Origin of the sequence: Methanobrevibacter olleyae, assembly GCF_900114585.1 — an archaeon.
GTDB classification, from domain to species: Archaea; Methanobacteriota; Methanobacteria; order Methanobacteriales; family Methanobacteriaceae; genus Methanobrevibacter; species Methanobrevibacter olleyae.
The window spans coordinates 1-57,671 of sequence record NZ_FOTL01000005.1 but is presented as its reverse complement, the minus strand read 5'-3'; the positions used below and the strand labels follow the sequence as shown (position 1 = coordinate 57,671).

At 25.0% G+C, this 57,671-nt stretch carries 37 protein-coding genes and 2 pseudogenes (1 of these 39 running past the window's edge); 10 read left to right on the top strand and 29 right to left on the bottom strand.

The features are described from left to right. Nucleotides 1-876, bottom strand: partial view of an MFS transporter gene (locus BM020_RS02475; RefSeq protein WP_074798069.1) — the 5' portion only. 522 nt of this gene lie to the left of the window's left edge; 876 of the gene's 1,398 nt are visible here — the first part of the coding sequence; its start codon is at nucleotides 874-876; its stop codon lies beyond the left edge, outside the window. A 394-nt stretch (nucleotides 877-1,270) separates the two neighbouring features. On the opposite strand from BM020_RS02475, the gene BM020_RS02470 reads away from it, so the two are divergent. Further along, the gene (locus tag BM020_RS02470; RefSeq protein WP_067146432.1) at nucleotides 1,271-2,320 is read left to right on the top strand and encodes a M42 family metallopeptidase; all 1,050 of its coding nucleotides are present in this window, start codon (nucleotides 1,271-1,273) and stop codon (nucleotides 2,318-2,320) included. Nucleotides 2,321-2,595: 275 nt separating this feature from the next. Here BM020_RS02470 and BM020_RS02465 read toward each other — a convergent pair whose 3' ends face one another. Then, the gene (locus BM020_RS02465) at nucleotides 2,596-3,735 is read right to left on the bottom strand and encodes an aldo/keto reductase (protein WP_074798067.1); all 1,140 of its coding nucleotides are present in this window, start codon (nucleotides 3,733-3,735) and stop codon (nucleotides 2,596-2,598) included. 527 nt (nucleotides 3,736-4,262) lie between these two features. Here BM020_RS02465 and BM020_RS02460 point away from each other — a divergent pair. Then, nucleotides 4,263-11,126, top strand: a complete 6,864-nt coding sequence (locus BM020_RS02460; protein ID WP_074798065.1) for a DUF3320 domain-containing protein — start codon at nucleotides 4,263-4,265, stop codon at nucleotides 11,124-11,126. Between the two features lie 1,288 nt (nucleotides 11,127-12,414). Here BM020_RS02460 and BM020_RS02455 read toward each other — a convergent pair. The 3 genes from BM020_RS02455 to BM020_RS02445 form a co-directional block, all read right to left on the bottom strand. Continuing rightward, on the bottom strand, nucleotides 12,415-12,699 hold the full coding sequence (locus BM020_RS02455; protein WP_067146426.1) for a hypothetical protein: 285 nt from the start codon (nucleotides 12,697-12,699) through the stop codon (nucleotides 12,415-12,417). Nucleotides 12,700-12,732: 33 nt separating this feature from the next. Then, nucleotides 12,733-12,912 (bottom strand): hypothetical protein, encoded by a 180-nt coding sequence (locus BM020_RS02450; protein ID WP_067146423.1) that lies wholly within the window; start codon nucleotides 12,910-12,912, stop codon nucleotides 12,733-12,735. Between the two features lie 258 nt (nucleotides 12,913-13,170). Next, nucleotides 13,171-15,189: an Ig-like domain-containing protein gene (locus BM020_RS02445; RefSeq protein WP_074798064.1), complete on the bottom strand. Its 2,019-nt coding sequence runs from the start codon at nucleotides 15,187-15,189 to the stop codon at nucleotides 13,171-13,173. 136 nt (nucleotides 15,190-15,325) lie between these two features. Between BM020_RS02445 and BM020_RS09545 the strand changes: the two genes are divergently transcribed. The 3 genes from BM020_RS09545 to BM020_RS02435 all read left to right on the top strand — a co-directional run bounded on the left by BM020_RS09545 (nucleotide 15,326) and on the right by BM020_RS02435 (nucleotide 18,632). Then, nucleotides 15,326-15,493: a hypothetical protein gene (locus BM020_RS09545; RefSeq protein WP_158499592.1), complete on the top strand. Its 168-nt coding sequence runs from the start codon at nucleotides 15,326-15,328 to the stop codon at nucleotides 15,491-15,493. Nucleotides 15,494-15,967: 474 nt separating this feature from the next. After that, on the top strand, nucleotides 15,968-16,774 hold the full coding sequence (locus BM020_RS02440; protein WP_067146419.1) for a DUF368 domain-containing protein: 807 nt from the start codon (nucleotides 15,968-15,970) through the stop codon (nucleotides 16,772-16,774). Nucleotides 16,775-17,216: 442 nt separating this feature from the next. Continuing rightward, nucleotides 17,217-18,632 (top strand): HEAT repeat domain-containing protein, encoded by a 1,416-nt coding sequence (locus tag BM020_RS02435; RefSeq protein WP_074798062.1) that lies wholly within the window; start codon nucleotides 17,217-17,219, stop codon nucleotides 18,630-18,632. Nucleotides 18,633-18,728: 96 nt separating this feature from the next. Here the strand turns inward: BM020_RS02435 and uvrA are convergent, their stop codons facing one another. The 5 genes from uvrA to BM020_RS02410 all read right to left on the bottom strand — a co-directional run bounded on the left by uvrA (nucleotide 18,729) and on the right by BM020_RS02410 (nucleotide 27,386). Beyond that, on the bottom strand, nucleotides 18,729-21,632 hold the full coding sequence (uvrA, locus tag BM020_RS02430; protein WP_067146415.1) for an excinuclease ABC subunit UvrA: 2,904 nt from the start codon (nucleotides 21,630-21,632) through the stop codon (nucleotides 18,729-18,731). 369 nt (nucleotides 21,633-22,001) lie between these two features. Then, entirely contained in the window at nucleotides 22,002-22,964 is a 963-nt protein-coding gene (locus tag BM020_RS02425; protein WP_074798060.1) for a zinc metalloprotease HtpX, read from the bottom strand. Nucleotides 22,965-23,117: 153 nt separating this feature from the next. Next, nucleotides 23,118-24,692: a replication factor C large subunit gene (locus tag BM020_RS02420; protein WP_074798058.1), complete on the bottom strand. Its 1,575-nt coding sequence runs from the start codon at nucleotides 24,690-24,692 to the stop codon at nucleotides 23,118-23,120. A gap of 28 nt (nucleotides 24,693-24,720) precedes the next feature. Continuing rightward, nucleotides 24,721-25,665, bottom strand: coding sequence for a replication factor C small subunit (locus BM020_RS02415; RefSeq protein WP_074798056.1), 945 nt, complete (start codon nucleotides 25,663-25,665; stop codon nucleotides 24,721-24,723). A 422-nt stretch (nucleotides 25,666-26,087) separates the two neighbouring features. Then, complete coding sequence (locus BM020_RS02410) at nucleotides 26,088-27,386, bottom strand: zinc ribbon domain-containing protein (RefSeq protein WP_074798054.1); 1,299 nt, start codon at nucleotides 27,384-27,386, stop codon at nucleotides 26,088-26,090. A 436-nt stretch (nucleotides 27,387-27,822) separates the two neighbouring features. Here BM020_RS02410 and BM020_RS02405 point away from each other — a divergent pair, with 436 nt between their 5' ends. After that, a complete protein-coding gene (locus tag BM020_RS02405) occupies nucleotides 27,823-28,599 on the top strand; it encodes a winged helix-turn-helix domain-containing protein (RefSeq protein WP_067146397.1) in 777 nt (258 codons plus the stop codon). Nucleotides 28,600-28,710: 111 nt separating this feature from the next. Here BM020_RS02405 and BM020_RS02400 read toward each other — a convergent pair whose 3' ends face one another. The 6 genes from BM020_RS02400 to BM020_RS02375 all read right to left on the bottom strand — a co-directional run bounded on the left by BM020_RS02400 (nucleotide 28,711) and on the right by BM020_RS02375 (nucleotide 35,439). Next, nucleotides 28,711-29,904 carry a hypothetical protein gene (locus tag BM020_RS02400; RefSeq protein WP_067146395.1) on the bottom strand — a complete coding sequence of 398 codons (1,194 nt, stop codon included), beginning with the start codon at nucleotides 29,902-29,904 and terminating at the stop codon, nucleotides 28,711-28,713. Nucleotides 29,905-30,178: 274 nt separating this feature from the next. After that, nucleotides 30,179-31,387 (bottom strand): cofactor-independent phosphoglycerate mutase, encoded by a 1,209-nt coding sequence (locus tag BM020_RS02395; protein WP_067146393.1) that lies wholly within the window; start codon nucleotides 31,385-31,387, stop codon nucleotides 30,179-30,181. Between the two features lie 225 nt (nucleotides 31,388-31,612). Further along, a complete protein-coding gene (locus BM020_RS02390) occupies nucleotides 31,613-32,629 on the bottom strand; it encodes a homoserine dehydrogenase (protein WP_067146391.1) in 1,017 nt (338 codons plus the stop codon). 10 nt (nucleotides 32,630-32,639) lie between these two features. After that, the gene (locus BM020_RS02385; RefSeq protein ID WP_067146389.1) at nucleotides 32,640-33,125 is read right to left on the bottom strand and encodes an amino acid-binding protein; all 486 of its coding nucleotides are present in this window, start codon (nucleotides 33,123-33,125) and stop codon (nucleotides 32,640-32,642) included. Between the two features lie 83 nt (nucleotides 33,126-33,208). Beyond that, the gene (gene gatC / locus BM020_RS02380) at nucleotides 33,209-33,424 is read right to left on the bottom strand and encodes an Asp-tRNA(Asn) amidotransferase subunit GatC (RefSeq protein ID WP_074798052.1); all 216 of its coding nucleotides are present in this window, start codon (nucleotides 33,422-33,424) and stop codon (nucleotides 33,209-33,211) included. Between the two features lie 278 nt (nucleotides 33,425-33,702). Beyond that, nucleotides 33,703-35,439 carry an asparagine synthase-related protein gene (locus tag BM020_RS02375; protein ID WP_067149001.1) on the bottom strand — a complete coding sequence of 579 codons (1,737 nt, stop codon included), beginning with the start codon at nucleotides 35,437-35,439 and terminating at the stop codon, nucleotides 33,703-33,705. 369 nt (nucleotides 35,440-35,808) lie between these two features. Here BM020_RS02375 and BM020_RS02370 point away from each other — a divergent pair, with 369 nt between their 5' ends. Next, nucleotides 35,809-36,075, top strand: coding sequence for a hypothetical protein (locus tag BM020_RS02370; RefSeq protein WP_067146385.1), 267 nt, complete (start codon nucleotides 35,809-35,811; stop codon nucleotides 36,073-36,075). A 336-nt stretch (nucleotides 36,076-36,411) separates the two neighbouring features. Here BM020_RS02370 and BM020_RS02365 read toward each other — a convergent pair whose 3' ends face one another. Continuing rightward, nucleotides 36,412-37,548 (bottom strand): toxic anion resistance protein, encoded by a 1,137-nt coding sequence (locus BM020_RS02365; RefSeq protein ID WP_067146383.1) that lies wholly within the window; start codon nucleotides 37,546-37,548, stop codon nucleotides 36,412-36,414. Between the two features lie 129 nt (nucleotides 37,549-37,677). Continuing rightward, nucleotides 37,678-38,214 carry a zinc ribbon domain-containing protein gene (locus BM020_RS02360; RefSeq protein WP_067146381.1) on the bottom strand — a complete coding sequence of 179 codons (537 nt, stop codon included), beginning with the start codon at nucleotides 38,212-38,214 and terminating at the stop codon, nucleotides 37,678-37,680. A 511-nt stretch (nucleotides 38,215-38,725) separates the two neighbouring features. Here BM020_RS02360 and BM020_RS02355 point away from each other — a divergent pair. Continuing rightward, entirely contained in the window at nucleotides 38,726-40,009 is a 1,284-nt protein-coding gene (locus BM020_RS02355; RefSeq protein WP_067146378.1) for an O-acetylhomoserine aminocarboxypropyltransferase/cysteine synthase family protein, read from the top strand. A 203-nt stretch (nucleotides 40,010-40,212) separates the two neighbouring features. Here the strand turns inward: BM020_RS02355 and BM020_RS02350 are convergent, their stop codons facing one another. From BM020_RS02350 to BM020_RS02340, 3 genes are all read right to left on the bottom strand, one after another. After that, nucleotides 40,213-40,863 (bottom strand): hypothetical protein, encoded by a 651-nt coding sequence (locus BM020_RS02350; protein ID WP_067146376.1) that lies wholly within the window; start codon nucleotides 40,861-40,863, stop codon nucleotides 40,213-40,215. A gap of 200 nt (nucleotides 40,864-41,063) precedes the next feature. Continuing rightward, the gene (locus BM020_RS02345) at nucleotides 41,064-43,451 is read right to left on the bottom strand and encodes a hypothetical protein (RefSeq protein ID WP_074798050.1); all 2,388 of its coding nucleotides are present in this window, start codon (nucleotides 43,449-43,451) and stop codon (nucleotides 41,064-41,066) included. 10 nt (nucleotides 43,452-43,461) lie between these two features. Next, nucleotides 43,462-45,438: a PAS domain-containing protein gene (locus BM020_RS02340; protein ID WP_074798048.1), complete on the bottom strand. Its 1,977-nt coding sequence runs from the start codon at nucleotides 45,436-45,438 to the stop codon at nucleotides 43,462-43,464. A gap of 1,176 nt (nucleotides 45,439-46,614) precedes the next feature. Between BM020_RS02340 and BM020_RS02335 the strand changes: the two genes are divergently transcribed. Both BM020_RS02335 and mtrA read left to right on the top strand, forming a co-directional pair. Further along, nucleotides 46,615-49,371 (top strand): DUF11 domain-containing protein, encoded by a 2,757-nt coding sequence (locus BM020_RS02335; RefSeq protein ID WP_067146370.1) that lies wholly within the window; start codon nucleotides 46,615-46,617, stop codon nucleotides 49,369-49,371. A gap of 1,567 nt (nucleotides 49,372-50,938) precedes the next feature. Then, nucleotides 50,939-51,481, top strand: a pseudogene (mtrA, locus tag BM020_RS02330) (tetrahydromethanopterin S-methyltransferase subunit A); the annotation flags it as partial. A 796-nt stretch (nucleotides 51,482-52,277) separates the two neighbouring features. On the opposite strand, the gene BM020_RS02325 reads toward mtrA, so the two are convergent. The 8 genes and pseudogenes from BM020_RS02325 to BM020_RS09780 form a co-directional block, all read right to left on the bottom strand. Next, nucleotides 52,278-52,670 carry a hypothetical protein gene (locus BM020_RS02325; RefSeq protein ID WP_074798046.1) on the bottom strand — a complete coding sequence of 131 codons (393 nt, stop codon included), beginning with the start codon at nucleotides 52,668-52,670 and terminating at the stop codon, nucleotides 52,278-52,280. A gap of 32 nt (nucleotides 52,671-52,702) precedes the next feature. Further along, nucleotides 52,703-53,227 carry a PIN domain-containing protein gene (locus BM020_RS02320; protein ID WP_067146364.1) on the bottom strand — a complete coding sequence of 175 codons (525 nt, stop codon included), beginning with the start codon at nucleotides 53,225-53,227 and terminating at the stop codon, nucleotides 52,703-52,705. Nucleotides 53,228-53,239: 12 nt separating this feature from the next. Beyond that, on the bottom strand, nucleotides 53,240-53,974 hold the full coding sequence (locus BM020_RS02315) for an ImmA/IrrE family metallo-endopeptidase (protein WP_082762110.1): 735 nt from the start codon (nucleotides 53,972-53,974) through the stop codon (nucleotides 53,240-53,242). 50 nt (nucleotides 53,975-54,024) lie between these two features. Continuing rightward, entirely contained in the window at nucleotides 54,025-54,351 is a 327-nt protein-coding gene (locus tag BM020_RS02310) for a helix-turn-helix domain-containing protein (protein ID WP_067146362.1), read from the bottom strand. A gap of 126 nt (nucleotides 54,352-54,477) precedes the next feature. After that, on the bottom strand, nucleotides 54,478-54,774 hold the full coding sequence (locus tag BM020_RS02305; RefSeq protein ID WP_074798044.1) for a hypothetical protein: 297 nt from the start codon (nucleotides 54,772-54,774) through the stop codon (nucleotides 54,478-54,480). 118 nt (nucleotides 54,775-54,892) lie between these two features. Then, the gene (locus tag BM020_RS02300; protein WP_074798042.1) at nucleotides 54,893-56,626 is read right to left on the bottom strand and encodes an ATP-dependent helicase; all 1,734 of its coding nucleotides are present in this window, start codon (nucleotides 56,624-56,626) and stop codon (nucleotides 54,893-54,895) included. Beyond that, nucleotides 56,627-57,217, bottom strand: a complete 591-nt coding sequence (locus BM020_RS02295) for an ATP-dependent endonuclease (RefSeq protein ID WP_327037147.1) — start codon at nucleotides 57,215-57,217, stop codon at nucleotides 56,627-56,629. A 147-nt stretch (nucleotides 57,218-57,364) separates the two neighbouring features. Further along, nucleotides 57,365-57,671 (bottom strand): annotated as a pseudogene (locus BM020_RS09780) (IS5/IS1182 family transposase); the annotation flags it as partial.

The window sequence follows — 57,671 nt, the reverse complement described above, 5'->3', positions numbered from 1 at the left end:
TGGATTCCAAGATCTTATATACTGAAAGTGATAGTTCATGATGGTAGTTACAGCAAATACTCCAATATAACTAAATAAATAGGCAATATTTGATAGTGTAAATATCTTATTTTTATAGAGAGATATATCGAATATAGGTGTTTCAGATTTAATCTCAAAAATTATGAATAAAAGAAGGATTATAATTCCAATTGTTGTAAAAATCAAACCTTTAAGTTGATTGAGAGTTGTAAATCCATAAATAAATGTTGTAATCCCTAAAGCATAGACTATTCCACCTATTGTATCGATTTTATCATCTTCACCTAATTTCCATTCATCCTTAACTTTAAATATTGTAAATAGAATGATTAGAATGCTTATTGGAAATGTTATAATGAAGATACTTCTCCATCCAAAATTATATGTTAGAAAACCTCCAAGTACTGGAGCTAAACTTATTCCAATGTGGCCTGATGCAATATTGATTCCAATTGCGGCTCCTCTTTTGTTTGGAGGTACTGCACTTACAATCATAGACAATGCACAAACAAATGTGAATGATGCTCCAATAGCTTGAAATATTCTAAAGAAAAATAAATTTGGGATATCGCTAGCTAATACTGTTCCTATTGCTCCTAAAAAGAATATTATTGAACCAAATATGAATGATCTTTTAAATCCTTTTTTTGAAGCTATTTTTCCAAGGGGAACACTTAAAACAGCTATTGTTATTAAGTAAATAGTTACAATCCAATTTTGCATTATATTACTTAATTTAAGTTCATATGCTATTTGAGGTAGTGCCATTACAACAGTATTTGAGGTGTATGCTGCTAAAAAATTTGCAAGTACTGCAATAATAATTACATATATGTAAGTTTTCTTAGAATCCATCAAATCACAGATTGGAATTATCTTATAGATTATTTTAAAAGTTTTTTATTAGTTTTATTTAAGTTTTAAAATTCTTTTTCTATTTTAAATGGAGTATAGATTAAATTTAGATACCAAAAACCTAAATTATAGTTTGTTAAAAGAAATATTTAAAATTATTCATATAGGAATATATGCCAAAATCAGTTGAAAAAATCCTTTATTTTGAATGTATTTTAGGCAAATTTATAGTATCAGAGGAATTTTAGTTAAAGACATCCATAGAACAATCCTCATAAAAAACTAAAATCATCAGGCCTCTAAAATAATTTATTAAACTTTTAATATATCATATTAATATAAGAAAATTTTATAAACTTATTAAACTAATTATATAATATATAAGGTGAAATATATGTCTTTTGAAAAAGAAATTAAATTAGTAGAAGAGCTCTGTATGACTCCAGGTATCTCTGGATTTGAAGAAAAGATTGCAGAGATTATTAAAAGAGAATTAAAAGATGTAGTTGATGATATTGAAACAGATGCAATGGGTAATGTAATAGCTACTAAAAAAGGTTCTTCTAAAAAAGGGCCAAAAGTAATGCTTGCATCTCATATGGATGAAATTGGATTAATGGTAAGATATATTGATGATAATGGATATATTAAATTTTCAACAATTGGTGGAATTAATGACCAAATGTTAATGAATCAAACAGTTGTAGTTCACTCTAAAAATGGGGATGTAACTGGAGTGATTGGTTCTAAACCTCCTCATATTACTAAACCTGAAGAAAGAAAAAAAGTTGTTCCTTTTGATGAAATGTTTATTGATATTGGAGCAAAAGATAAAGAACAGGCAGAAGAAATGGTTTCTATTGGAAATCCAATTACCTTTAAATCTTGGTTTGAAGCATTTCCAAATAACTTGATAATGTCTAAAGCTTTAGATAATCGTCTTGGTTGTTATGTAATGATGGAAGTTTTAAAAAGAGTAGATTCTAAAGCTACTGTTTATGGTGTTGGAACAACACAGGAAGAAGTAGGATTGAAAGGAGCAAAGGTAAGTTCTTATAAATTAAATCCAGATATGGCATTTGCTCTTGATGTAACATTATCTGGTGATCATCCGGGAATAAAACCTGATGAAGCTCCTGTAGTTATTGGAAAAGGACCTGCTGTTATCTTAATCGATGCAAGTGGTAGGGGAATTATCACTCCTAAATCTATTAGAGATTTATTAATTGGTACTGGTGAGAATGAAGAAATTCCATTCCAACTTGAAGTAAGTGACGGCGGTACTACTGATGGTACAGCTATTCACCTTACAAAAGAAGGTATTCCAACAGGTGTTTTATCTGTTCCTACAAGATACATTCACACAACTGTTAGCATAGCAAGCATGGAAGATGTTGAAAATACAATTCAATTGATTGTAGCTGCTATTAATAGTTTAGAATAATCATTTTATTAAAATTTCATTTATTATTAATTAATTTAATAAAACTCCTTTTAGAAAGATTATTAAAATAATTTTTTATAAAAATCTTATTAATTTAAATTATTTTAATAAAAATTTATTTTCTTTTTTATAAAAATCTTATTAATTTAAATTATTTTAATAAAAATTTATTTTCTTTTTTTATTTTTTTATTAATTTTAATAATATTTCAATGATAAAATCTAAATATTTAATGATTAATTCATATTTTTTATAATAGAAAAAGATTATGAAGCTCAACTATAAGGACTAAATCCCTCTTTAAAATCCTCACATATTTTTTCCAATTCATCAGGAATGTTTATTTTTTGTGTACAGTAATCTATACAAGTTTCACATTTAGTACAATCACTAGCTGGAATCTTTTCTTCACCTAATTTATCGTAATACAACCTATAAATATTAGATTCCGGCTGTACTTTATGATGATTATATAAAGTGAAATATTCCGGAATAGGAATCTCTAAAGGGCATGCTTTAAGGCAGTAGCCACATTCACTACATGGAACTGCTAATTTTTCTCTCAATTTATTTGCTTGTGATTCTAAAAACTCATTCTCTTTTTCGGATAAAGGCAGAAAGTTTTCAAAAGTATTACAGTTATCTAAAAGATCTTCCATTTTATTCATTCCACTTAAAACCATTTTCACATGTTCTAAGGATGCACAAAATCTCATTGCAAAGCTTGCAATTGATTTATCTGGATTAAACTCTATAAAATTATTTTTAATATCCTCTGGTTGATTAACAATCACTCCGCCTTTTAATGGTTCCATAACATAAACATCGATCTTATGTTTAACACATAAATTATAGCATTTACGAGCTTCAATAGCTGGATCTTCCCAATCCAGATAGTTAAGTTCTAACTGTACTATATCAAGAATATTAGCATATTTATCAAGAACTTTTTCAAGTAAATCTGCATTGTCATGGAAACTGATTCCTATTTTCTTTGCTATACCTTTTTCCTTCATATTTTTTACATATTCAAATGTATTATATTCTTCTGCTAATTTTAACCAAGGAATATTAATATTATGTACAAAAAACACATCAAAATAATCAATTCCTAGTCTTTCAAGCATAGTATTTACAAATTTATCGTTATCTTCTTCACTACTTAGTGCCCAGGTAGGCATCTTATCACATATTTTATAGGATTGGCGAGGATATCTTTCTACAACTGCCTTTCTAATAGCTATTTCACTTAGTCCATTATGATAAGCATAAGATGTATCAAAGTAGTTAAATCCTTTTTCCATATAAATATCTACCATTTCGTTAAATAGCTCTTGGTCTATTTTAGTAGGGTCATTTTCATCAGTTTGAGGTAATCTCATACATCCAAATCCAAATTTTGATTTATAGTCCATTTTCAATCTCCTTAAAATTAAAAAATTAATAAAAAAATACTTTCTAAATCATAGCAAATCATATATATAATTTCTATTTTACATAATTGTATATATAAATGTTTTGATTTTATTAAACTAAATAAATTTAAACAATAAACCATCTTTTGATTTTATTAAACTAAATATATTTAAACAATAAACCATCTTTTGATTTTATTAAACTAAATAAATTTAAACAATAAACCATCTTTTGATTTTATTAAACTAAATAAATTTAAATAATAAATCATATTTTATTTTAGTTAAATAGAAGATTTTATGGATATTTCTATAAATCATAGTCATTTAGTTTAATTTTTTAAAAAATATCAAAGATAATCTCTTAAAAAATCATTAAAATCAGTTAAAAGTAATTATGTTTAAATTCAATAAAATTTAAGTTTTTAAATAAAAAATGCTATTTACAAAACTTTATAAATTACTATAAATATAAATAATATTGTATTAAAAAAATTCTTAAAATTCTAAAGTAAGGGATTATAACTATGCAATTTAGAACACCATCAAAAAATAACACTATATCTAATAAAGATATTGAGAAGGAGTTTAAGAATCTAAGAAAAGAACTCTTAGACTTAACTTTAAGAAACCCTCTTCTTAGTTTTAAAGCAAGAAATAGGAATCTCAATATTATCAATCAATCACCTATGAATGTATATAAAATCCTTGTTTTAGAAAATAAAAAAATGTATTTCTCTGCTAATAAAAAAGAGACTAAAAAATCTAAAGCTCATGCTTTCATTGACCAAACTAAAGAATTTTTATCCTCAGAAACAGATAAAACATTAAAAGCTAATTTAACTCCAAGTGAGCTTCAGAAAAGATTATTTTATATTGACCAGCAATCTAAAACTATGCTTCAAGAACAAGGTTATAATATTCTTTATATAGCTCTTGGTTTTATAGAATGGGTTGATAAGAAAAAGCCAAGACAAAAGAATTTAGCTCCCCTTATTCTTATTCCAGTAGCTATGGAACGTAAGAAAGTAGGAAATTCCTTTTCTTTATCTTGGACTGGGGAAGATATACAAAATAATATTTCTATACAAGCTAAATTACGTGAAGCAGGTATTGAATTACCTAAATTTGAGCAAACATCTTATATTGAAGGTGTAAATCAATATTTACTAGAGGTTAAAAAGGCAATTAAAGCATTTGGCAAATGGGATATAAAAGATGATGTAGCTTTAGGATTCTTCTCATTTACAAAATTTGTTATGTATAATGACTTAAATCCTGAAAGTTGGCATAAAGATGTGGACTTAACTAAAAATGAGTTGATTCAAGCTATATTTAATCCTAGCAAAAATGTTTATGACGATACCTTTGAAGAAGAAGATGTTGATGAAAAATTACACTATAAAACTATGTATCAGGTATTAGATGCAGATTCTTCACAAATTGCAGCAATAGAAAATGTAAAAGCAGGTCATAACTTAGTTGTAGAAGGTCCTCCAGGAACTGGTAAATCACAAACTATCGTAAACTTAATAGCTGAGCTTATTGCTGAAGGTAAAACAGTTCTTTTCGTTAGTGAAAAGATGGCTGCATTGGAAGTTGTAAAAAGCAGGCTAGATAGTGTAGGTCTTGGAAAATTTGTATTGGAGCTACATTCCCATAAAACAAGAAGGAAACAATTATTAAAAAATCTTAAAAAAGCAACTAATGTAAGAGCAACAAGAGATTTAAAACTAGATCAAACTCTTAGAAAACTTGAAAATTTACGTAATCAATTAGATGAATATGCCGAGATTATTCATTCACCAGTAGCTAAGGTAAATCTTAGCCCATTTGAATTATATGGTATGAAAGAGTCTTCAGAAGATTATTTCGCTCGTAAAAATAAATTATTGCCGTTAGTTAGATTTAATGATGCTGAAAATTTATCAATAAAAGATTTAGATGATATAATCATATCATTAGAGAATTTAGCAGAACTATATTCAACTATTTCTAAGAATAATCCTTGGAGTTACTGTAATCCAAAAAGTTTACTTCCTGGAGATCTAAGAGAAATAGAATTATTAATTAGAGATAGTTTAGAGTCTTTAGCTAACTTTAGATTTGAAATGGATATAATCAATGAAATTTATGGTATTAAAATACCAAATACTCTAAAAGAATATGAAGATTCAATTACAGCATTAAATATTTTAAATAGTGAAAGTGCTAACTTAGTAGACAGTTCTATTTTACTTTCTAAAGTATGGTTCAATAATCCTCAGAAATCTTTAGAACTGATTAGATTGCTAGAGCATTATCAGCATGCTTCAGGATTATTTAATAAATTTACAGATTATTTACTTCTTGCAGATTTAGATAGGATAATCTTTGATTTAGAAAAAGATTTAAATAAAAAGTTCCGTTTATTTGGTGGAAATTCTCATAAAGAAGAGCTTTATAAACTTTATAATGCTAATGTTCCTAGTGATAAAGAGGCTTTAAATGATTTAATTAAAGTACGTAATCATATAAAAATTAGACAAAGCCTAAAAGATAATGAAGAAATTGCTAGAGCATATTTTGGTGATTTATGGAGTAAAAATGCAGATATCAATGAATTAAAACAAGTTGCAAATTGGATGAATAAATTTGTTTATCTTATATCTAATGGTACTTTCACTAAAAATACTGTTAAAATACTTTCAAATGAGCTTTTACATAATAGTATTGATTCAGGTATAGAGGAATATGTTGAAAAAGGTAATAAATTCTATGAAAATCTTAAAAAATTAGAATCTAAATTAAATCCAAGAAGTAAAATTATCTTTAAAAAGGAAACGGAAGATGTGCCATTTGATAAATGGGAAAACCAATTAAACAAATGGAAAGGGCAATTATCAAGTCTTCACTTGTGGTCACAGTATTCAAATACGAAAAAAGCATGTATGAATACAGAGGCATCATTATTTATTAAGGCTATTGAAAAAAGAAATATTAAAAAAGATGATGTAAAACCCTTAGTTCTAGGTAATTTTGCTGATAGTTTACTTAATATTGTATTTAATGAAAATGATACTTTAGCAACCTTTATTGGAGAATTGCATGAAAATCGTATTGGTGAATTTAAAGACTTAGATAGAAAAATCATTAACCTTAATAGAAAAAGAATATTTAATAAATTAAATAATCAAATCCCTAAAATATATGGTGCTACAAATGATCCTGAAGCTAAAGTATTAGCTGGGGAATTTACAAGAAAAAGTGGTCATTTACCTGTTAGAACTCTTCTTGAAAAGGCAGGAGGAACAATTAAAAAGATTAAACCAGTATTTATGATGAGTCCATTATCAATTGCACAATATCTTGATCCTACTAATCCAAAATTAGAATTCGATGTTGTAATTTTTGATGAAGCAAGTCAAGTTAAACCTGAGGATGCATTAGGTGCATTTATGAGAGGTAAAACAGCAGTTGTTATGGGTGATACTCAACAATTACCTCCAACAAGCTTCTTTGATCAAATGACTGATAGTGAAAGTGGAGAAGAAGTTGCTACAGCATTGGATATGGAAAGCATTCTTCATTTGTGTAAATTATCATTCCCAGTTAAAATGCTTAAATGGCATTATAGAAGCCGTCATGAGTCTTTAATTAATATATCAAATAAAGAATTTTATGATAATGAATTATTAGTTTATCCTTCTCCCTCCCATAATGATTTAGAATTAGGTTTAAAATTCCATTATAATCCCAATACTGCATATCATAGAGGTGAAGGTTCTGCTAACCCACTTGAAGCAAAAGATCTAGTTAAGGAAATATTTAAACACTTTGAAAAACATGGTGATAAAAAGAGTTTAGGTGTAGGTACTTTCTCTGTTGCTCAAAAAAATGCAATCTTAGAAGAATTGGAGATTGAAAGGAAAGCACACCCTGAATTTGAACCATTATTCTCTGATAAAAGGGAAGAAAGGTTCTTTGTTAAAAACCTTGAAACTATTCAAGGAGATGAGAGAGATGTTATATTAATTAGTGTTGGATATGGATATGATACAGAAGGAAAAATGTCTTTAAACTTTGGTCCTTTAAACCAAGATGGAGGAGAAAGGCGTTTGAATGTACTTATTACAAGAGCAAGAGAAAAATGTGTAGTATTTACTAATTTTAGAGCCCATGACATTCATTTAACTGCAAATCCACCATTCGGTGTAAAATCCTTACAAAGTTTCTTAGAATATGCTGAAAGCTTGTCACTTAATCAATTCATTGATGAAGAGGAATATGAAGAGGCTCCATTTGAGGATGCTATATATAATTTCATATCTGAAAATGGTTATCAAGTTGATAAAAAAGTTGGTTGTGCAGGTTTCAGAGTTGATTTAGCAATCATAGATCCTGATAATCCTGGAAAATATATTTTAGGTATTCAATGTGATGGCAATAATTATGCTTCTAGTAAAGTAGCTAGAGATAGGGATAGATTAAGAGAACAAGTTTTAAATGGTTTAGGTTGGAATATTTATCATATTTGGTCTACAGATTGGTATAGAAATAGGGATTTAGCAAGAGCTAAATTATTAGAAAGTATAGAATCAACTATAATTAATACTAAAGTTCTAAATTTAAAGAAAAAGATTAGTGATGTTGAATCAATGAAGATCAATCCAGTTACTACAGTTGTTCTTGATAATAGTAGTGAAGATGGTATTGATAATGATAAAACAAAGAAAGACCAGATAAATGAAATTAAAGAAAAATCACCAAAAGATAGAGAAAAAGATGATTTAATTAATAGATATTTAGAAGATTTTGATGAGGAATTAAATAAAAATCTTAATGAAAATTCTGATTATGATGTGGAATTAAATAAAAATCTTAATGAAAATTCTGATTATGATGAGAATTCTGATGCTATAGATGAATCTAGTAATATAGATAATTCTAATGATATAAATGATTATGATGATTCATATAATGATGATTCTAATGATATAAATGATTATGATAATTCAGATGAGGATGATTCTAGTGAAATAGATAATTCATCTGATTTAGAAAACTCTTCAACTCTTGATGATTCCAATGATTATAACAATAAATTTAAAGAGTTTAACGAAGAAGAAAAAGAAGAAGAAAATGATAATCTATCTGATTTTGATGAAAAATCTAAAGCAATTAATGAAAATTCTAATGAAGATAAATCTTTTGATAATTCTGGAATAGTTGAGGGGGAATTTAAACTAAAAGATGATTTATCAAAGTCTAATGAAACTAAGCAATATAATTTAAATAATAAACAAAATAAAAATAATATAAATCATGCAAATGATATAAATCATCAGAATAGTCAGAATAATAAAGCTAAATCTTTAATGAATAGGTTAAAGGATATTGGTGATGAGATATCTATTAATTTCCAAAACAATGATTCTCAATCTAGTAAAAAACATCAAAAAGTTCAAAGCGAACAAGTAAATAAAAAGCCTAAAAATATTTCTAAAGAAGAAAATATCAAAGAAAAACCTAAAAAAGAGCTAAATGAAGAATTGATAGAAGAAATAAGTGTTAATTCTACAGATGAATTAAATCTTAATAATACTAATAATAATACTAATAATAATACTAATACTGATGTAAATGAAAATGTAAATATTTATGAAGAAGATATTATAAATAATAATCATGGAAGTATAGAAAATACTTCAGAAGATATACTAGAAGAAATAAATAATGAATATTTAAATAATAATAAATCTGAAGGTAATGAAAATATGAGAGGATATAGGGCTCCGAGAAGAAAGAAAAAAGAAGAATCTTTTGATGAATCTCCAGATGTTATTGTTCCTATTAGTGCTGAAAAGAGAAATAATCAAATCAATTCTTATGATGAGAATCTAGATTATATATCTCCTATTAAAGAAAATGAACATGATGGATTAAAGGACAAAAGAAAATCAAAGAATCTATCTAATGAAGATGATGATTCTATTCATGAATATTATTCAGAATCTAATCTAAATCAAAAGATAAATAAAAGTCCCAAATCAGATTCAACTGATTCTAATAATCCTTATTATTATAGTGCTGTAGGAATTGAAAATGCTCTTAAAAAGAATGCTGTTCAGTATCCAAAAAACGATGATAGGAATAAAATTGGCATTGCAGGAACTGTAAATAGTCTTAAAAATGAAATGCTTTACTTAAAAGCTTCAATGGATGAAATAGAAAATCCTTCTGAAAGAGAAATGGTTTATGTTATTGATCGCTCTGCAGATGATGAATTCTTTAAAGACCCCAACGATTCTTATAACGAAACAGTAATAGCTGAAGGTTCTCAAACTAATCCGTATGAAAATAAAGAGTATTATAATGATAATTATTCTGAAGAAAGATATAATTCACAGTATCAAAAGACTTATGATAATAGTTCCACTTCAGAAGATAATCATCAATCATTATTTAATTCTAAAAAGCATGAATACTTAGATAAAATTGAAGAATACACAAATAGTGCTACTGATGATGATTCTTATATTGAATTTTCTGAAAATGATTATATGGAAATCGAAAATGAAGCTATAATTCCTATTAATTCAACTGCTAATCAGGAAAATACCATTTATCAAGATAGCAGAGAGGCTTTATCTGAGTTTAGAGAAGATACTGTCCCTATAGACTCATCCCAACCTAATATAAATGAATCTATTTCAGATAGTGAAGATTTGATTGATGGTATAGAAATTGATGATGATCTATTTGAGGATATTATTAGTGATATCGGACAAGGTTATCAAGATTTAGAAAATGAAAGAAATAAAGAAGCTAATGTTCTTAGTGCTGTAGATAATACAAGATTAACCCCATCTGGTGAATTAAATGATTATATTGAAGAATATAGTGAAATTCAAGATATAATTATCAAAAGTTCATCTGAAATTTACGATGATGAGAAGAAATTGGCAACTGCTGTTATGGATATAGTAGCTGTAGAAGGGCCTGTTCATGTAGATATAGTTATTCGTAGATTAAGAGAAAGTTGTGGATTATCTCGTGCAGGTACTAAGTTTAAAAATGCAATATTTGAAGCAATCAATCGTAATGAGGCTCATCTTAATTTAATCAGAGAAAATGATTTCTTATTTATGGACTATGATTCTATAAAGCTAAGAAAAAGAGTTAAACCAAATATAGATTTAATTTCAGAGGTTGAAATAGAAAAAGCTGTCGATTTAGTTTTAAGCTTTGAAAAATCCTTAAAAGTCAATGATTTAGCTAAAAAAGTCTCTAGAGCATTTGGTTTTAAATCTACATCTAAGAAGACTTCAAATAAAATCACATTAGTGATTGATGCAATGATCGGAAAAGGAATTTTAATTAATAATAATGGTAAAATAGAATTTAGATAATTTTATTTTACTAATCTATTTTTTCTATTGAATTTAGAGTATTATTCTTTTAAATTATTAATTTTATTTTTTCTATTAAATTTAGAGTATTATTCTTTTAAATTATTAATTCTTTTATTAAACATCTATTTTTAAACAAACTGATATATATCTATTGATTAATTTATGGTATTTTCTTCTATTTTTCTATATTTATTAGTTTATTTTCTCTTTTTTAAGTTTAAAATTCCCTTAATTTTATTTATTTTGATAATTTTCTAATTTTATAATTATTCATCATCTTAATTAATAGGATAATTAATTATATTACTTTTTTTATAAAAATTATTATTTAATTTAATACTTTTTATAAATAATTATTACTTGATATTTTTTCTAATTAATAATAATTCAATAAAAGATATTACTTAATATTCGGTTAAAGTAATAAAAACTGGATAAAAATTATTATTTTCTAATTGAGAAAAGTAATAAAATTTTAATAATTAGTATTAAATAATTAATAAAAAATTAATTAAAAGTATTACTTTAAATTGTAATAATTTTAATCTAAAAAGTATTATTTTTAATAGAATTCATATTTTTCAAATTTTTTAATTATAAATTCTGATAATTAATGAAATTTTTAATTTTTTAAAAAAAGAAAATTTATCAAAAAAGATCATGAAGAATATGAATCTCATTTTCATAAAAATTTGTATCATTATTTACTAACTGTCCTTAATGATAAAAACATTTATTCAAATCTTGAAAAATAGTTTTAATTAATAAAAACAATTACTTAGAAATCTAGAATAAAAGTTTTGATTTAATCAAATATTTTCTCTATAATAAAACTATTTTATTAAAATATTATAAAAAAGTATTATGGTTAGATTTCAAGTGTAAATTTAAAATTTTCATCAAAAAAATCAAAAATGCTCTAAAATAGTAAAATGTTATAGTTACATATATATCATTTTGTTATTTTTTGATGTTTTTGAAGATTAAATTTTGATAAAAAAGTTTTACTTCGTTATACTACAGTTTAACGAAGTAGATTTTAAAAATCACTTCTTTTTTAAAAATTAAAAATAGATTTTTTAAAATACAATTTTTAAAAAATTAAAATTTCAGAAAAAAATTAAAAAAATGAAACTTTAAAAAATAGCAAAAATAAAATTTTAATAAAAATTAAAAAAATGAAGTTTTTAAAAAGTAGTAAAAAATAAAATTTTAATAAAAATTGAAAAATGAAATTTTAAAAAAATAGTAAAGAATAAATTTAAAGAAAATATAAAAATAAATTTTATTCTAATTTTTCTAATTCTTCAATTTCTTCTTTAAATTTATAATCTTGGAATTGATAATACTTAAACCTATATGGCATTTTAGATCTTTTAGGTCTTTTTTTAGCTTTAGGTTTATTTTTATTTTTAAGTTTATCTAATAAAGCTCTTTTTTTATCTCTGTTTCTTTGAGCTCTTTGAGCTTGACTATTAGCTAATAACTTTTTATTTCTTCTATGATTGGGAGAATTATAAGTGCTGCTATTAATTAATCTTCTCCTACTTCTAATTAACGTAATTGGCATTTTTAAAACCTATAAATTTATCTTATTAATAGATTATATAGTACCAGTTCTTTTATCTAAAGTAGACTGGATTTCATCAATTCTATCAACCACTACACGTATAGCTTGTTCTCCATTTCTAGTAGGGTTAATTCCTTGCTCTACTAATAAAGCATCTCTAATATCTCTTAATCTATCAATAGAATCAATTTTCATAATTGTACTATAAAACATATCATTCACCATAATAATTCAAATAAATAGTTAAGTATAATTGATTTTTACATATAAAAATTAAAATTACTAACTGTTGATTTATTAAATATTTTAATAAATATTAATTAAATATATGGTTTTTCTAATATTAATAGTTACTAGTAATCAAAATTAGATTCTTTTAAAAGTAGACTAAATATATCACTTAATTTATAAAAAAAAGAAAAAAAGAAGTAAATATCTTAAAAAAAAAGATATTACTTATAAATTTGTTTATTAAACACTTAAAGTTGTAGTAACTGTATCAGCAATATAACCTAATGCAGTATTTGAATAAGATGTTGTTATCTTATAGTTTCCAGAAGTTAATCCAGATATGGTAGCTAAACCATTTTCATCAGTAGTTACAGTATATTTTTCTACAATACAAGGTAAAGTATTATCTTTACCAATACTTAATCCGTTAGCAGCATATTTAAGGAAATTATTAGCCATTTCACTTGCAGTATATCCATAAACATAGTCCATACCATTTTTATTAACGTAAGTTCCAGGATTTTCAAGCCCAGTAAGACCACTGAAATCATCATCATGAGCTTTATTAAGCCAATCTTCAGTAGCTAAATTAATTTTTGTAGTTGGGGAGAAAATACCAATTTTAACTTGGTTATCATATTTATTAAGATAATATTTGTACCAATTAGCAGACATATCTACTAATGTACCAGCACAAACTCCACTAAATATACAAAATATAGTGGAATTTTTGTATTTTCCTTTAATATCAGAACCACTATGGGCATTAGGACCTATTTCTTTATTAACTATAACGTTATATCCATTACTTTTAAGAATACTAGCTATATCATTTAAAAGTTTAATATCTTTTTCCTTATTGTAAATATTATCTGAATTAAGCACTATAGTTTTTTTAGTAACTCCCACTCCAGATCCTGCAGATTGATTACCTTTATATGTAGTTATAGTTACAGTTTGGTTTGCAAGAGGATTACCATTCATATCAGTTATTTTAACTGTATATTCACCAGGAGTTGAAGATTTTACAATAATTTTAGCAGTTGCATTAGTTAATACTTTAAGAGTTAAAGATTTACTACTTGACTTATAACTAGTAGATCCAGCATATTTCACATTAACTGAATAATCATTAGGATTTGCATTAATCTTTAATCCTACTTTACCTTTGGAATCAGTAGTTTTTCTATATTTAGTGCTACCAAAGGTTATTACAACTTTTTCATTAGATAATGCTTTATTAGAACTATCTTTTAAGTGTGCATAGAAATATTTTCCTCTAACTACAGAACTATTTTCAATATTAATCTTAGTTTTTGCAATATAAGATTTTAATTTAAAGGATTTAGAACTAGATTTATAGTATCCAGATCCTGCATAAGTGATCTTAGTTGAATAAGAACCTGCCTTTGAATTAATCTTAAGACTAACTCTGCCATCCTTATTAGTAGTTTTATAGAAAGGTTTGCCATTAAATCTAATTACTATTTTTTTAGAAGCTAATGGATTACCTTTAGAATTTTTTAAATATGCATATAAATATTTACCTCTAACAACTGAGGTACTATCAACAGCAATATTTGTTTTTTGCTTATAAACACTCATGGTAAATGAATTACTACTTGCTAAATAAGAGGTAGAACCTGCAAATTTAATTTTAGTAGAATATTTGCCTGATAGTGAATTAATTTTTAAGCTTACTCTACCTTTACTATTAGTAGTTTTTCTAAATGTTTTACCTTTGTGTTTTATTGTTATCTTTTGTCCTGAAATTGCTTTTCCAGAACTGTCTTTTAGATATGCATATAAATAAGTTCCTCTTGCTATAGATTTGCTTGAAATTGTTATCTTAGTATTTAATCTATAGACATTAACTGTAAAATCTTTATTAGAAGAGAAATAATCATTATCTCCATTAAAATTAACTTTTACAGCATATTTTCCTGTACTAGCAGAACTTATTTTTAAAGAAATTCCACCATTTTTGTCTGTAACTTTTGTAAATTTTTTATTTGCAAAAGTTAATATAATATTTTTGCCAGACAAAGGATTTCCAGCATTATCCTTTAAGTATACATATAAACTTGTACCTCTTAAAACAGATGTGCTTTTTAGAGAAATACTAGTTTTTTCTTTAGATACTCCTAATGAAGTATTTGTAATATTAGGATTATCTGTATTTTGATTAATAGCACTGTTATTTTCACCACTGCTACGTAAAATAGCATTTTCTGTGATTTTTAGAGAATGTTCTGTCATTTCTGTAGAAGAATTTTCTCTTAAAGTCTCTCTATCAGTGCTTGATTGACTTTCAGATAAAATATTTGATTTGTAATTATCTGAATTTGAAGTATCATCATTAACTTGATTATCAGTTAAATCAGATGAAATATAATTGGTATCATCAACTGAATCTAAATCTATTGCATCAGATGAATCAATACTAGTTAAATCATTGTTATTTATTTCATTAGCTGATATTAGATTAATACTTAAGAAGAATATTAATGCTAAAATCAGGGTAAAATGTATCTTTTCCGATATATTTGCACCTCCTTTTTGAAATAAATTCTTCGTATAAAACGAACTTTTTATTTATTGAATTCTTGTGTATTAACTTTTCTATTTTTTATTATATATACTTTTAGTATAATATTGCCTTTATATTAAAAAATAATAATAATTTGAGAATATTTTTTTAAATAGAAAAAATATATATTGATTTTTAAAAATTTAATAAGTTAAGAATGGTATTTATCTATTGAATTTTTAAAAACTTAATAAGTTAAGAATGGTATTTATCTATTGAATTTTTAAAAATTTAATAAGTTAAGAATGGTATTTATCTATTGAATTTTTAAAAATCCATTTAAATCAATTAAATTTTAGTTATCTATTTATTATAAAATAAAAATATATAATAATATTAATTAAAAGTTGATTTTAATAATTAAATTAATAGTATAAAGATTAAACGAGGAATTTTATGAATTTTGATTTAAGAGAGCTAATTTTAATTTTTCTTAGGGGATTATGTATGGGATCTGCAGATATTGTTCCAGGTGTTTCTGGAGGAACAATTGCATTAATCACTGGAATATATGAACGATTAATACATGCAATAAGCTGTATAAAATTTAGTTTTTTAAAACCATTATTAAAAGGGAATATGTCTGATTTTAAAGCAAAATTAATTGAAGAAATTGATTTTGAACTGTTTATTCCCTTATTATTAGGTATTGCTATTGCATTTATTGTATTAGCTAAAGTTATTAATTATTTACTTGACACTCAAACTGCATATACTTTTTCATTCTTTTTAGGATTAATATTCGCTTCTGCATATATATTATACACTAAATTAGATGGATTTAACATTAAATTAATAATCATTACAGTAATTGGAATCCTTCTTTCATATATATTCGTAGGTTTAAATCCAATTGCTACAAACCATAGCTTAATTGTAATATTTATTTCTGGTCTTATAGCAATATGTGCAATGATTTTACCTGGAATATCTGGATCTTTCTTATTAGTACTTCTTGGGCAATATCAATATATGTTAAATGCTCTAAATTCAAGAAATCTTATAGAAATTATAGTATTTGCTATTGGGGCAGTAATAGGAATTTTAGGATTTTCCAGACTATTAAATTATTTACTTGAAAGATATGAATCTGCTATAATGGCATTTTTAATTGGTATAATGCTTGGAACATTAAGATTACCTATAATGAAAATTACAACAACTATTAATGGTTCTTGGATTCCTTGTGTTATTTTAGCTATTATAGCTTTTGTATTAATTATCCTTTTAGAGAGTAAATTCAAAAAAGACTAAGAATAGTTAGAATTAGAAATAATCCAATAATTATAATCTAAATCTTAAGCTAATAGTCATACTTAATAATATAAGATTATAATTATAATTCAATATATAAATAAATCAATTGTTTTTTTTAATTGTGGTGAAAAAATGGGTTTATTTAATTTTCTAAATAAAAATAACAAAGAAAAAAGTGAAAATAAAAAAGATAAACGGGATAAAACTGATATAAAAGATAAAAAAAAGATTTAAAAAATTATCATTTAAAAATAAGAAATCAGATAATGATTTAATCGATTTTGCTTCAATTAAAAAAATAAATAGTGATGACATTAAAATAGCTAAAGAGAAACGTCTTAAAAATGATTCTAGAAATAAAGATGAAATATTAAATGATGAGGCCTTTAAAGATATTGCAAAAACACATAGTAATAGAAACAATAGAATTGCTGCAGTTATGGAAATAAAATCTCAAGATGTATTAGAAGATTTAGCTATGGATAATAAAGATAGATATGTAAGAACTATCGCTACATCAAGAATAACAGACCCTAATATATTAGAAGAATTGGCATACAATGCTAAATACACTGATGTTAGACAACTAGCATTTGATAAATTAGATTTGGAAGATAATGTACTTGCTGAGATAGCTAAATTTGATAAAAAAGGAAAAAACAGGCTTTCTGCACTTCGTGAAATTGAGGATGAGCTTATCTTAATGGATCTTTGTATCAATGCAAAAGATCAAAAAGTTAGACTTAATGCAATTGAAAGAATAGAAAATAATCAAATTCTAGCTGAAATATTAAAGAACTCTTCTGATAAGAAGATAGTTAATATAATAATCAATAAAGAAAACTTCTCTGATGAAGAAATTTTATTTAATATAGCAATAAATAATGAATATGATAAATTTATTAGGGTTGAAGCTTTAAATAAGTTAGATTATGATAATAATCATGAAATAATAAAAGAAATAGCATTTAATGAAGAAAATGAACATGTACGTTTAGCTGCAATAGAAAAATTAGAAATTGAAGAGGATTTAATAGATATTGCATTAAATTCTAATGATTCCCCATCAAGAATTAAAGCAACAGAAAAAATTAAAAATGAGGACATATTAAAAGAAATTGCTCTAAATGATAAAGATAAATTTGTCAGAATCGAAGCATTGAAAAATATAAATGATGAAAATATTATCATTGAAACCTATATTTATGAAGAAGATAATTATGTTAGAACTGAAGCTATTAAAAAAATTGATTTAATAAGCAATTTAATTGATATTAGTATTAAGGATGATGATTTAATTGTAGCTAAAAGTGCTTTAAATAAAGTAGTTTCTAATAAAGAAAATTATATTGGTGGTGATGATTCATCAGATTATGAAAATTATTTAAAAAAGCTTGCAGTTTCATCAAAACATGCAGAAATTAGTAAATTAGCTGTAAAGAATATAGAAACTGAAGAAATTTTAGTAAAGATAAGTGATGAATCAATTTATTTAGATAGTAAATTGGAGGCAATATCTAAAATCAAATCTGAAAATATTTTATCAGATATTGCTAAAACTAATAGTAATCCAGATATAAGATTAAACACCATGAAAAAGATTAAAGATAAAGAAATTCTTGAGGATATTTCAATTAATGGCCAGTTTAATGATTCTCGTATTGAAGCTATTTCTAAGTTAAAAAATCAAGAAATCTTAGTTGATTTAGCTCAAAATGATAAAGATTCAAAGATTCGTGAAGCTGCTTGTAAAAATATATTTAGTATTAATGTTTTAGAAGATATTTTTAATAGCGATGAAGATAAATATGTTCGAGAAGTAGCTGAAAAAAGGTCTAGATTACTTAAAAAATAGTATTAAGAAAAAATATGTAATCAATAGAAAAAGAGATATCTAAATAATAAAAAAATTAAATGAATAAAAAGAGATATCTAAATAATAAAAAAGTTATTATTTACTTGCCTTTTCTTCAACTAATTCTTTTGCATGAACTGTTATATTCTCTCTTAAAACTTCTTTTAAAAAGTTACCAGTATAAGTTCCAGATTCTGCAACCTCTTCAGGTGTTCCAGTAGCTATAACTTCTCCACCACCGTCTCCTCCTTCAGGCCCTAAATCTATAATATAATCAGCTGTCTTAATAACATCTAAATTATGTTCAATAACAACAACAGAGTTACCAGCATCTGTCAATCTATCTAAAACCTTTAATAATTTCTTTATATCATCAAAGTGAAGGCCTGTAGTTGGTTCATCTAATATATATAATGTTTGACCAGTGCTTGTTTTAGATAACTCTTTAGCTAATTTTACCCTTTGAGCTTCACCACCAGAAAGGGTTGTAGCAGGTTGACCTAGTTTAATATAAGCTAATCCAACATCATATAATGTTTGAAGTTTTCTTGCAACTTTTGGTACATTCTCAAAGAATTCCAATGCTTCTTCTACAGTCATTTCTAAAACTTCATAGATGTTTTTACCCTTATAGCGAATATCTAAAGTTTCATCATTATATCTTTTACCTTTACATACTTCACAAGGAACATATACATCAGATAAGAAATGCATTTCAATTTGTATGATTCCATCCCCATAACAAGATTCACATCTTCCTCCTTTTACATTAAAACTAAATCTTCCAGGTTTATAACCTCTTGCTTTAGATTCAGGAGTCTCAGCAAACAATTCTCTTATTGGAGTAAAAACACCTACATATGTAGCTGGATTTGAACGTGGAGTTCTTCCAATAGGGTTTTGATCAATTCTAATGATTTTATCGATATTTTCAATTCCTTCGATATAATCATGCTTTCCAGGATGCATGTATTTTTTATTTATAATTGTAGATAAGCCTTTATATAAAACCTGATTGATTAAACTACTTTTTCCAGAGCCACTTACTCCAGTAACACAAGTGAATAGTCCTAATGGAATATCTACATCAATATTTTTAAGATTGTTTTCTTTTGCACCTTTAACAGTTAAGAATTTACCATTTCCCTCTTTCCTTTTAGAGTTAATAGGAATTGTTTCCCTTCTTGATAAATATTTGCCAGTGATAGAGTCTAAAGATTCCATAATCTCTTCAGGGCTTCCTTCAGCAATTATTTTACCTCCATGTTCACCAGCTCCAGGACCTATATCAACTACATAATCAGCAGATAGAATAGTTTCTTCATCATGTTCCACTACAATTAAAGTGTTCCCTATATCTCTTAAATGTTTTAAGGTTCCAATAAGCTTTTTATTATCTCTTTGGTGAAGACCAATACTTGGCTCGTCTAAAATATAAAGAACTCCCACTAGTCCAGAACCTATTTGGGTAGCTAATCTTATTCTTTGTGCTTCTCCTCCAGACAAGGTTCCAGAAGATCTAGACATTGTAATATAGTCTAAACCTACATCTACTAGGAATTTTAATCTTGCTTTAATCTCTTTTAAAATCTCTTTACCAATAAATAATTGCCTTTCTGTTAATTCTAAATCTTGGAAAAATTGATAACTATCTTTAATAGATAAATCACATACATCCATAATAGACTTATCTCCTACAGTTACTGCTAAAATCTCTGGACGAAGTCTTTTTCCACCACAAACAGGACATTTACGGTCACTCATAAACTTAGAGATATAACTACGATTATAATTAGATTTAGTTTCTATATATAATCTTTCCATTCTTGTAATGACACCTTCAAATTTACGATTTACCCTATAAGATCTATTTCTTCTTTTAAATGCAAATGCCACTTTTTCATCCGAACCATAGAGAATAATGTTTTGTTCTTCTGGAGTTAAATCTTTAAATGCTGTGTCCATACTAAATTTAAAGTGCTCAGCTACTGCTTTAAGCATTTGATAATAATAATTTTCTTTTTTAGTAGATTTAGACCATGGAACTATGGCACCATCATTTAAACTTAGGTTTTTATTTGGTACAATTAAGTCAGGATCCATTTCCATTTTAGTTCCAATACCATTACATTCAGGACATGCTCCTTGAGGTGCATTAAATGAAAACATACGGGGAGTTAATTCCTGAAAACTTATACCGCAGTCAGTACATGCAAAGTCTTCAGAATATGTTTTTTCATAGATAGTTTCATTTCCCTCATCATCCCTTTTACTAAACATGACCTTAACTAATCCTTCTGCAAAATTACAAGCTGTCTCTATAGAATCTGATAGTCTTCTTTGGAAGTCTATCCCTTCACGGATTACAAGTCTATCTACAACTAATTCAATATTATGCCTAAAGTTTTTTCCAAGCTCAATATCCTCATCAAGACCTTTAATTTCACCATCTACACGGACTCTAACGAATCCTTTTTTCCTAAATTCTTCTAAAATATCTTTATGTTCTCCTTTACGGTCTTTAACAACTGGGGATAGAACATGTATTTTAGTTCCTTCTCCTTCTTCGATTATTGATTCAGTTATTTGCCCGATAGTTTGATGAGATATTTCTTTTCCACAATTGGGACAATGCGGAATTCCTATTCGTGCAAATAATAAACGTAAATAATCATAAATTTCTGTAATAGTACCTACAGTTGATCTTGGATTAACTTTTGTTGTTTTTTGATCTATACTGATTGCAGGAGATAGGCCTTCAATGTAATCTACTTCAGGTTTTTTCATTTGACCTAAAAATTGCCTTGCATATGCAGATAATGATTCAACATATCTACGCTGTCCTTCAGCATAAATAGTATCAAAAGCAAGTGTTGATTTACCTGAACCGCTTAAACCAGTAACGACTACAAACTGATCACGTGGAATTGATAGATCAATATTTTGAAGGTTATGTTCTCTTCCTCCCTTTAGTACAATGTTCTTTCTTTCAGTACTCATTATTTCACCACAATTATAAATTAAATTTATTAGTTCATATTATAAAAGACATTATTAATTGGTTTATTAAAAATTTGTTTTTTAATATATAAAGATTATTAGTAAGAGCTTTTGAAAACTAATAATTCAGTTTTTATTCATGCAAACTAATATTAGTTTTAACTATTATATAAATATAATTATTAAAAAATATAATAATCCATTTCAATATTTATTTAATAAAAAAATATAATAAAATAATAATAATGATTTAAAAATTTTTTAAATAATAACAATTACTTAAAATTTTTTTTTAAAAAAAAATAAGAATTTAAAAATATAAAAAAATAAACAAGGAAAAAAGATTTAAAAAAAGAAAAATAAAAGAGATTAGTTATTATCAGCTAATCTTTTTATTCTTTTAAGCATATCTGGGTGTGTAGATAATAATTCCATAATTTTATTAGATGTAGAAACATTTACTTTTGAATTTCTTAGCATATTAAGCTCTTCAGCACTAATAGTTCCATCTTTATCTAAGTCTAGTTGGGCTAGATTATTAATTTCGCTTTTTGCATTAGAAATATCAGTTAAGAAAAATGCTTTAGTTCCTTCAATATCTTTAATTTCAGATTCAGGAACCCTTGCTGCACCATAAACTAGTTTATATAATGCAGAAGCTAATTTTTCAGGTCTGCAACCTAATTCTACACTACCTGCATCAGCGTAGTATTCTCTCATTCTAGAAATAAATAAAACAATCAATTGACCTAAAAAATAGGCAACCAATGCTATAACTCCTAAAATAGCACCTCTATTGTCATTATCTCCCCCACCTGAAAACATAAGTGAGAAAGCTAGATAATAGCAGATTAATGGGATAGCACTTACAACAGTAGTAATGGCCATATCGTTATGCTTAATATGGGATATTTCATGCCCTAAAACTGCTTTAAGTTCTTCCCTATCAAGTAAATCTAAAATTCCTTTTGTAACACATACATGTCCACTACGCTTAGATCTACCATAAGCAAATGCATTAGGTACCATAGTATTAGAAATACCTACTTTAGGCTTAGGAATATTAGCTGCCATAGCTAATTCTTCAACGATTTGATGAAGCTCAGGTGCTTCAGCCTCTGATAACTGATGTACACCCATTGAACTTTCTACGATCTTTGGACCAAATAAATATTGTAAGAACAATACAAATAATCCTGCTAATGCATAAAATTGATAAAAGCCTCCATATCCTAAGAAATTTCCAGCAAGCATAATTAAAACATATACTAAACCGAACATAATAAGCATTGAAAGCCATAATCTTAATTTGAGTTTCCAAGTTCCTTTCATTTAAAAACCCCTTATATTTTTTTTATATTGAATAATGTATATTCCTTTATAATTATTATTCCTTTAATTATTTAAATATATCTAAATAAATTAAGTTATCTAATTCATATTTTTAGAAGCTAAATATATCTAATTGAAAATAACTAAACTAATCTAGAAGCTAAATAAAGTAGTTTGTTCTTTATCAAGTTTTTCTTCTTTTTTATCTTCTCTTGATTTAGATTCAACATCTTCACTATCTCTAGATTTTTTAGCTCTTGATTTAGATTTGGATTTATCATTTAAAGATAAGTCACTAGCTATTTCATCTAGCTCTTCATCTGAAAAGTCATCAAAGATGTCGAGAACAGTATCATTTTCATGTGAAAATGATTCTTCAACAGCATCACTTGCTTTTAAATCTTGAGGGGGAATTTCTCTAAATATTCCTTCTTTAATTGAACTGCGCCACTGTTCTTTTTCATCTTCACGCATTTCTGCTTTGACTTTTTCCATTTTAGTAATAGTAGCTTTTGGAATTTTTTTCTTTCTAAAGAATTTTATTTCATCATCTTCTAATTCTAAAAAGTCTGAAATTTCCCAAGCTACTTCATCATTTTCAAACATTATTTCAAAATATGGGAAAATAGTATAAGCTACTTGAAGAGAAACATGCATTTTTTCTTCCATTTTAGATGCAATAACATCCCTTAAGGCTCTTTTTCCACGGGTTCTACCCATCATAGTAAATGCCATAGGTCCAACAACTTTACTGAATTTTCTATAGGTATCTACTTTAGAGTTTGAAACTCCCAATCCCATAAAATCAGATGCATATCTCCAGTAACCGTAATATTGGCTAGAACGAGTTCTTCCAAAGTATAAATCTGCTTGGCTAATCATTTCATATGCTTTTTTAACTTCTTTATTACTTTCATACTCTCTTGGAATATTTTCAGCAATATACTCCATTACTAAGCTTGGATCTTCGTTATTTTCAAACATTGAACGTTTAACATGTTCTGGATTTTTGCTTTTTAAAACTCTTGTTACAGTATCAAATATAGTGCTAGTATTATCTTTCTGGCTTGTTGAATCTAAAGCCTCTTCAGTTAATTCCCCTTCATTTTCAACAAGTGCCTGTAATGTATTAATAGATGAACGTAAATCTCCACTTGATCTTTTTGTTAATTTTTTTAAAACTTCTTTATCCACTTCAATTTCTTCATTTTTAAGCACTACATCACGTAAGTATTTATTAATTGAAGGAGATTTGATTTTATCCATCTTTACAACTTGAGCATTCTTTTTTATAGTGGTTAATTTATTGCTATAAAAATCATTAGCCATCATAACAATAGGCTGTTTACTTTCTTTAATGATTTTATTTAAAGCTTTAGTTCCACCTCTATCGTTAGTTCCATGAATACCATCTACTTCATCCATTATAATTAATTTACGATTATTTCCAAATAGAGAATAAGTGCTTGCTGATTCTCCTATTGTACTTATTAATAAATCATGTGAGCGTTTATCACTTGCATTTAATTCAATATATTCAGAGAATTCATCTGCAATGATATGAGCTATTGTGGTTTTACCAGTTCCAGCAGGTCCTATTAATAATAAAGGTGGTTGAGGATTATCATCTTTCCACTTTTCAACCCATGATTGAATAATCTTCTTTTGTTTAACATTACCGACTACATCCTCAAATCTTTTTGGTCGGTATTTATCAGTCCATAACATAATTTTTACCTATATGTTAAGTTAATGATTATAAAAATTTAGCTAGTAATGCTTCTAATTGAATTCTTGGATTAGCTCCTTCTCTAATTCTAAAATCAGTTTCAGCTATTGCTCCAATTAAATTCATATAAACATCTCCATCCATTTGTCCATTCATAACTCTTCCAGAAACATCTTGGTAAATTTGATTAACCATATCTTCTCCACTTGTACCTTGTAAAATCATCACTTCCCTTAGTATATCACGGGATTTCATAAAGTCTCCCATTAATGCAGTATTAACCATCTTTTTAATTTCTTGTGGTTTTGCTTTAGATACAACTTCAAATACATGATCTTCAGTTATTGAGCCAGTAGATGCTGCAGATTGCAACATATTAACAGATTTACGCATATCCCCTTCTGCAAAGTTTACAATTGTAGTAATTGCTGCATCTTCATATTCACAACCTTCAGTTTCTGCTATAAATTTTAATCTATCAGCAATCTCTTCAGCTTTAATCGGTGTAAATCTGAAAATAGCACATCTAGATTGGATAGGATCTATGATTTTAGAGGAGTAATTACATGAAAGTATAAAAGATGCAGTTTTAGTATACATCTCCATTTCACGTCTTAATGCATGCTGTGCATCTTTAGTCATATTGTCTACTTCATCTAGAAATATAATTCTAAATGGAGCACCAACAGGTTTTAAACGACAGAAATTCTTAATATCTGTTCTTACAGTTTCAATTCCTCTTGCATCTGATGCATTTAATTCTAAAAAGTTTTGTCTCCAATATTCTCCAAGAATTGATTTTACAAGAGCCAGAGCAGATGTTGTTTTTCCCACACCTGCAGGACCAGTAAACATTAAATTTGGCATGCTTTCTTCTTCTACATATTGTTTTAATCTATTTACAATATGTTTTTGTCCAACAACATCATCTAAACTTTGAGGCCTATATTTTTCTACCCAAGGTCCTAACATAACAATCACTTTATTATCATAATTTATTTTAATTTTTTTGTTTTTAACTCTTTTAGATTTATTTTTAAATTTTAAATTCTTTTAAAATCTCTTTTAGATTTATTTTTAAATTTTTAAAAAAATACTTAAACTTAAATTGTTTATACAATTATAATATGATTTTCATATTTTTTAAAACTTATTATTTTTAAAAATTTTTGAAAGAGTTATTATAAAATACCCTTAAAAATTATTAAAAAAATATCATTAAATTATTAAAATTTTAAAAATTAGATAAAGATTTCTTAAATAAAAAATATAAAAAAAGTATAAGAGAATATCTTAATTAATAAGTATATTCTCTAGTTTATAAAATAAATTTCTTAATTAAATCTCTACAGATTCTAGTTCTTAATTAAATCTCTACAGATTCTAGTTCTTAATTAAATCTCTACAGATTCTGGTAATTCTTCACTAACAGAGTATTCTAAAGTTGCTAAAGCAAACAATTTAAGCATCTTTTTAGGAGAAAGGTCATCTGCTCCAAGTTCGCTGATTCCTACATAATTAGGAACACTACCTTTACTATTTATCCAACTATGAACCCTATTTGCTATACTCAGATAGTCAGATTTATCAATGGATTGATTTAAATCTTTTCCTGAAGGATTTGAAGCTTTTTTAATGTCTTTTATTTTAATAGGAGAAGATTTATCTTTATTAACATTTAATAAATATTCTGAGAAAATATAAATACATTGAGCTTCTGTAAATTCATTTCCTTCATATTCAATTGTTGAGAAATCATAATTTTTTTCTGAAACCTTCTTAGCAAGATTAGGAACATCAGTCATTTTTATTTCATTTAAAGAACTAGATGAACTTAAATTTTCATTATCATTATCAGAATCATTTAAATCATCATTTCCTATATTTGAATCATTGACAGAATTATCAGTAGAATCATTAAATAAATCATCTGCACTATCATTTGTTTTATCATTATCTGAATCATTAATAGATATATTTGAAACTAATATGGAACTTTCTGACTTGTTTTTACGATTATCTAGAGAATTTTTATTAGTTTGGTTGATTTTATTATTCTTATCAGTTTTATCTGAAATAGAGCTTGTTTTATTAACTTTTGATGAGTTATTTTTAGTACTTGAACCATTTAAAGATTTAGACTTATTATTTTGCTCTTTAATCTTATTAACAGTACTATTAATATTTTTATTAGTTCCATTTGTTTTATTATCTATCTTTTCTCTAAGAGTTTTAGTTTTATTAGTGTCATTAGTTTTATTTGTTTGATTGGTTTTATTAGCACTATCATCTTGAATTTGTGCATCTGTTGGATTATTATTTATGTCATCATTAAAGAATCCAGTATTGTTGTCTGTTGGAATAATAGAATTAAAACCATCATCTCCACTAGAGTTACCATTATAGTAAGCCATTCCAGTAACAGCACCAATAACTAATATGATTATTAAAGCACAGATAATTGGTATCTTGTAGATACTGAAGAAAGATTTTTTAGTATTTTCTTCAATGACTTGCTTTCTAAATGTGTTTACTGGAGTTAAAACAGTTCCACATTCTTTACAATATTTTGAATTAGGATCATTTGTTTTTCCACATCTAGGACAAATCCTTGAAGGATTCAATTGAAAACCACAATTTTTACAGAATTTTTCTTTATCATCATTTACAGTATGACATTTAGGACAAATCATATTTTCACCTCCAAAATAGGTTAAAAATGATTGTATGAATATAATTAAAAAATATTTAATAAAAAAATAATTAACTGCTAATTATTTAATTACTCAATAAGGAACAATTAGTTGTAATTATTTAATTACTTAATAAGGAACAATTAGTTGTAATTATTTAATTACTTAATAAGGAACAATTAGTTGTAATTATTTAATTACTTAATATAAAATAATTAGTAGTTCTAATTATTCAATCATTTAATTATTATAATAATATTCATCATTAATATTTTAGTTATTTAATATTTAAATATTTATATGTTTAAAAACTAAAGATTAAAGATTTAATAAAAAAACCATATAATTTTTAGAAGAGTTTATATGAATAAATTTAAATAAGTATAAATTAATAAAAGTACTATTATAAAATGATAAAATAAAACGGAGATGAACTATGGCTGTCCCAGAAACCTATGACTTGGTATTACCCTTACTTGAGTTAATCAAAGATAAAGAGGAATACAAAGTTCAAGAAATAACAGATGAATTAATTGATTATATGGATTTATCAGATGAAGATAAGGAGATTATATTACCTAATAATGAAACTTTAATTGCTTTTAGAACCAGTACTGCTAATACTTACTTAAAAAAAGCAGAATTAATTGAATCTAATCGTTTTATGTATTTTAATATTAGTGAAGAAGGATTGAACCTTTTATCAAAAAACCCGGATAGTATTAGAGAAGAAGATTTAATGAAATATCCTAGATTTAAAGAATATAAAAAAATATTTATTCATGATGAAGAAGATAGAACTGTTGATTTTAATGATGAAGAGCTGGATCCTGCAAAGGCATTGAAAGAAAGCTTCCAAGAACAGATGAAAGATGTTAAAAAAGAGATAGAAGCGGAAATGAAGGAAGATATTAAAAAATCTAATAATAAAAAATATTTCCAATCTAGAGAATTTAAAGAATCTGATGATGTATTTGGCATTAAAGCTAATAAAGATAGTAAAAAAGAGAAAAAAGAAAAAGAATATGACAAATACTCAAAATGCCATAAGAAAAAGCATAAACATCATCATAGAAAAATTATAATAAATAATGAATTTTCACCTGCAGATGAGCTATTGAAATATGCAGAGCTCTTTGAAAGAGGATACTTAAGAAAAGAAGAATTTGATAAGAAAAAAGAAGAATTATTAAAGATTGATTATACTTTTTAATCAATCTTAAGCATTACTAGCAATTTATTTAATGCAATATCTATTAAATCCTATCAATTTCCAATCTTTCTATTGCATAATTAGAAAATCGATTTTTAACAAATTCTAAAGTTAAATCACTTCACAGTATATATTTACTGCATTTTTAACCATTTCATCTTTTTTCTTATTATAAGCATCTTCCAAATAGAATGAAACTTCAGTTCCTTCATAAATATAATCTTTATCATCCATAAATTCAAAAGTATTGAAATAGTAAGATTTTCCATTTGAATCTATAAATCCTGCTTTTCCATGTTCAAATACTTTAGAAATAAGGCCATATTGCCTTTCTTGTCCAAAGTATTTTAAGCTTATCCACATATTTTTATATTCTTTAAATAATGATTTAAAGTCTTTATTATCTAAATCTAAACCATAACTATCTAATAAACTAAGCAATTCTTCATCAACACTCCACTCTTTAGCATTACGAATAACATAATACATATATCTGTTCATTATAGCTTCATCTTCAAAGCCTTTAATTTCTAAAATATCAGCAATGAGAGAAAATAGATTAATTTTGTTTTCAATCTCACCATCATGAGATAAGGTAGCTTTAGCAGCCCATTTTAAAGAATCATCATATTCCTCTTTAAAGAAGTAATTCTCAGCCATATCTCTTGATAAATACCAATCCTTTTTATATTTTAAAATGTCATCTAAAAGTTCTATGGATTTATCATATTCTCCTAGTTCTTTATAAGATTTAGCCATCCTTAGTTTAAACCATGTATCATTATTATTGTTAAAATTAGGAATATTATCTAATGCCTCCTGACAATATCGAATAGTTTGGCCATATTTATATATTGATAATAATGCTTTAGTAGTTTGAAGGTAATAATTTTCCTTAATAGAATTTAAAGTTATATCTTCATTTGGCTTAAATTGATGATTAGATAGTAATTCAGCTTTTAGTTTAGATGCCCAACGTAATACATCTAAGTATTCCTCATTTTCACTATAAATTTTCATTAATTTTATAACAGACAATGTGTATGGACATGGCTTATTAACTTTAGATGAATCTTTTTGTTTAACTATACCAATTAATTTTTTAGCAGATTCCTCTAATTCATTAATCATACTAGTTTCTTTAATTTTTGCAAAATATAAGTTCCATCCATATCTATCAATATCATTTTTAGATAATTTTTCACCAGATTCTAATAAAGATTCATATATTTCTAGAGATTTATCGTATTTTTTAACTTTATTGTAATTTCTTGCTTTTTCTAAATTTATTTCAGTACTAGTCATGTTTTAGCCCTTGATATATCATTTTTTAAAATTTACCCAGTCTAATATTATTGAGATTATTAAATTTTTCTTAATTATAAAACTATTATTATATTCGTTTTATATAAATATTATTAATATAACTATTATTAATTATTATAAATAGTATTAATTTATTATAAATATTATTAGATAGAAATTGAATAAAAATATTAAAATAATTAAAAAGAGAATAAAAATAAATAAAATATTAAAAAAATAGATAAATAACTTAAATTTGAATTAGAACAAAAAATTATTCTAATAATAATTTAAGTAAATTATAACCGGTCAATTCACCTAGTGCACCATCTTTAACACTATCTTCATCATAAACTGAAACATCATCTGCTTCATCATTTGATGAATATATAGCAATAGGTACCATATCTCTAGTATGTGTACCAAAATCAATTGGAGTTGGATGATCAGGTAAAACAGCTATTTTAAAGTTACCATATTCTGGAAGAGCTTCCATCAAAGGAGCTAAAATATATTTATCAATATTTTCAATAGCCTTAACTTTTTCTTTAAGGTTTTTAGCATGCCCTGCTTCATCTGGTGCTTCTATATGTACAAATACAATATCATTATCTTTAAGTGCATTTACTGCATATTCACCCTTTGCTTTATAATCAGTATCAAAGAAAGCAGTTGCACCTGGAACATCTAAATTAGTACATCCAGAACATATACCTAAACCTTTAATTAAGTCTACACCAGTAATTACAGCACCTTTTAAACCATAAACATCTTCCATTTTAGGCATATTAGGCATAGTTCCTTGACCCCATAGCCAAACCATATTGCAAGGTTCCCTACCTTCATCTATTCTTTTTTGATTTACTGGATGATTAGTTAAAGCTTTTTTTGATTCCAACATTGTAAATTTAACTTCATCTGCAAAAGAGTCAAATTCAAGCTTGTCAGCTATTGCCTCTCCAACGAAATCATGTGGAGGAACCATATCTAACTTTGCTAACTTTTCTGCATTTTCTTTATCATTATATACAAATAAATGCCTATAACTTATACCGGGATAGAATTTTCCTTTAAAATCCGGATACTTTTCATTAAAATACTGATTAAGATATTCCATAAGCTCTGCAGACTCTTCAGATGAAATATGGTCTGCATTGGAACTTGCCATTAAACCATTTTTTTCAGTGATGGTATTACAACGGAATACCACATCTCCTTGCTTTGTTTCTACACCCATACTTGCAGCTTCAAGTGGGCCACGACCAGTATAATAATCCATTGGGTTGTAGCCAAATATACTCATATTAGCTACATCAGATCCAGGAGGTAAATTTTCTGGTACATTTTGAATTAATCCAGTCTTTCCTTCACGAGCTATTCTATCTAAAACCGGTTTATTTGCTATTTTAAGTGGAGTTTTTCCATCTATTTCTTCAATTGGATAATCACTAGCACCATCTTCAATAACAATAACATATTTCATTATAAAACTCCTATTTATTTTATTTCTAATAATGTTATTAAATAATTTAATCTCTAATAATCTAATAAACTTATCAAATAATTTAATCTCTAATAATCTAATAAAATTAATATAAGCTTATTAAATAATTTAATCTCTAATAATCTAATAAAATTAATATAAAGTTATATTATATTCTAATTTAATAATTTTTTTTAAAAAAAAAGCAAATAAAGAACAAATAAATTATTTGTCCTTAATAATATTAATTAAGTCTGTAAGCATTGCAGAAGCAGTTTCTAAAGAACCTGCACCTTTACCCATTACAGTAATATCATCTGCTAAATCTGTAGTTACATTTGCTAAGTTTAAAGTTCCATCGATTGCAAATGGACTGTTTTTCTTAACAAGCCTTGGAGATACTTTTAGTTGCTTTTCTGATACCTCTCCAATTAATTTAACAAAATAACCTTCTTCTTTAGCTAAATTAATCGCATCAAGAGAAACATCAGATATACCTCTAACCTCTACATCATCATAAGTTGCATCGATTCCCAAAACAGAGTTAGCTAAAATAACCACTTTACAAGCTGCATCAATACCTTCTACATCCTGTGTAGGATTAGTTTCAGCAATACCTAATTGTTGAGCTTCTGCTAAAGTATTTTCATAGCTCATACCCTCTGTAGTCATTCTTGATAAAATATAGTTAGTAGTTCCATTTAAAATACCTTTTATTGAGCTAATTCCACAACTTGCAAGGGTTTCTTGACATAGATTAATGATAGGCATAGCTCCACCAACAGATGCCTCAAACTTAAAGTCCACACCTGCTTTTTCTTTAGCTTCTATTAATTCTTTATAGAATAAAGCTAAATGCCCCTTATTAGAGGTTACTACATCTTTACCATCAGCAAATGCTTTTAAAGTGAAAGATTTTGCAGGTTCTGCATCTTCAATATTGGTTGGACTTGCTTCTATTAAAACATCATAATCAACAGCATCTAAAACATCAATACCAGATATATCACTACCATATTCTGGATAGCTAAGCAATTTGCCACTTTCTTCTTTAGTTTTAAGGAGTAATTCTTCATCTAAACCATCTTGACAAATTGCAGATGTAGATGAATCTGCAGCTGCAACGATTTTTAAGTTAATTCCATATTTCTCATTAATCATTTCTTTTTTTAAAGATATTCCACGAGCAACACCTTTACCTACAGCTCCAAAACCTAGTAATATAAGTCTACAGTCATCCATAAAATTCCTCCTAAACCTCATCAATAACTACGAAGTCCTTCTCCTCAGCTATCTCCATAACCTTATTATAAGCTATTTCTCTTTTGCCTAAATCAAGTTCAATTGTAAGTAAAGCAGTAGATTTAAGTTCGCCATCTAATTTTAATTGTAAATCACTAACACAAAGACCATCTATAGCATTGATTTTATCTACGGTATCCCTTAAGTCAGTGTCTATGATATGTCCATAGAGAATAGTACTTAATTTTTCTTTTTTTACAGTATCATCTACTTCAACAAGAGATACGCCCATTTCTTTAAATTTATCAATAACTGCTTTTAGGTTTTCTCTTTCTCCTTCAATAGCTATTTGAACAGCAACTTTACCTTCTTCAGCTTTAATTTCCCTTTTATGAACAATTGTTACTAGATTAGCTCCAAGCTCACCTATAGGATTTAAAACAGCAACTAATTGTCCAGGAACATCTAATATTTCAAGAATTAAATTCATTCTCATAATATTTCCCCATTTTAGTTATTTACAATAATTAAAAAAAGCATAATATAATTGTTTCTTAATCAAATGAACCATTTTGGCATTTAACCAGTCCATTCTGCTTTTTTCACAATTATATTACCTTCTTTATCAGTTCTAGCATTTCTTACGATTTTTGAAGAGTCATGCTCTTCAGATTCATCTTCACGATTTAAGTTAAGATTATCAGTAATATAGTAAGTTCCTTCTAATTCTGGAACTTTATCTAGGGTTTTTGAAAATTCTTCTAAGATTTTTTCTGCATCTTTTTCAATTGCCATAATAATTCTCCTTAAAATTTTATTTTAAATAGATTATTTTAATTATAAATGCTTATTTTATAATAATTTAGAACATAAATTAAGTTCATATTAAAATAATATTTGTTTATTAATATTAATATACTTTTATAAATTAAGAGATATTATTTAAAAAACTAAGAAATTTATTAGAATAAGTATATGAAAATTATATTTAATACCTATTGTCGCAATAAATATATAAAAACTATATTTAATATCAACTGTCGCAATAAATATATAAAAATTATATTTAATATCTATTGTTTCTTTAATGATTCAATATATTCTTCCATATCAAATGATTTTAAAACTTTCTTTTTAAGTATTTTATTAATGCCAGTACCATATTGAGCTGCCTTTTTAGGTCTATCTGCTATATAATAAGGTACTCCAATAGATTTAGCTAAATCTCTTAAAATATCTTTTCTTAAAAGATCTTTATCCTTTTTTATTTTATATTTTCCAGGAATGTCTAATGCTAGATTGATTATATCTTTATCTAAAAATGGTACTCTAAGTTCTACTCCATTTGCCATAGATACTGCATCATCCCTTTCAAGATTTACATGATATATATTTGCAATGTCATGATATATTTCTTTATCTAAGTCAAAATAAGCATCAAATAATGAATCTTTATCAAAATGTTTTAAATAACGATTATATCCTCCAAATAGTTCATCTGCTCCCTGACCAGATAAAGCTACCTTAATTCCATCTTCTTTCATAGATTTCGTTGCTAGATAAATTGTCATTCCAACTCCTAATTTCATCACATTATCATCTTCAATAGCATTTAGAACAGGTTTTAGAGACTCTTTTATGATATATTCATCAATGATAATTGTTTTTAAAGGAAGTTCTAGTTCTTTAGCTATTTCTCTGCTAAATTTAATATCTTGTGAGTTTTCTAAACCTACAGAGTATAGTTTAAGATTTAGTGGTTTAATATAATCACTAGTATTATCATTTTTAACTGATTTTTTATTTCTATTTTCAGCTATTTCTTTAAGTAAAACTGCTAAAATAGTACTGTCTACACCACCAGAAAATATTAATCCAAGATTAACAATATTTTCAACACGTTTTTCAACAGCAGCATATAAACCATCCCTTAATAATTCTTTATAAACTCCATATGAGTTTTTTGTATCTAAATAATCTTTATATTCTTTAAAACTATTTTTTATTTCATCAAAATCAGTACTTATTATATTATTTATTAAATTATCCTCTAAATTAACTGTTTCCCAGTTGTATAGTATAGATCCTGGATTTAAATCTTTGATGTTTTCATCATCAATACCAGCTTTCCAAAGAGCCTTTTTCTCTGATGCAAAAGCTTTTAAATCTTTTTCTTTATCTATTCCATAGAACAATGGTTTCACTCCTATTGGATCTCTAGAAATTGCTAGATTCTTATACTTTTTATCATAAACTGCAAATGAATAATCTCCATCTAATAATTTAATAGTAGATTTAACAGCCTCTAATAAAATTTCACCACTAGAAGAATTATTTTCTCCATCATATACTTCCCTATATAAATTGTAATGATAATAAATCAAATTAGCTAATAATTGGCTATCACTTTTTGATTTAATATATTTATTTTCATGCGTTTCTTTTAAAAAATTTTCATTATTTTCATCATAATTTTCTTTTAAAAAGCCTTCAAGATTATTAAAATTATATATCTCCCCATTTAAGACTAAAACAAGATTATTTAATATAATTGGTTGGATACTTTCATCTAAATTGTTAAATGTTTTTTTATCTAAATTGTTAAATCTTTCATCATCTAGATTGTTAAATGTTTCATCATTTTCATTAATTAGATTAAAGATAGATAATAAATTATGACCTAATCCTATCCTATTTTCTTCATCAATAAACAAATTAGAGCTGTCTTCTCCCCTGTGTTTTATTGATTTTAAGACATCCCATAGCAATTCATTATCAAAATTACCTTCTAATCCTACAATTCCACACATATCTACACCAATCATTAATTCTTTTAAATAATGAATAAAAATTAATCTTCATAATTTAATTCAATTTATTAGAAATTAATTTTTTAAGTAATGAATAAAAATTAATCTTCATAATTTAATTCAATTTATTAGAAATTAAAATTTATAAATATTAAATTCATCTGATTATAATTAATATTATTATTTTAATTATTTTTATAATTAATTATTTAGCTTAATAAGTTAAATTTTAAGATATTTTTATAAAATATGCTAATATATTCTTTTAAAAAGGAAAAGGTATATAAATAAAAAAATATAAATATTTAGGTATACAAAAATATTTTTGTAAATATAAATATTATTATTTTAAATTTATAGGTGTAAAATATGGCAAAGAAAAATATATACCTAGCAATGATTCTTTCTGCAATCGTTCCAGGTTTAGGTTTAGCATACGATGGTGTAGTTAAAAAATTTATAGCATACTTAGTACTTGGTTTAATCTTTTTTGGCCTTTGGGTGTACTTTGGTATGCCTTTAGATGCTGAAATAAATAATACTGGTTACTGCTGTTACTTAGCATATATCATTGTTTGGGTCTTTAATCTTTATGACACTTTAAGAACTACCATAGACATTAACAGAGGAAACTAAATAGAAATTCAATAAAATTTAATTTAAAGCTCTTTAAATTATCTTTTTAAATTTTTATTTTTTAACACAAACAATATTTATTTTTATTTTTTATTTATTATCTTTAGCTTTTTTATTATTTTAACTATTTTTACATTACCAATTTCTATTATTTTAATATTAAGGATATTTAATCTTTTATTTTTAATTTTTAAACTAATTTTTAAAAAAAGTATAATGAATAAGTCAATTTAAAAAGTGATTAAAAAAAGAATAGAATTATAAAAAGATAAAAAATAAAAATTATAGGAAAATACCTAAAAAAAAGATAAAAAAATAAAAATTATAGGAAAATACCTAAAAAGTATCATTTCCTACTTCAATTTTATCAATAAGTTTTTGTCCATCATCTGCCATTTGACTGAATGTAGTAATTGTCTCTTGCATTTTTGGAAGTGCTTGATTTTTATAATTACTTAAATCTTCAATGGCAGCTAAGGCCTCAGCAAAGGAAGTTTTAAGGACTTCAGGAGAAATCATAGTTTCCATACTTTGTTTTTGAATCTCACTACCTTGTTGTCTTAACATCTTTGAAGTAGATTCAATAACTTGTTCTGTAGTATCATTAAGTGTTTTAATCTTATCAATTACAATTTTTTGATTGTATAAAGCACTTGCAACCATAACACCATTTCTAAGTGCAGTTACAGTTACATTTTTAGCACGATTTACTCCCCTAATTAACTCTTTATTATTTCTTCTTACTACATTTAAAGAGATAATTCCCTGTTCATTTACAACAATCATTTGTTGCATGTCCATAATTCTTTGTCTTAATGGGAATAAAACTTCTTCACGTACAAAGTCAATTTTAAATTGATCTTCACCATTGATTTCAGCTTGGCGGATTTGCTCTTCGATAGAAGCATCCATTTGTTTAGCTAGTTCAATATCAGTGATGAGTTTTTTAGTTAATTCCCTTAAATAAGACTCTTCAGCAAGAAGCGTTGTGTTATCATTTTGTAAAACCCTGCTACTTGCATCAAGAGATATAAGAATATTAGAGATAGCTTCATCAGCTTTTTCATATCTATCAAAGTAATTTCTGATTGGTCTTAAGAGTTTTCCTAAAATACCAGATTCTTTAAATTCAATTGCAGATGGATCTAAGTTTCTGATTTCTCTATCTAATTCTTCTAATTTAGCTCCAACATTACTTGCTTCATCTCCACCTTTAGCTAAATCTTTAAATCTTGCATTTAAAAGATTGTTTTTATTTGCAGATCTATTAATAAGATTAATACCAAAGTCATCTAAAGGTTTTAAGATGTTTTCTCTAGTAGCAATATCATTGAAGTCTGATTCAAAAATAGCAGTAGCATTGCCATCTGCCTGTTTTTTAATTTCCTCATTTGGTAAACTTTCTTTTTCTTCTTTAAGACTTTTTTCGACATCTTCTTTAATTTCATTTACATCAAGTGAAAATTCAGCCATTTATATCACCCTAATCTTAGACAAAAATTAATAAACTGTGTCTCATTCCCTTTTATGAAATTGATAATATATTAAGGTTTCGATTTTTATTCATAATCTTTAAGAGAATTATTCAATTCACTGAAAGATTTATTCATAATCTTTAAGAGAATCAATCAATTCATTCATTTCATTAATTAAATCATCAATTTCATTATCGGAATCCTCATCAGAATTACTTAAACGAATAATCAATTCACTTTGTAATTCATTGATTTTACTAACAATTGATTCTAATGTTTTAATCTTGTTTTTTATTTCTTTAATTACTTTATCTGAATATTCATCAGATAAATTAATCATATTTAGAGCTGTTTCAGCTTCTTTATAGAAATTTACTCTACAGATATCAACTTCTTCTCTAAATCTATAATAAGACATTTGACCTTGAGGAAATTTCTTTTCTAGCAGCTCTAAAACTTTTTTCTCTTTAGTTTCATAAGTTTCTTCTAACTTGTCTATTTGATTTTTATAAAATTGGTAATCATATGATTTACTTGATTCATATTTAGAACTTTTATTTGGTTTTTCTTTATCATCATCTAATTTAGCTCCACAGTTAGGACAAAAATGATCTTCTGGAAATAATTTAAATCCACAATATATACAAAAATTATCTTTAGCCATAAACTCACTCTTAAACTTTTTATAATCAGCCACAAAATCACTATTTAAACTTTTTATAATCAGCTATAAACCCACGATTTAAACTTTTTATAAACTCACTCTTAAACTTTATAGAAAAACCAATTTTATTGAAATTTGAAATTATAATCCATAATTTATACTTATCTATTAAAATTATTAATAGTTTCTTTATTTAATATGGCATTAATCTTTAGGAGATTTAATCTTTAATAATACTTTGTTAATATTTAATATAATAATCTATGTGTTTTAATATTAATTTTTAATATAATAGTCTATGTATTTTCTATAAAAATAGAAAAATTAAAATTGAAAATTCAAAAATCTTAAAATAAAAGAAATTATTAAATACAAAAATCGAAAAATTTTACCATTACAGTTATAAAAAATTTTATCATTATAGTTATAAATAAAAAACAATATAGTAAATATAGTTAGAATTAAAATAGTTAAAATTATCACATTATATTAAAGAAATGGAGAAAAAATTATGAAAAGAAAATATGGAGATAGAACCTTAGAAGTACATGCTGGCCAAGAAGAAGCAGATCCAGCTACTGGTGCAAGAGCAGTTCCTATCTATCAAACTAGTTCATATGTATTTGAAAGTGCAGAATATGCAGCTAATATATTTGCACTTAAAGAACCAGGAAATATTTATACAAGATTAAATAATCCAACCAATGATGTTTTTGAAAAAAGAGTAGCAGCTATTGAAGGTGGAGTAGGTGCATTATCTACATCTAGTGGAATGGCAGCTATTACTCTTGCTATACTAAACATTACCCAGTGTGGAGATGAAATAGTATCAGGAGATAATCTTTATGGAGGAACTTACAGTTTATTTAAAACTACATTAAAGAGATTTGGTATTACTGTTAATTTTGTAGATTCTCAAGACACTGAATCTTTTGAAGATGCTATTACTGATAAAACAAAACTTATTTATTGTGAATCCATTGGAAACCCTAAATTAGATGTTCCTGACTTTGAAAAATTAGCAGATATTGCTCATAGACATGGAATTCCTTTGATTGTTGATAATACTTCAGCTATTGGCATGGTAAAACCTATTGAACATGGAGCAGACATTGTTGTACATTCTGCAACTAAAATCATTGGAGGACATGGTACTTCCCTTGGAGGAACTATTGTAGATTCCGGTAACTTTGATTGGACTAATGGGAAATTTCCAGAATTTACAGAACCTGATGAAAGCTATCATGGCCTTGTTTATGTTGATAGATTTGGTGATGCAGCTTACATTACTAAAGCACGTGTACAAATCATGAGAGACTTAGGTAGTTGTATCAGCCCATTTAATGCATTTATCTTACTTCAAGGTCTTGAAACAATGTCTTTAAGAGTTAAACAACATACTGAAAATGCTCTTGAAGTTGCTAAATTCCTTGATGATCATGAACTTGTTTCTTGGGTAAATTACCCTGGACTTGAAGATAATCCTAACCATGAAATTGCTAAAAAGTATTTAAATGGAAAGTATGGCTGTGTACTTGGTTTTGGTATTAAAGGTGGAATTGAAGAAGGTAAAAAATTCATTGAAAGTGTAGAGTTATTATCTCACCTTGCTAATATTTGTGATGCTAAAACTTTAGTTGTACATCCTGCTTCTACCACTCATTCTACATTATCCCCAGAGGAGCAAGAGTCTACTGGAGTTAGTCCTGACTTTATTAGAATGTCCGTAGGTATTGAGAATGTAGAAGACATTATAGCAGATATCGATCAAGCTTTAAAGAAAGCTGTTAAATAAATAAAAATAGCAATTAAATTAAAAAGACAATTAAACAATTAATAGATAAAAGAGGATAAAACCTCTTTTTCTTTTTTTAAAAAATAAAAAACAAGATTAATAATTATTTAGAATAATTCTAGTCATATATATTCATTACTTAAAATAATTCCAGTCCCATATACTAATTATTTAGAATAATTCTATTCCTATATACTAATTACTTAGAATAATTTTGGTCCTGTATACTCATTTTCTTCAGTGTATATTCTAATTAATGTATCAACAGTATCTTCATACATTAACCTATAGGCTATAGCACCACCAAATTTAGTTTCAAGATTATTTAAAGCTTTATTAGCTCCTGAGCTAGAATTATTAATTACATACCACATTCCATGCGGAGTGTAAATAAAGAGTTCTCCATACCCCTCTTCTGCTCCATTTTTAAATCCATCTGCTGGGTCATAAATCTTTGTTGAATGGATTGCCAATCTACTTAAATCTTGTTTAGGTCGTGTTCCATTTTTAAATAACATAACAAGCCAATTATAACATTGGTCTTTAAATTGTACTTTTTTTAATGGATCTGACATTTTAGCTTCTATATTTGCTCTTCTTTTAGAAAGAGTATTAGTAATTCCAAGAATCTCTTCAACTTTAGGAACATCTTCCTCTAAACATCTGTATCCTTCTGGTCTACCTGTAACTTTAATATTTCCCTCTACAAAGTCCATTCTCTTCCATTTTCTCATGTAGGGTTTCACTTTCTCCCAGTCTTCATCAGGTATTCTTTGATTTAAACCATATAAATAGCCATATTCCATTGCATCATAACATTTAGTTTCTAATTTTAATTTATTTTCATCTGCCATGATATCACTTTTTACCTTTATTTATATTATACTTATATTAAACAAATTGATTTATATAAACTTATTGTATAAGAATAATGGCTTTGTTGAAATCCTTTTTCAGTTGATATTATATTTAGTTTAAAAAAATAATCAATATCAATTAATTAGAAAGTAGTATTTCAACAAAGCCTAAAAATAAAAATTAAAATGCTTATGAATTAATTATTATTTAAACTAAGAATATAATCCTTTATTAGGGGAAATTTAAGTTTAAATGATTCTTTATCATCTGATTTAATAAGTTCAAAATTTAGAGAATCTATAATATGTTCTATTAAATTGATAGTGGAATGATATTTATCATTTATATTTTCTTTATTATTTAAATGGAAATTACTATAATTACTTTTTATCTCTAATATAGCATATCGCTGATTATTATTATTATTATTATTATTATTATTATTATTATTATTATTATTATTATTATTATTATTATTATTATTTCTCTTCAGAACATTTAACTTTATATTAATAGAAAATGATTCTTCCTTTAAATCATAAGTAAAAATATTATAAACAAATTCATATATTATAATTCCTAAAAAAGATAAGGTTCCAATATCCATATAAACATCTTCTAAATCTAAACTATATTTGAAGTTTAAATTGAGATATTTAAATAAATAAGCCATCAACTCTTCAATATAGGTTTTAATATTCATATTAAGTAAATCAAAATTTTTATCAATATATTGATAAGCTAAAACCAATACATTAACTCTTCTTTCAAGATCTTGAAGGATTTCTACTTTATTTAAATTAGAATCTAAGCTATTTTTCATAATCCCAGAAAGAAGATTTAATAGATCATTGATTAAATTATGAAAATCATTTAATAATATTTCCCTAGATTCTTTAGCATTTTCTAATTCAATAATGGTATTTTGAATTTCAGATAATGATTTTTCCATTTTATAAAAACTATCCTTTAACTTATTTTCTTTATAAATTCTCTCACTATCATCCTTTAAAAATCCAATGTAATCTATATTATTGCCATTTTCATCAAACTTTCCTTTAATGATGAAATTTATATATTTCTCCACATTATTTTTAGTTTTTATCCTAAAATTTGTATTTATAGTATTATAATTCTTAGAAAAATCATTAAGCTCTAATTTGAAACTTTCCTTGTCTTGATTTGAAATAAAATCAGAAAATTTAATTTCTTCTAAATTATAATAATCAGAATCTAAATCAAGAATGTTATATAATCCCTTTGAAAATATTGTTTTCTTATCTAAAATATCTAAAATATTATCTGAATTTAAATCTTCTTCATAGATTTCTCTATCTGAAAAATTTAAAGGGTTTTGTGAGTTTTTAGCTGAGCTATCATATAAATTGGAATTTCTATCATAGACACTTCTCCAATGAAAATTTTTATCATAAATATTTTCTAAACTAAGGTCTTTTTTTGAAATTACAGTTAAATTAGAATCATTATATTTTAGGCCTAAATCAGAATCATTACTTTTTAGGCCTAAATCAGAATCATTATCTAATTCACTAAAAACAGCTCTCTTTCGAGAATTATCAATACTGCTATTTAGAATATTCTCTTCATGATAATCATCAGAATTATGAATATCAGTATCTAATAGTTTTCGATTATCTTTATAAGTGTTTTTAAAAAATCCGGCAATAGCATTTTCATTTTGAACTAGCCTTAAAGTATCTCTTAGAGATAATGATTCTGATTCATATCTTTTCTCTTCTGTAATTTCTTGAAAGAATATTTTCACTGCTGGTCTAAAGTTAAAACTTGAAGGAGATGCAAATCCCTTTAACCATCGCTCTTTATTTTTAGAATCAGTATATGAAAATTCAAATATTTCAAAAAAGGATTTTCTATTTAATAAATTATTTAACAATACATTAAAATCATCAAGGCTTAATCCATCAAATTTAAGTTTCTTAATATCATAATAAGCTAAAATCTCTTCCTTATCACAATTAAAGTACTCTAAAAATTTATTGTTTACTTTTAAAATTTCATTTCCTTCAACTAATATGTAAGGTCTTTCAGATTTATCAAAGAATTCTTCTCCAGTAAAATATAAAAGTTCTAAATCATTTTCAAAGTAAGCTAAATGAAAAAGTTTGTCATCACAGATAAAGATTTTATGCCTATAACTAGATACTAAGATATTATCAATGTATTTAATCTCTCTAAACTCATACCTTCCTTTATTTTCAACTATTTCATTAAATATTTTTAAAAGATTATAATTTTCAATAAATGGAAATGTTTTAGAGAGGTATCTTCCAACAATATTATCATAACTTATTTCTATATCTAAATCATTGCTAGAATTAATATAATCAATGTAATTCTCTGATATATACTCTATAATGAAATCCTTACTTTTTTCACATGGTCTGAGAATAATTGTATCATAATCTAATTTATCAAATAGTTTAAAGTTTTCATTATAATCTATTGATATGACCTTAGGAGAATAATTGAAGAAATTTTCCCTTTCTATATTATTTATAGTTTTAATATGCTTCCTATCCATATCTTCTAAAACAATTTTCATGTTAATCCCACTAAATATCGTTTTTAAATATAATCTTCATATTAATTCCTTCATTAAAACCAGAAATCACTATATCATAGAAACTCCTTTTCTTACCTTCATTAAAACCAGAAATCCCCATATCATAGAAACTCCTTTTCTTATCCTTATTAAAACCAGAAATCACTATATCATATAAACTCCTTTTTTCAAATTTTTTAATGAATCCAATAAAATCCAAATCATATAAATCAATTTTATTTAAGATAAAAGCATTCAATTCTAAAACAATAAATTCTTTATCTTCATCTGCATTTATTTCCAAAGTATCAATAGATGCCTCTTCTATATTAAGAATGTTGATAAAAAATTCAGACAAAATTAAATATATTAAATCTATTTCATCCCTTCTAAAGTAGATATCAGAACTCATGTTTAAATTGATTACTGTTGATTTAAATAGGTCCTTAAAGTGACAATTAATAGCATTATCAATAAATTCTCTAAATTCTAACTCTTTCCAATAATCTAGATTTCTAGAGATTTCATTAATGTCCTTTAATATTTCAATTCTTTTTTGAAATATTTTAAAGTAATTTTCTAATCTTTTAGGATTATTTTCTAGATAAGAATCTAGTAAATCTATAAATAAATTTAAGTTTCTATTGACTTTTTCATGGAAATCTTCTAAAATAAAATCTCTTATCTCTAACTGACCTTCTAATTCCATTTTAGATTCTTCTGATTTTTTATATAACTTCCCGTATTCATCTAATTGATGATTTAGCTCTTTTTCTAAAGAGTCTTCATTAGTTATATCTTGAATATAAGCTACCATTCTTAATGGATTATCTTCATAAATAGTAAAACTACAGTTTAAGGTTTTCATATTCAATTTTTTTGTCCTTATCCTAAATGAAAGATCAAGCTTATTTGACTTCTTTTTTTGCCTATTGATTTCTTTAAGCAATTCCATATAATCTGCTTTTATAATAAATCCTTCAATTATATTAAAAAAATCCTCTATCCTATCTACCCTTTCAGATATATCCAAGCTATTAGGGGATATATCAAAAATTGAAAAAAATTCACTAGAGCAATAAATTTTTCCCCTTTTAATTTGACATATAGATAGTTTTGCTAATTTTAGGATACTTTCAAGTTTCTGGTTTAAAGCATTGAAGTTTTCTTTTAAGTTTTTTTCCTCAGTTAAATCTAAAAATATAAGTTCTATAGCATGCTGATTGTTAAAGGATATGGGATATATAAATTCAGTTATATATCTAATCTCACCATTATAATTTATCTTAATATCATCCCTAAAGAAAAATTGTTTGCGGTTTAGTATATCATCTAGAATGTATCTTAACTCATCTCTAGTAATTAGCTCCCTACTTATTATGTCTTTGCTAAATAAGTCTAGTTGAGAAATAGTATCCATATTAACATTATTAATCTTACAAAATGTTTTATTTCCATAAACCCATTTATTAGCTTGAATAATCCCTACACTAAGTTCAGAGTTTTCTATTGTTTCTCTATTGGATCTATTTAAAATATCCAAATCATCAGATTTATTTATTTTAAAATAAAGCTTATCTTTGAATCTGAAAAATTTATAAGTTTTAGACACTACCAGAACATCTTCTACATACTGTAAGACCTTAAGTTCTAGTGTTTCATTATTATCATAGGATGCAAATAGAAGATCTTTAATATTCAGTTCTTTAAGAAAACTCATATATTTAAATAGATATGCTCCTCCAACATCTTCTAAATCCAAATTAGAATAATTTAAAAGATTTTCGTTTAAAAAGCAGATTAAAAAATCATCTTCAGATTTATCATGTATTAAAACACCTAAGGCCATATCTAATTCATTTAAAAAATAATCATCAAATTCTATTTTTTCCCTTTTAGTTGTAGATTTATTAGTGGGATAATCTTTAAGGTAAGATTGTTTGCCAATGATATTTCCATCCATATCTTCAATAATTATAGTTAACATTTTCAATCCAAATCATATATTGAATTTCTATCGTTTTTTATAAACTATTTAGTGAATTAAATAATGATTTTCTATTAAAGGATTAAATAAAAATTTTAAAAAAACCATAGCTAAAAATAATTTATAAAACAATTCATATACTTAATTTTTATAAAAATTATTTCATTCAATCTTTTATTATTATATTTGTTATTATTTAAATATAAATAGTTACTCATTAAGTAGATAATCTATTTTATATAAAGAAACATTAAAAATTATTCAGTAAAATAACAATGTTATTTTTTTAAATTAAAGCATAATAAAATTAAACTTGATTTAATATAAAATTAAAAAAATCTTAAAAAAAAATAAAATTAAATCTCATTTAATATAAAATTAAAAAAACCTTAAAAAAAATAAAATTAAACTTGATTTAATATAAAATTAAAAAAATCTTTAAAAAAAATAAACTATATGATAAAAAGTTATAGTACCATAAAACAATTATATTTATAAATGAAAAAAAAGAGAACTATTATAGTAAATATTTTTATTTACCATAAAAAACTATAAATTAATTTTAAAAAATATCTAATTTTAGAAATCTAAACTAAAAAGATAGATAATCTTTAAAATAAAAAAATTAAGTTATGGTTTTTCTAATTTGTATTAAAAGTCTATTAATTAACTATGATTTATTTTTTAATTTAAAAACCTTCCTAATTAAAAAAATTATGCTTATTTAATAGATTAAATAAGATATCTCATTTTAAAAATAAGATAAGTCTATTGATTAAAATCTATAGATTTCCATTTTAAAATGTTCTGTTGAAATCCTTTAAAATTTTAAAGTAAAAACTATTATTTTATAATTTAAAATAATTTTATCTTTTTAAATAAATACAAAAAATAGGATTTCAATAAAGTCTTAAAAATAAGATAAATCTATTGATTAAAATCTATAGATTTAAAAAAAATGGATTTAATTTATTAGTTGATTTATATGTTTAATCAAATTTATATATAAAATTTTTATTATAAAATTATTATTTTAAAATTATTATTATAATTTTATTATTATAAAGTTATTATTTTAAAATTTTTATTATGAAATTATTATACATAATAATGGCTAAATAGAGCTATTATAAATCATTGAATATTTATTAAGTCCAAATTTAAGGAGTTTAAAAAATGAAAAAAAAGATAGCCGTTATCTTATTAATCTTTTCATTATTTTTAACTATTTCTTCCGTATCGGCATTAGAAATTAGTGAAAATCTTACTAATTTTGATGAAATTGACAATAAGATCACTAATAGTGAAAATATAATAATCTCAGATTCACAAGTTGAAGCTGACAATCAGATTCAGCAAACTAATAAAGAAGATTTAGGTTATAATTCCAAAAGCGAAAAGAATCTTAAAGAAGGAAGTAGAAATTCTTCTGATAATGGTTCTTTCAAAGATTTAGAAGATTTGATTAATTCAAATTCTGATGGAATAATAAACATCAACAAAGATTATTATTTTAATCCAGATACCGATTCAAATTTAACTAATGGGATAATAATTAATAAAAGTTTAATAATTAATGGAAATAATCATATTCTTGATGCCCAAGATAGTGGACGCATATTAAATGTGATTTCAAATGTTTCATTAACTATTAATAATCTAAGTTTTTATAATGGAAACAGTAAGGAAGGTTCCTCAATTTTATCAAATGGTACAGTTTCTTTAAATAACACATCATTTATTAATAATATTGCCAATAGTAGTGGTGGTGCAATATGCACCTATGAAGATATTGTAGTGAATAACTCCTATTTTAACCAAAATAAAATATATCCATCTAACATGGCTAATTTGCAGGGTGGATCAATATACGCAAGAAAAAATGTTTATATATATAATTCTACATTTGAAAATTCTGAAGCTAAAAACGGTGGAGCTATATATGGCCTCAAAAATGTTTATATTTACCACTCACTATTTAGAAATAATAGTGCATATGATGATTATATAAGTAATGGTGGGGCTATTAATGCACCTAATGTAACTGTAAAAAATAGTACTTTTGAACTTAATTATGCATTAGATAATGGAGGAGCTATATGTGCAAATGGCAACCTTGATGCGGAAAATTCAATATTCACTAATAATACAGGAGGAAAAAGAGGCGGTGCTTTAGGAGCTTCAAATACAATTGTTAATAATTGTATCTTTATAAACAACAATGCAAAATTTGGTGGAGCTATTTCCTCCCATAATAAATCAGATATTAATAATTCAAAATTTATTAGTAATTCTGCAAATTATGGTGGTGGAGCTGTTAACGCTGAAAGATCAAATAATTCTATTAATAATTCCATTTTTACCAATAATTCAGCTTTATCCTATGCAGGTGCTGTTTTAAGTAATAATATTGTTGTAATGAACTCTAATTTCACTAATAACTCTGCTAAGGCTTATGGTGGAGCAATATTAGCTGAAAATATAGATTCTTACAATAATAATTTTTACAATAATAAGGCTAACAATGGTACAAATGTATTTGCAATATCTAATAGTAACTTAGGTAATCAAATAAACGAATATGTATTATTAAATATATCTGAATTAGCTAAAGCAAAATATGCTGGTGAAATTAACTTATCTACAGGTGAACCAGGATTCTGTTCAGAATCTGGTGCACTTACTCCAACATATGGATATCTTATAGATGATATGACTGCTGTAAGAAATTCTAGAACTGGAGAAAATGTTTTTGAATATGTTAAAATATTGATATATGAATATTACTTTAATCAAAGTGTTTTTGAACCTTATGCTATGTTTCAATTCATTTGGGCATTTACAGATGGAAATTATACTAATTATGGAACAAAATATCCTCCAATTCAGCATGTAATTGATTTATACAATTCTGGTTTTAGAATTCCAACTTATAATGCAAGTAAAATTCTAAAAAATGGAACAGTTGTAACATTTAATTTCAGATATTTCATGACCCCAAATAGTACTCAAAATTCAGTGATATTTAATCTCACTTATGAGGAAATTAACGAAACTGTAGAAAAAGAAACATTAAATCCTGAAGTATTAATTGGTAATCTCGTTGAATTCCGAATTACCCTAACTAACAATGGTCAAGATATTATCAACAATCCTTTCATTATAGATGAAGATTATAGTGATGGATTAGATTTTATTGCTTGGAAAATAGAAAGAGGAAATTGGACAAAGGAAAACAATAAGTATATATTAAATGAACAACTAAATCCTGGGGAATCTAGAAGTTTAATTTTAATATTTAATACTACAAAAAATGGAATTTTAGTAAATAATGTTAGTTCAGGATACAATAACATTAACATATCTAATAGTAGTAATAAAACTATTGTTTTCAAACCAGAAATGGCAATTGAAAAGATTTCCAATAATAAAATAGTTAAAATAGGAGAAACTGTTAGTTTTACAATCATTTTAAGAAATACCGGTGATTGTAATTTAACAGGTGTCTATATTAAAGATAATGAATATTCCAATGGATTAGTTTATTTATCATATATAGATAAAAACAATGAATGGGACTTTGATGGAAAAGATACTTGGACTTATAAAGGTACATTAACTCCAGGTCAATCCATAAGTCTAAAAATTCTTTTTAAGGCTATTACTGAAGGAGTAAAAATAAACACAGCTATAGCTGGACATAACATTACTAACGAAACAGTAAATAGCACAAACACTACTAAAGTAGTTAAAAATGAAACTAAAAATGAAACTAATAAGAATGATACAAATAAAACAGATAAAATTCCTAAAAAAGCAGATCCTCCTAAGGATATAGAAGTACATACTATACCAAAAGCTGGAAATCCTTTAGTAATTTTATTAATAAGCTTATTTGCATTGATATTAGTTCCAAGAAAATATAAAAAATAATTTAAATAATTTATGTGTAATATACACATAAATTAATTTTTTTTTAAAAAAAAATAAATAATTATAACTTCTTTTAAAATAAAATAGTAAAAAAATAAATAATTATAAGTTCTTTTAAAATAAAATAGTAAAAAAATAAATTAGCTATTATTCATATTTACTAAAAGAAAAAAACAATCTATTTTTATTATCTTAAGCTAATTTATAACTAATTTTTCATAATTAAAAATATTAAATAAATACTAATTCTATAAAAAAAGATTTATCTTTAAAAAAAACTAAAGACAGATTTTAAAAAAATAGTTAATATTTGAAAAAATAAATACAGATTTTTAAAAAGATCTAATCTTATTTAATCATAAGATTTTTTAAAAATCATAATACCATCATCCCAAATTATAATAAAATTATAATTATCCCATTTTAACTGAAATATACTATACTGCTAAAATAAATTATTTTTCCATAAATGAATTTATATACTTATTCTAACATTTATATATAGCAGGTATAAGATGAAATCCCATTAATAACATTAAGTTACTTTCCCAATGGCATTTAAAATGATTTTTTAAAAAGGCAAAATATACTTTTATTTAAATTCAACTGTAATAATAATTTAAAATTAAATCTAATGAAATTTGGGAGTGTTTCTAATAATGATTGAGGCTAATAATTTTTTGATTTAAATAAAATTTTTTCCTAAATTCACTAAACTTAAGATTAAATTATATTACAGAAATTGGGATTTCTTAAAATTATCTTAGAATTTTATATTTTTAAGAAAAAATAGAGAAATTCTTTTATAAAGGATTGAAAAATCTCTCATTAAACCCAATTTTTAACTAATGATATAGTTATGAACTTTATTAAATTTAATTAATAATATTTGGAAAGAATGTTAATAGTATATTTGTATGTAATAGTATATAAACTTTAATTAATAAATTTTTTTATTAAACAAAATAATAAAAAATTCTAAAAGATAATAAAAAATCAAAAATTATCTAAAATTTTAATGATTAATGAAAAATTATTTTTTTTAAATTTTTTTAAAAGAGAAAATAAGGATAAAATGATGAACAATCTATTAAAATTATTAAGTTTTATTTAACAATTTATAAAACTTTAAAAAAAATTAAAACTGATAGAGGAAATAGGATTTTTAAAAAGACCAATTAATTTTATTTATAAAATCCTTTCAAAATTAAAAATGAAATTAATTTATTTATAAGATTCTTTAAAATTAGATAAAAGTTTTTCTATATTTGCTTCATTTTAAATCATTTAAAAAAAATTAAAGGAAAAAATTAAACTGAATAATTATTTTTAATTAAATTATACAGTGTTTAGTAAAAAAAATTTAAAAAAAATAAAAAAAATTGGATTTTATATCTATTTAAAAAATATAGATTATTTTATAAATTATTTAATATTTTTATTAAAAATATGAAAAACTTATTAAGCTATTCAATAAAAACCTTTATATATCAGAATTCATATATCAACCCATGAAAATTGGGATAAAAATAATTTTTATAATATTTATTGATAAAGGAGTGATAATATGGTAGAAAAGAAACCTACATCTGAAAATTGGCCACCTGTTACTGGAGATTATATTGTAGGAAATCCAGAAAGTCCAGTTGCCGTAGCTACTTTAGCTTCACATATTGAAGAAATTCCATCAGCTGCTGGTGCTGCTATAGCAGGTCCTTGTAAAACTGAAAATCTAGGTTTAGAAAAAGTTATTGCAAATCTAATTTCTAATCCAAATATTAGATTTTTGATTTTATGTGGTGCAGAAGTACAAGGCCATATTACTGGCCAAAGTATGCAAGCATTACATGAAAATGGTTGTGATCCTGAAAAGAGAAAGATCATTGGTGCAACAGGAGCAATACCTTTCATAGAAAATATTCCTGAAGAGGGTATTGAAAGATTCCAAAGACAATTAGAGTTAATTGACTTGATTGATGATGAGAACAGTGATTCCATAACATCTAAAGTTAAAGAATGTATCGAAAAAGACCCTGGTGCATTTGAAGAGGACTGTTTAGTTATTAAAATATCTGAAAAACAGAACAATAAAACTGAAAAGACAGTAGATATCTCCTCTACAAAAGAGAAAAAAGAAATTGAAGTAGAAGTATAATATGCTTCTACTTCTTTACTTTAATAAAAAAACTACTATTTCACTTATTTAATTTAAAAATATTATCTGATGCATTTAAAAATCACTTAAAAGCAGTTAAAAAAAAAAATCACATTAAAATTTAAAGTAAATATGAATATTTAGTTAATTTAAATTAGAACCTGTTCGATCTAATAATAAAAAAATAGAGATATAAAATGACTAATTATATATTTTATCTCGATAAAAAAAAGTATCATCCTCTAAATTTATTAATTTATTTATTTGAAATAAAATGGTAAATTAACTATTATTCATATTTACTAAAAGAAAAATAAGCTATTTTTATTATTTTAAACTGTTTTAAATTCAATAAATCAATGATTTTAGACAATGGAGAAATGCATTCTTTTTGAGTGAGCTTTAATAAAAATAATGACTAATAATTCTGATGGTTAGTTATAAATCTTTAATTTAATTAATCAGCTAATTAATTTAATTATGGAGCTTTATTAAAAAATATAAAATTTTATTCTTAACTATATATACATATATCAATAAATAAAGGAATAATTTATAAAAATTATTCATGGTCTTCTTTATAATCTAGATTACCATATCCATAGCTCTCATCAAATGAATAATATCTGGTTCTTCTTCTGTTTTCCTTTTGCTAGTTCCTATCATCATATTTTCAAATGAATAATATCTGGTTCTTCTTCTGTTTTCCTTTTGCTAGTTCCTATCATCATATTTTTTACTAGAGATAATATCACAATGATTTAAATGATTCTAAAAACGGTTTAAAATAGATTAGTTCTATAGGTTTATATAATTCCTTTCTAGTTTCTTTATCATAAACTACTTCAGATATTTCAAAACTTATATTTACTTCCTCAGTTTCCTCTTTTCCAAAGCAGACCCAAGTATTTAGTTCTAGAAAATAGTTTATCTGTGGAATGAGTAAATTTTCCTCTCCTTCAAAAGTCATTTTATTTGTAAGTTCCTTAAAGTCTTTAACAGTTGTCTTAAGAGTAGATTTAGCATAAATTAAATCTAATTCTGTGTATTTATTTTCATTAAGCCATAAGACAAATTGAAAGGTTAAATCGTCTAGTTCTAGTATTTCTCCATTTTCTAAGTTTTTAGCTATTGCCACTTGCATATTATCTTACCTTTTTTATTAAATTAATATAATTATTTATTCTTATGTAAATAACTAGTAAAATCTTTTTCTGATAGCCACCTGTTCCATTTTAACATACTAGACCAAATCTCATTTCCTTCTTTTTCTGTAATGATCCCATTTTCAAAAGCCATCACTAAAATATCTCCTGTAGTAATTCTCTCTAAATTATATTTTTCTACATAAGGCATTACATCTCTTGTATTGTTACTTGCTACAATCCCATTATGCTTTTTAGCATATGCAATAACTGCTGCTTCCCCTTTTCCTATAGGCTTATCTATAAAATATTCAGAAGATAATTCCATAAAGTGAAAATATTCCTCACTGTCTGTATCAAAATCTAATATCTTAACAAAAGCTTTTTCAATTAGTTTGTCCACCCTATTTTTAAGATTTTGTGTGTTCGGCCTATTAAATTCATCATAAACTTCATAAGGAAGATAAATGCAATCAAATAATTCTTCTAATATTGATGTATCATTTATTACAATAAAACAACTTAAACAATCAGTATCATAAAAAGCAGGCTTCATTTTATCCCCTACTTAAAATGATTCATCTTCACTAAACTTATAAACAATATCCTCACGAAAAGCATCTAAGAATAACTCTTCTTTTTTACCTCTAGATATTAAATCTTTTTCATATGCTAATTCCACTAATTTAATATAGTTTCCTATGGTAAAATATTCTTTATTTAAATATGGTGTGTATAAACTTAAATCATAACCTCTAATAGATGCATTATAGCTTATATCTTCTTTATATGAGATGTATTCATCATAACTAATTTCATTTAAAAAATGTCTAAGTCTCCAAAGTAGTGATTGGTGTGATATTTGGAAATATTGTTCAGCATCTATAATTAAATCAAGATTCCATTTTTTAATATTATTATTTAGTTTATAAGTTTCTATTGCTCCATGTGGCATTAATAAACATGATGCAAAAAGATCTGCTCTTTTTTCTATCTCATCATCACTATCTACTCCACATATATTAAAATCATTATCATCATATTTTAAATGATACAGTTCATGAGCTATTGTAAAAGCCTGTCTTCCTTTCCTATGGATTGAATTTACAAACATTATATTTTCTTTATCTAATTTTAGACAAGCTCCACTTATACCATTGTCCATTTTCTTAAAAACTATAGTTAAGTTTTTTATTTTATTTATAGCAAGTGAGAATATGTCGATTGATTCATTCATATCAATTTTCCATCCTCTTCTAAATCCACAAGCCAGTTCGTTCATTTCTAAGTAATCCTTATTCATATTTACTCCTGCTTTTAATTAATATTTAATCTTTTAAAAGAAGCAATTTTTTATTTATTTGTAATTCTTGATAAGAATTCTAAATTATTAATTATCCTATTCATATCTGAAATATCTTCCAATGATAGATTTTTCTTATCAGATCTAAATGCCAAATTAGTTTTGGAATATTCTCCAATACCTAATGTAATATATTCTGGAGAGCATCTATAAAGATTTGATAGTCTTATTACAGAACTGCCTTTTAACTTTCTTTCATTGTTTTCTAATTTAGCTATTTGACCTTGTTTAAATCCAAGATATTCTGCTATTTGGTTTTGAGTGAAATTGTTTGCGTTTCTTAATTTTTTTAATCTCTCACCTACTGTTTCAGCCATTTTTTATACCTCAGTGTTTGGTTAATATTATATTGGAATAATTTGTTATATAAATTTAACTAAAAAATATTCCATAGGATTTAAAAAAAATATGGTAAAAATTAATATTTGGATTATTCCTAAATTTTAATGATTATTGAAAAAATCAATACCTCGTTCAGTAATTTTACTAATGTATAAACCACCTAGTGTTTTCTGAATTTTTATAAAATTATCTCTTTCTAAATCTTTAAATATGGTTCCAACGAAAACAAATGGAATATTAAATTCTTTAGAAATATCCAAAGCATTTATCATTGAATTTTCATTATTTTTTATATAATCAATAATAATATCATAAAGTTCATCATAATTTTCTATAAATTCTATATAATATAAACTACCATCAAATATTAGCCTTATATGAGGAAATGGACTACCCATAAAATTTTTCACTTCTATAAATCCTACTGAGCCTAAATATTTTATTTCTTCAATAAATTCATCAGTATATTTATCTTCAGGATATTTTAATTTTTCTGAGGAAATTAAATTATTTAAATCAAAATAATTTAGATTGATATGATTTTTTTAAAAATTTTTTATCCCAGCAATCTTTCGAATCATAAGGAACTGCAACATGTAAAAGTTTTCTTGCCCTAGACATACCCACATAAACAATTCTTAATTCTTCACTACTCATTAAATTAGAATCCTCTTGAAAATGAGTTTTATAATGTTTATCTTGAAATCCACCATGTTTTAAAATTAACAAAACAGCATCAAAGGATTCTCCTTTAACACTATGAATAGTACCTACATAATAATCTAATTCATTTTTATCATTATAATCTTCATCAAATAAATTATCAAATGTTAAATTATTTAAGAATTTATTATTTTCTTTTAATGTAATTCTATTAAGTTCATTTTCATTTTCATTTAAATTATTATTAATATTCAAAATCCATTCATCTATCTTTTGATTTTCGTTTATTTTGGGGAATCTTTTAGAAAAATTATTTATCTCCTTTCTATAGTGAGAAAATCCTTTATTAAATGATTCTTGAAAAATTTTTTCTTTAATCAATCTTATTTCACCATATTTTAATTTAATATAAGCTTTCTCAAATTCTTTAAAACTTTTTAGATAATTACCATTATATAAATAATAATTAGCTAAAATTATATTTCTCGTATAGGATATCTTAAAAAAACTATCTTTTCGAAAAATATCGTTTATAGAGAAACTATTACCTTTTATTTTAAATTTTTTTGGTTCATCTTTACTTCTAAATAAAACTGCAACAGAATCTTTAGAAATATTTATTCCTTTATCTGTACAATCATTAATAAAATTGATTATAATTTCTTCAAAGTTATAATTATGAGGAATAATTTTTGGAGAGAAATTTTCATTAAATGAAACATTAGATTTAATATTATTTAAATCTGATAAATTTGAGAAAAAATTACATATTTTTTGGGAACTTCTAAAATTGATATCAAATTTTATAGAATCTTCCCATTGATTATATTTATCCTCCATTAATTTAGGGTTAGCTGTATTCCATTCATATATTCCTTGTTCTGGATCTCCAACTAATATAATATCTTTTAACCCATTTTGAATTAATATATCCATAATTTTCATTTGAATTTCACTTGTATCTTGTACTTCATCAATTATTACAGTTGGAAATCTTAATGTTAATGCTTTAGCAATCTTAGGGTATTGTTTCAGAACTTCCATAGCATGATAATTAGCATCTTTTTGAGTAGCAAGTCCTTCTCTCTTTAATTCATGTTTCATATGAACAATTTGATTCCATTTCCAATTTTCTTTAGGAAAATATTTTGTTTTTTTCTTATCCACAACTTTACCTTTTGAATCAAACGTAATTTTATCAAAAAAATAATCAAAATCATTATTTCCAGACCAATAATTAAATGGAGCTCCTACTAATTCTGGACGTTGATAACACTCCATAACTAAATGACCAAATGGTAAAAATATAAATTTATTTAAAAAACTATCTAAAGTCCCAAAAAAATGAGGATATCCTAATTTTAAGGATTTATCCTCTTTTTCTATTTTGTTTAAAATTTCATTTTTTGCTACATTAGTAAAAGATAAAACAGCTATCCCTGAATTATGTTTATCCCAATCTTGAAGAAGCTTAAATATTCTTTCACAAACACATGTAGTTTTTCCACTACCTGGACAAGCTTTAACAACAAATTTTCCTTGTTTATTTAAATCAAGAAATTCTTTTTGTTTATCTGTCCAATCCATTTAATCACCGCAAATAAAATCTAAAGCTTCTTTAATATAATTAGGAATGTCATAATCTGAATCATTTGTTAATATTTTAGATAATTCTAAAGCAATATCGGCCTTCCTAATACTTTTATCATTGATAATATCAAATATTTTCTTTTTATCTGAGGAAGAAACTTCTTTAAAAATTATAGGGTGAATTTTTTTAAAAGTTTCAAGAATAATTGAATTATCTTCATTACATATTAATAATTCATATTCAAAAGTTTTTTCAGCATTATAGATTTCTAAAATATTTTCCTTTTCATAACTTTCTATTTTTTCAAATGTTTCTGATTCTTCACCATCAACAAATTTTTTATCATTATCTGTAATTATCACTCCTTTAAAAAATAGATCATTATTTTCAAACAATGGAACAAAATGTCTAAAGCTTAATCCTTGAACAATAACAATTTCAATACCTTTTTTATCTAGATTATAACCTAATTTTTTTGCAAAAACAGGCATTAAAAGGGCTTCTGAAATACCTTCAACAAATATAATCCGTTTACTAAATAATAACTGTGACTTAGTAACATCTAAAAATTTATGAAGATAATCTATATTTTCTTTTTCTTTAATAACATTTTTTAAACTTGCATTAACACAATTGTCATCAAATTTTTGTAATATATTTATTGAGTTTAAATTCGCTTTTGCAGTTAATGTTGGTGAATGAGAAGATATAAATATTTTAGGGTCCTAGATTTTTTACATTTCTGCAAGCTTTTGTAGGGCTGTTTTTGTAGTGTAGCCTTGTAATGTGATGAGCCCTGCTAAAAATACATTTAAATATACGGTTCTTTTTACTGAATCATGTGTATATTTGTGTATGTCTCTCATGTTGAGTCCATCTTTGCATAATTTGAAGAAGTCTTCTATTTTACCCCTTATTGGTTTATATTTTTCCCAATTGTTTATTTTTTCTAAAAATTCGTTTTTTAGTCTTTTTAATAGTTTTTTAATCTTTTCTGTGTTCTTTTTTGGGTTAAATATCTCTAATTTGTAGTTGAATATT

Bases quoted from the DNA above. Each gene is read 5' to 3' on its own strand.
- BM020_RS02340 (WP_074798048.1), bottom strand. From the start codon at position 45,438: ATGTTAACTATAATTATTGAAGATATGGATGGAAATATCATTGGCAAA.
- BM020_RS02450 (WP_067146423.1), bottom strand. From the start codon at position 12,912: ATGTTTTATAGTACAATTATGAAAATTGATTCTATTGATAGATTAAGA.
- BM020_RS02440 (WP_067146419.1), top strand. From the start codon at position 15,968: ATGGGATCTGCAGATATTGTTCCAGGTGTTTCTGGAGGAACAATTGCA.
- BM020_RS02355 (WP_067146378.1), top strand. From the start codon at position 38,726: ATGAAAAGAAAATATGGAGATAGAACCTTAGAAGTACATGCTGGCCAA.
- BM020_RS02370 (WP_067146385.1), top strand. From the start codon at position 35,809: ATGGCAAAGAAAAATATATACCTAGCAATGATTCTTTCTGCAATCGTT.
- BM020_RS02415 (WP_074798056.1), bottom strand. From the start codon at position 25,665: ATGTTAGGACCTTGGGTAGAAAAATATAGGCCTCAAAGTTTAGATGAT.
- BM020_RS02465 (WP_074798067.1), bottom strand. From the start codon at position 3,735: ATGGACTATAAATCAAAATTTGGATTTGGATGTATGAGATTACCTCAA.
- BM020_RS02470 (WP_067146432.1), top strand. From the start codon at position 1,271: ATGTCTTTTGAAAAAGAAATTAAATTAGTAGAAGAGCTCTGTATGACT.
- BM020_RS02455 (WP_067146426.1), bottom strand. From the start codon at position 12,699: ATGCCAATTACGTTAATTAGAAGTAGGAGAAGATTAATTAATAGCAGC.
- BM020_RS02375 (WP_067149001.1), bottom strand. From the start codon at position 35,439: ATGTGTGGAATTGTAGGATTAGAAGGTAATTTTGATAATGAATTGCTA.
- BM020_RS02325 (WP_074798046.1), bottom strand. From the start codon at position 52,670: ATGCAAGTGGCAATAGCTAAAAACTTAGAAAATGGAGAAATACTAGAA.
- BM020_RS02405 (WP_067146397.1), top strand. From the start codon at position 27,823: ATGGCTGTCCCAGAAACCTATGACTTGGTATTACCCTTACTTGAGTTA.
- BM020_RS02365 (WP_067146383.1), bottom strand. From the start codon at position 37,548: ATGGCTGAATTTTCACTTGATGTAAATGAAATTAAAGAAGATGTCGAA.
- BM020_RS02395 (WP_067146393.1), bottom strand. From the start codon at position 31,387: ATGAAATATGTTATTGTTATTGAAGATGGTGCTAGTGATTATCCAATT.
- BM020_RS02315 (WP_082762110.1), bottom strand. From the start codon at position 53,974: ATGAATAAGGATTACTTAGAAATGAACGAACTGGCTTGTGGATTTAGA.
- BM020_RS02425 (WP_074798060.1), bottom strand. From the start codon at position 22,964: ATGAAAGGAACTTGGAAACTCAAATTAAGATTATGGCTTTCAATGCTT.
- BM020_RS02300 (WP_074798042.1), bottom strand. From the start codon at position 56,626: ATGGATTGGACAGATAAACAAAAAGAATTTCTTGATTTAAATAAACAA.
- BM020_RS02410 (WP_074798054.1), bottom strand. From the start codon at position 27,386: ATGATTTGTCCTAAATGTCATACTGTAAATGATGATAAAGAAAAATTC.
- BM020_RS02320 (WP_067146364.1), bottom strand. From the start codon at position 53,227: ATGAAGCCTGCTTTTTATGATACTGATTGTTTAAGTTGTTTTATTGTA.
- BM020_RS02345 (WP_074798050.1), bottom strand. From the start codon at position 43,451: ATGAAAATTGTTTTAGAAGATATGGATAGGAAGCATATTAAAACTATA.
- BM020_RS02305 (WP_074798044.1), bottom strand. From the start codon at position 54,774: ATGGGTAGTCCATTTCCTCATATAAGGCTAATATTTGATGGTAGTTTA.
- BM020_RS02360 (WP_067146381.1), bottom strand. From the start codon at position 38,214: ATGGCTAAAGATAATTTTTGTATATATTGTGGATTTAAATTATTTCCA.
- BM020_RS02435 (WP_074798062.1), top strand. From the start codon at position 17,217: ATGGAAATAAAATCTCAAGATGTATTAGAAGATTTAGCTATGGATAAT.
- gatC (WP_074798052.1), bottom strand. From the start codon at position 33,424: ATGGCAATTGAAAAAGATGCAGAAAAAATCTTAGAAGAATTTTCAAAA.
- BM020_RS02335 (WP_067146370.1), top strand. From the start codon at position 46,615: ATGAAAAAAAAGATAGCCGTTATCTTATTAATCTTTTCATTATTTTTA.
- BM020_RS02400 (WP_067146395.1), bottom strand. From the start codon at position 29,904: ATGACTAGTACTGAAATAAATTTAGAAAAAGCAAGAAATTACAATAAA.
- BM020_RS02420 (WP_074798058.1), bottom strand. From the start codon at position 24,692: ATGTTATGGACTGATAAATACCGACCAAAAAGATTTGAGGATGTAGTC.
- BM020_RS02385 (WP_067146389.1), bottom strand. From the start codon at position 33,125: ATGAGAATGAATTTAATTCTTGAAATATTAGATGTTCCTGGACAATTA.
- BM020_RS02350 (WP_067146376.1), bottom strand. From the start codon at position 40,863: ATGGCAGATGAAAATAAATTAAAATTAGAAACTAAATGTTATGATGCA.
- BM020_RS02390 (WP_067146391.1), bottom strand. From the start codon at position 32,629: ATGGATGACTGTAGACTTATATTACTAGGTTTTGGAGCTGTAGGTAAA.
- BM020_RS02445 (WP_074798064.1), bottom strand. From the start codon at position 15,189: ATGACAGAACATTCTCTAAAAATCACAGAAAATGCTATTTTACGTAGC.
- BM020_RS02460 (WP_074798065.1), top strand. From the start codon at position 4,263: ATGCAATTTAGAACACCATCAAAAAATAACACTATATCTAATAAAGAT.
- uvrA (WP_067146415.1), bottom strand. From the start codon at position 21,632: ATGAGTACTGAAAGAAAGAACATTGTACTAAAGGGAGGAAGAGAACAT.
- BM020_RS02310 (WP_067146362.1), bottom strand. From the start codon at position 54,351: ATGGCTGAAACAGTAGGTGAGAGATTAAAAAAATTAAGAAACGCAAAC.